This window comes from Pseudonocardia autotrophica, from assembly GCF_003945385.1.
Classification (GTDB): Bacteria; Actinomycetota; Actinomycetes; order Mycobacteriales; family Pseudonocardiaceae; genus Pseudonocardia; species Pseudonocardia autotrophica.
The window spans coordinates 5353930-5410145 of record NZ_AP018920.1 but is presented as its reverse complement, the minus strand read 5'-3'; the positions used below and the strand labels follow the sequence as shown (position 1 = coordinate 5410145).

The 56216-nt window shown below is 70.5% G+C and carries 56 protein-coding genes and 1 pseudogene (2 of these 57 only partly in view); 30 read left to right on the top strand and 27 right to left on the bottom strand.

The window, feature by feature from the left end; translation table 11 throughout:
* From Pdca_RS25310 to Pdca_RS25300, 4 genes and pseudogenes are all read right to left on the bottom strand, one after another.
* Positions 1–477 carry the 5' portion of an IS3 family transposase gene (locus Pdca_RS25310; RefSeq protein WP_125911301.1) on the bottom strand. 420 nt of this gene lie to the left of the window's left edge, so only the first 477 of its 897 coding nucleotides appear in the window; its start codon is at positions 475–477; its stop codon lies beyond the left edge, outside the window.
* Positions 474–785: a transposase gene (locus Pdca_RS25305; RefSeq protein ID WP_166665856.1), complete on the bottom strand. Its 312-nt coding sequence runs from the start codon at positions 783–785 to the stop codon at positions 474–476. Before Pdca_RS25305 ends, Pdca_RS25310 begins: the two co-directional genes overlap by 4 nt.
* 77 nt (positions 786–862) lie before the next feature.
* Positions 863–1324, bottom strand: a pseudogene (locus tag Pdca_RS38095) (DUF6308 family protein); the annotation flags it as partial.
* 644 nt (positions 1325–1968) lie between these two features.
* Positions 1969–3201, bottom strand: a complete 1233-nt coding sequence (locus Pdca_RS25300) for an IS256 family transposase (protein ID WP_125911554.1) — start codon at positions 3199–3201, stop codon at positions 1969–1971.
* Between the two features lie 377 nt (positions 3202–3578).
* Here Pdca_RS25300 and Pdca_RS25295 point away from each other — a divergent pair, with 377 nt between their 5' ends.
* Together Pdca_RS25295 and Pdca_RS25290 are read left to right on the top strand one after the other, a co-directional pair.
* Positions 3579–4109, top strand: a complete 531-nt coding sequence (locus Pdca_RS25295) for a hypothetical protein (RefSeq protein WP_085916254.1) — start codon at positions 3579–3581, stop codon at positions 4107–4109.
* A gap of 67 nt (positions 4110–4176) precedes the next feature.
* Positions 4177–4455 (top strand): hypothetical protein, encoded by a 279-nt coding sequence (locus tag Pdca_RS25290; protein WP_085916255.1) that lies wholly within the window; start codon positions 4177–4179, stop codon positions 4453–4455.
* Between the two features lie 157 nt (positions 4456–4612).
* On the opposite strand, the gene Pdca_RS25285 is transcribed toward Pdca_RS25290, so the two are convergent.
* The 3 genes from Pdca_RS25285 to Pdca_RS25270 form a co-directional block, all read right to left on the bottom strand.
* Complete coding sequence (locus Pdca_RS25285) at positions 4613–5116, bottom strand: NEW3 domain-containing protein (protein WP_158092333.1); 504 nt, start codon at positions 5114–5116, stop codon at positions 4613–4615.
* Between the two features lie 361 nt (positions 5117–5477).
* Positions 5478–6143 carry a tyrosine-type recombinase/integrase gene (locus Pdca_RS25280; protein WP_246104036.1) on the bottom strand — a complete coding sequence of 222 codons (666 nt, stop codon included), beginning with the start codon at positions 6141–6143 and terminating at the stop codon, positions 5478–5480.
* A 177-nt stretch (positions 6144–6320) separates the two neighbouring features.
* Positions 6321–7181: an alpha/beta fold hydrolase gene (locus Pdca_RS25270; protein ID WP_085916289.1), complete on the bottom strand. Its 861-nt coding sequence runs from the start codon at positions 7179–7181 to the stop codon at positions 6321–6323.
* 269 nt (positions 7182–7450) lie between these two features.
* Between Pdca_RS25270 and Pdca_RS25265 the strand changes: the two genes are divergently transcribed.
* Positions 7451–7654 (top strand): hypothetical protein, encoded by a 204-nt coding sequence (locus tag Pdca_RS25265; protein ID WP_085916257.1) that lies wholly within the window; start codon positions 7451–7453, stop codon positions 7652–7654.
* A gap of 208 nt (positions 7655–7862) precedes the next feature.
* Here the strand turns inward: Pdca_RS25265 and Pdca_RS25260 are convergent, their stop codons facing one another.
* The 3 genes from Pdca_RS25260 to Pdca_RS25250 are packed head-to-tail and all read right to left on the bottom strand — an operon-like array spanning position 7863 to position 9973.
* Positions 7863–8324 carry a nitroreductase family deazaflavin-dependent oxidoreductase gene (locus Pdca_RS25260; protein WP_085916258.1) on the bottom strand — a complete coding sequence of 154 codons (462 nt, stop codon included), beginning with the start codon at positions 8322–8324 and terminating at the stop codon, positions 7863–7865.
* 48 nt (positions 8325–8372) lie between these two features.
* Positions 8373–9368, bottom strand: coding sequence for an alcohol dehydrogenase catalytic domain-containing protein (locus Pdca_RS25255; protein ID WP_085916259.1), 996 nt, complete (start codon positions 9366–9368; stop codon positions 8373–8375).
* Positions 9365–9973, bottom strand: coding sequence for an NADPH-dependent F420 reductase (locus tag Pdca_RS25250; RefSeq protein WP_085916260.1), 609 nt, complete (start codon positions 9971–9973; stop codon positions 9365–9367). The genes Pdca_RS25255 and Pdca_RS25250 overlap by 4 nt, the downstream gene beginning before the upstream one ends.
* Positions 9974–10117: 144 nt before the next feature.
* Between Pdca_RS25250 and Pdca_RS25245 the strand changes: the two genes are divergently transcribed.
* From Pdca_RS25245 to Pdca_RS25225, 5 genes are all read left to right on the top strand, one after another.
* Positions 10118–10729, top strand: coding sequence for a TetR/AcrR family transcriptional regulator (locus tag Pdca_RS25245; RefSeq protein WP_232021185.1), 612 nt, complete (start codon positions 10118–10120; stop codon positions 10727–10729).
* 211 nt (positions 10730–10940) lie between these two features.
* Positions 10941–11081, top strand: a complete 141-nt coding sequence (locus Pdca_RS25240) for an alpha/beta hydrolase (protein ID WP_125911553.1) — start codon at positions 10941–10943, stop codon at positions 11079–11081.
* A gap of 46 nt (positions 11082–11127) precedes the next feature.
* Positions 11128–11715 carry a hypothetical protein gene (locus tag Pdca_RS25235; protein ID WP_125911552.1) on the top strand — a complete coding sequence of 196 codons (588 nt, stop codon included), beginning with the start codon at positions 11128–11130 and terminating at the stop codon, positions 11713–11715.
* Positions 11716–11789: 74 nt separating this feature from the next.
* Positions 11790–13310 (top strand): flavin-containing monooxygenase, encoded by a 1521-nt coding sequence (locus Pdca_RS25230; protein WP_085916262.1) that lies wholly within the window; start codon positions 11790–11792, stop codon positions 13308–13310.
* Between the two features lie 87 nt (positions 13311–13397).
* Positions 13398–14810 (top strand): FAD-binding oxidoreductase, encoded by a 1413-nt coding sequence (locus Pdca_RS25225; RefSeq protein ID WP_085916263.1) that lies wholly within the window; start codon positions 13398–13400, stop codon positions 14808–14810.
* A gap of 25 nt (positions 14811–14835) precedes the next feature.
* Here Pdca_RS25225 and Pdca_RS37115 read toward each other — a convergent pair whose 3' ends face one another.
* On the bottom strand, positions 14836–15111 hold the full coding sequence (locus Pdca_RS37115) for an excisionase family DNA-binding protein (RefSeq protein WP_232021725.1): 276 nt from the start codon (positions 15109–15111) through the stop codon (positions 14836–14838).
* Between the two features lie 114 nt (positions 15112–15225).
* Positions 15226–15969 carry a TetR/AcrR family transcriptional regulator gene (locus Pdca_RS25215; RefSeq protein ID WP_158092334.1) on the bottom strand — a complete coding sequence of 248 codons (744 nt, stop codon included), beginning with the start codon at positions 15967–15969 and terminating at the stop codon, positions 15226–15228.
* Positions 15970–16062: 93 nt separating this feature from the next.
* On the opposite strand from Pdca_RS25215, the gene Pdca_RS25210 reads away from it, so the two are divergent.
* The 6 genes from Pdca_RS25210 (at position 16063) to Pdca_RS25185 (ending at position 24900) form a co-directional block, all read left to right on the top strand.
* Entirely contained in the window at positions 16063–17211 is a 1149-nt protein-coding gene (locus tag Pdca_RS25210; protein ID WP_085916265.1) for an FAD-dependent oxidoreductase, read from the top strand.
* A 325-nt stretch (positions 17212–17536) separates the two neighbouring features.
* Entirely contained in the window at positions 17537–19675 is a 2139-nt protein-coding gene (locus Pdca_RS25205; protein ID WP_085916266.1) for a prolyl oligopeptidase family serine peptidase, read from the top strand.
* Positions 19672–21657, top strand: a complete 1986-nt coding sequence (locus tag Pdca_RS25200; protein ID WP_085916267.1) for a S9 family peptidase — start codon at positions 19672–19674, stop codon at positions 21655–21657. Before Pdca_RS25205 ends, Pdca_RS25200 begins: the two co-directional genes overlap by 4 nt.
* A gap of 93 nt (positions 21658–21750) precedes the next feature.
* On the top strand, positions 21751–23031 hold the full coding sequence (locus Pdca_RS25195) for a PucR family transcriptional regulator (protein ID WP_085916268.1): 1281 nt from the start codon (positions 21751–21753) through the stop codon (positions 23029–23031).
* Between the two features lie 122 nt (positions 23032–23153).
* Positions 23154–24452: an NAD(P)/FAD-dependent oxidoreductase gene (locus Pdca_RS25190; RefSeq protein WP_085916269.1), complete on the top strand. Its 1299-nt coding sequence runs from the start codon at positions 23154–23156 to the stop codon at positions 24450–24452.
* A 43-nt stretch (positions 24453–24495) separates the two neighbouring features.
* On the top strand, positions 24496–24900 hold the full coding sequence (locus Pdca_RS25185) for a hypothetical protein (RefSeq protein WP_125911550.1): 405 nt from the start codon (positions 24496–24498) through the stop codon (positions 24898–24900).
* Positions 24901–25004: 104 nt separating this feature from the next.
* Here the strand turns inward: Pdca_RS25185 and Pdca_RS25180 are convergent, their stop codons facing one another.
* Positions 25005–25634 carry a TetR/AcrR family transcriptional regulator gene (locus Pdca_RS25180; RefSeq protein WP_085916271.1) on the bottom strand — a complete coding sequence of 210 codons (630 nt, stop codon included), beginning with the start codon at positions 25632–25634 and terminating at the stop codon, positions 25005–25007.
* 187 nt (positions 25635–25821) lie between these two features.
* Here Pdca_RS25180 and Pdca_RS25175 point away from each other — a divergent pair, with 187 nt between their 5' ends.
* The gene (locus Pdca_RS25175; RefSeq protein ID WP_158092335.1) at positions 25822–27264 is read left to right on the top strand and encodes an alpha/beta hydrolase; all 1443 of its coding nucleotides are present in this window, start codon (positions 25822–25824) and stop codon (positions 27262–27264) included.
* A gap of 46 nt (positions 27265–27310) precedes the next feature.
* Positions 27311–27901, top strand: a complete 591-nt coding sequence (locus tag Pdca_RS25170) for a hypothetical protein (RefSeq protein WP_125911549.1) — start codon at positions 27311–27313, stop codon at positions 27899–27901.
* A gap of 430 nt (positions 27902–28331) precedes the next feature.
* On the opposite strand, the gene Pdca_RS25165 is transcribed toward Pdca_RS25170, so the two are convergent.
* The 4 genes from Pdca_RS25165 to Pdca_RS25150 form a co-directional block, all read right to left on the bottom strand.
* Positions 28332–29822 (bottom strand): aldehyde dehydrogenase, encoded by a 1491-nt coding sequence (locus Pdca_RS25165; RefSeq protein ID WP_085916274.1) that lies wholly within the window; start codon positions 29820–29822, stop codon positions 28332–28334.
* Between the two features lie 171 nt (positions 29823–29993).
* Positions 29994–30221, bottom strand: coding sequence for a hypothetical protein (locus Pdca_RS25160; RefSeq protein WP_085916275.1), 228 nt, complete (start codon positions 30219–30221; stop codon positions 29994–29996).
* A 61-nt stretch (positions 30222–30282) separates the two neighbouring features.
* Positions 30283–31335 (bottom strand): hypothetical protein, encoded by a 1053-nt coding sequence (locus tag Pdca_RS25155; RefSeq protein WP_085916276.1) that lies wholly within the window; start codon positions 31333–31335, stop codon positions 30283–30285.
* 118 nt (positions 31336–31453) lie between these two features.
* Positions 31454–31813 (bottom strand): hypothetical protein, encoded by a 360-nt coding sequence (locus tag Pdca_RS25150; RefSeq protein ID WP_085916277.1) that lies wholly within the window; start codon positions 31811–31813, stop codon positions 31454–31456.
* Positions 31814–31884: 71 nt separating this feature from the next.
* Between Pdca_RS25150 and Pdca_RS25145 the strand changes: the two genes are divergently transcribed.
* The 3 genes from Pdca_RS25145 to Pdca_RS25140 all read left to right on the top strand — a co-directional run bounded on the left by Pdca_RS25145 (position 31885) and on the right by Pdca_RS25140 (position 34442).
* Complete coding sequence (locus tag Pdca_RS25145; RefSeq protein ID WP_085916278.1) at positions 31885–32883, top strand: LysR family transcriptional regulator; 999 nt, start codon at positions 31885–31887, stop codon at positions 32881–32883.
* Between the two features lie 72 nt (positions 32884–32955).
* On the top strand, positions 32956–33456 hold the full coding sequence (locus Pdca_RS37110; RefSeq protein ID WP_232021183.1) for an aldehyde dehydrogenase family protein: 501 nt from the start codon (positions 32956–32958) through the stop codon (positions 33454–33456).
* On the top strand, positions 33414–34442 hold the full coding sequence (locus Pdca_RS25140; RefSeq protein ID WP_232021182.1) for an aldehyde dehydrogenase family protein: 1029 nt from the start codon (positions 33414–33416) through the stop codon (positions 34440–34442). Before Pdca_RS37110 ends, Pdca_RS25140 begins: the two co-directional genes overlap by 43 nt.
* A 40-nt stretch (positions 34443–34482) precedes the next feature.
* Here Pdca_RS25140 and cynS read toward each other — a convergent pair whose 3' ends face one another.
* Entirely contained in the window at positions 34483–34926 is a 444-nt protein-coding gene (gene cynS, locus Pdca_RS25135; protein ID WP_232021181.1) for a cyanase, read from the bottom strand.
* A gap of 5 nt (positions 34927–34931) precedes the next feature.
* Positions 34932–36092, bottom strand: a complete 1161-nt coding sequence (locus Pdca_RS25130; protein WP_085916279.1) for an NAD-dependent formate dehydrogenase — start codon at positions 36090–36092, stop codon at positions 34932–34934.
* A gap of 246 nt (positions 36093–36338) precedes the next feature.
* Between Pdca_RS25130 and Pdca_RS25125 the strand changes: the two genes are divergently transcribed.
* Both Pdca_RS25125 and Pdca_RS38090 read left to right on the top strand, forming a co-directional pair.
* Positions 36339–37028 (top strand): M24 family metallopeptidase, encoded by a 690-nt coding sequence (locus tag Pdca_RS25125; protein WP_085916293.1) that lies wholly within the window; start codon positions 36339–36341, stop codon positions 37026–37028.
* 42 nt (positions 37029–37070) lie between these two features.
* The gene (locus Pdca_RS38090) at positions 37071–37313 is read left to right on the top strand and encodes an amino acid kinase family protein (RefSeq protein ID WP_125911689.1); all 243 of its coding nucleotides are present in this window, start codon (positions 37071–37073) and stop codon (positions 37311–37313) included.
* Between the two features lie 97 nt (positions 37314–37410).
* Here the strand turns inward: Pdca_RS38090 and Pdca_RS25115 are convergent, their stop codons facing one another.
* Entirely contained in the window at positions 37411–37980 is a 570-nt protein-coding gene (locus Pdca_RS25115; RefSeq protein WP_158092336.1) for a PadR family transcriptional regulator, read from the bottom strand.
* Positions 37981–38499: 519 nt separating this feature from the next.
* Here Pdca_RS25115 and Pdca_RS25110 point away from each other — a divergent pair.
* From Pdca_RS25110 to Pdca_RS25100, 3 genes are read left to right on the top strand one after another with little or no spacing between them, the layout of a single operon-like run.
* The gene (locus tag Pdca_RS25110; protein WP_085916281.1) at positions 38500–39093 is read left to right on the top strand and encodes a (2Fe-2S)-binding protein; all 594 of its coding nucleotides are present in this window, start codon (positions 38500–38502) and stop codon (positions 39091–39093) included.
* Positions 39090–40112, top strand: a complete 1023-nt coding sequence (locus tag Pdca_RS25105) for an FAD binding domain-containing protein (protein ID WP_085916282.1) — start codon at positions 39090–39092, stop codon at positions 40110–40112. Before Pdca_RS25110 ends, Pdca_RS25105 begins: the two co-directional genes overlap by 4 nt.
* Positions 40109–42238, top strand: coding sequence for a xanthine dehydrogenase family protein molybdopterin-binding subunit (locus tag Pdca_RS25100; RefSeq protein WP_085916283.1), 2130 nt, complete (start codon positions 40109–40111; stop codon positions 42236–42238). Before Pdca_RS25105 ends, Pdca_RS25100 begins: the two co-directional genes overlap by 4 nt.
* Positions 42239–42344: 106 nt before the next feature.
* On the opposite strand, the gene Pdca_RS25095 is transcribed toward Pdca_RS25100, so the two are convergent.
* The 4 genes from Pdca_RS25095 to Pdca_RS25080 form a co-directional block, all read right to left on the bottom strand.
* Complete coding sequence (locus Pdca_RS25095; RefSeq protein WP_085916284.1) at positions 42345–42998, bottom strand: TetR/AcrR family transcriptional regulator; 654 nt, start codon at positions 42996–42998, stop codon at positions 42345–42347.
* A 155-nt stretch (positions 42999–43153) separates the two neighbouring features.
* Positions 43154–44053: a beta-keto acid cleavage family enzyme gene (locus Pdca_RS25090; RefSeq protein WP_085916285.1), complete on the bottom strand. Its 900-nt coding sequence runs from the start codon at positions 44051–44053 to the stop codon at positions 43154–43156.
* Between the two features lie 27 nt (positions 44054–44080).
* The gene (locus Pdca_RS25085; protein WP_158092337.1) at positions 44081–45487 is read right to left on the bottom strand and encodes an MFS transporter; all 1407 of its coding nucleotides are present in this window, start codon (positions 45485–45487) and stop codon (positions 44081–44083) included.
* 121 nt (positions 45488–45608) lie between these two features.
* Positions 45609–46493 carry an aldolase/citrate lyase family protein gene (locus tag Pdca_RS25080; RefSeq protein ID WP_085916287.1) on the bottom strand — a complete coding sequence of 295 codons (885 nt, stop codon included), beginning with the start codon at positions 46491–46493 and terminating at the stop codon, positions 45609–45611.
* Between the two features lie 141 nt (positions 46494–46634).
* Between Pdca_RS25080 and Pdca_RS25075 the strand changes: the two genes are divergently transcribed.
* The 3 genes from Pdca_RS25075 (at position 46635) to Pdca_RS25065 (ending at position 51075) form a co-directional block, all read left to right on the top strand.
* Positions 46635–47864, top strand: coding sequence for a helix-turn-helix domain-containing protein (locus tag Pdca_RS25075; RefSeq protein ID WP_085916288.1), 1230 nt, complete (start codon positions 46635–46637; stop codon positions 47862–47864).
* A gap of 404 nt (positions 47865–48268) precedes the next feature.
* Entirely contained in the window at positions 48269–49456 is a 1188-nt protein-coding gene (locus Pdca_RS25070; protein WP_408635018.1) for an IS701 family transposase, read from the top strand.
* A 398-nt stretch (positions 49457–49854) separates the two neighbouring features.
* Positions 49855–51075, top strand: coding sequence for a hypothetical protein (locus tag Pdca_RS25065; protein WP_125911548.1), 1221 nt, complete (start codon positions 49855–49857; stop codon positions 51073–51075).
* 123 nt (positions 51076–51198) lie between these two features.
* On the opposite strand, the gene Pdca_RS25060 is transcribed toward Pdca_RS25065, so the two are convergent.
* Positions 51199–51558, bottom strand: a complete 360-nt coding sequence (locus Pdca_RS25060; protein WP_085915918.1) for a nucleotide pyrophosphohydrolase — start codon at positions 51556–51558, stop codon at positions 51199–51201.
* A gap of 241 nt (positions 51559–51799) precedes the next feature.
* Between Pdca_RS25060 and Pdca_RS25055 the strand changes: the two genes are divergently transcribed.
* The 3 genes from Pdca_RS25055 (at position 51800) to Pdca_RS25045 (ending at position 54226) form a co-directional block, all read left to right on the top strand.
* Positions 51800–52672 carry a haloalkane dehalogenase gene (locus tag Pdca_RS25055; RefSeq protein WP_218031430.1) on the top strand — a complete coding sequence of 291 codons (873 nt, stop codon included), beginning with the start codon at positions 51800–51802 and terminating at the stop codon, positions 52670–52672.
* On the top strand, positions 52665–53306 hold the full coding sequence (locus Pdca_RS25050; protein ID WP_085915916.1) for a TetR/AcrR family transcriptional regulator: 642 nt from the start codon (positions 52665–52667) through the stop codon (positions 53304–53306). Before Pdca_RS25055 ends, Pdca_RS25050 begins: the two co-directional genes overlap by 8 nt.
* A 206-nt stretch (positions 53307–53512) precedes the next feature.
* On the top strand, positions 53513–54226 hold the full coding sequence (locus Pdca_RS25045; RefSeq protein ID WP_085915915.1) for a DUF998 domain-containing protein: 714 nt from the start codon (positions 53513–53515) through the stop codon (positions 54224–54226).
* Between the two features lie 60 nt (positions 54227–54286).
* On the opposite strand, the gene Pdca_RS25040 is transcribed toward Pdca_RS25045, so the two are convergent.
* Both Pdca_RS25040 and Pdca_RS25035 read right to left on the bottom strand, forming a co-directional pair.
* Positions 54287–55516 carry a cytochrome P450 gene (locus Pdca_RS25040; RefSeq protein WP_085915914.1) on the bottom strand — a complete coding sequence of 410 codons (1230 nt, stop codon included), beginning with the start codon at positions 55514–55516 and terminating at the stop codon, positions 54287–54289.
* Between the two features lie 26 nt (positions 55517–55542).
* Positions 55543–56216, bottom strand: partial view of a PDR/VanB family oxidoreductase gene (locus Pdca_RS25035; protein WP_085915913.1) — the 3' portion only. Its footprint extends 313 nt past the window's final position; 674 of the gene's 987 nt are visible here — the last part of the coding sequence; the start codon falls outside the window, past its right edge — the gene reads right to left on this strand; it ends in the stop codon at positions 55543–55545.

Genomic DNA, 56216 nt, shown 5'->3' with positions numbered 1-56216 from the left:
GACCCGGTTGGAGAACGCGTCACGCACCGAGGCCAGCCACAACACGCCCTCGCCGGTGACGATCCGGGTCAGGTCGGCCACCCAGACGCGGTTCGGCGCGGTCGCGGTGAAGTCGCGTTCGAGCAGGTCCGGCGCCGGCCGGTGGGCGGGGTTCTGCCGGGTCGAGCCGCCCTTCCAGCCGCGGCGCAGGTGGGCGCCCTGTAGGCCGTGCTCGCGCATGATCCGCTCGACGCGCTTGCGGCCGACGTGCACGCCCTGGCGGCGCAGCTCGAGCCAGACCCGCGGGGAGCCGTAGGTGGTGGCGAACTCGCTGATCGAGCGGATCTTCACGATTTGCTCGAGCAGGACGGCGTCGTCGAGCTGCCGCTGCGATGGTGACGCGCGGCGGGCGCGCCAGTCGTAGTAGGTCGAGGCCGCGATGTTCAGGACCCGTAGTACGAGACCGACGGGGAAGTCATGGGCGTCGACGAAGCTCATGACCACCTCCGGGTCGGGCCGATCTCGCTGGCGAAATAGGCGCTCGCCGCGCGCAGGACCTCGTTGACCCGCCGCAGCTCGGCGTTCTCCTTCGCCAACCGCCGGTTCTCGGCGAGCATGTCGGTCGACGGCCGATCATCGCGCTCGCCCTTGTCGGCCTCCGCTTGGCGGACCCAGTTGCGCAGGGCCTCGTGATGCACCCCGAGCTGCTGCGCGAGCCCGCGGAACGTCGGGCGGGGGTCGGACTCCCGATACAGCCGGACCGCTCGTTCGCGCAGCTCATCGGGGTACTTCTTCGGTGCGGGCACCAGTGCCTTCCTTCCTGGTTCTCAAGATCGAACCAGTGTTCAGACACTCCGGCAAAGCGGGGGAACCTCACTAACAGCTTCGAGGTGATGACAGGGCCGACACCCGGGAGCAGCCTAAGTTCCCTCCAAAGGTGCGAGAGAGGAGATCTGTCGCCGATCTCGCTCTCGGCGGCGTCGACCAGATCGAGGTCAGTCGGGACTTCCCTCAGCAACGAGCCCATGACGTCTTGGCTGCGGCGCCCGAGCAGCTCGATTGCCGCCTGCGCCGAGACACGAACGCCCAGCATCGACACCGCGACGATGTCCTCAGCCGTGAACTGGTGTGCGACCTCGGGTCGGTCACCGCCTCCAGCGAAGGAGTCGAAGTGGGAACCCGTGAACTGAGGGCGGTCGGAGGAGGCTCCGGTGAAGTAGGAGCGGAGGCATTCGACGGCTCGGACATGGTCGCTGATCCCACGGGGGAGCCGAAGAGTTCTGATCGGGGGTGGTTCTGCCTCCAGCGTTGCCGGAAGTCCGAGGTGCTTGCGGTGTTCCTGCATCACCCACAGCGCTGCACGCGGCTCCAGCGTGAGCGTCCGGCGTGTCGCGGTGCAGCTCTCGCATGCGGTCCAGCACATGGAGTTTCGGCCGGAGCCGGATGTGACGACACGCAAGCCCGAGGTTGCCTTGCACGCATAGCAATGCGTCCCCAACGGGCAGGTCTCCGCCACGTCGCCCATCACGCCACGGTAGCCGAGTCGTGACGTAGCGCAGCAGCCCCGTGGGCATGTCGTGGTTGCCGCGGTTGCGAAGTCGCCGGGCGTGCGCCGGCTCCGCCGTCGACAGCACGCGCCGGCGCTCGTCGTACTGCTGGAGCGGCTTCGACGTAATCTTGCAGCGCAGTAGCCATCGGCCCACGGGCGAGAGCGTGACACGAGATGTGACGCGAAACGGTGGCTATGACTGATGCCTGGAGCGCTCGGCGTGGGCAGTGGCGAACGTTTGTCGCAGGTGGAGGCACGGTGATGTGTCTCGCACGCGCTTTACACCCGAGCTGTCGGAAGCTCGAACGTCTGAAGCCAACCTCAACCCGTCGTGGACCGGGCGAGAACCATCGACCGGCACGGAGATGGATCCGCTCATGGCCGCAGGTGACGTCCCCTCGGTTGGTGTAAGTCGCTCGCGAGGGTCTCTGCAGGTCAGATCATGCCGTGATGAGTTCGGGTCCTGCCACTGGTTGGTCGCCGGCCGGTGGCGGGGCGAGTAGTGCCATGGTGGCTTCGCCGAGGTAGCGGCGGTCACCGGCTTGCCATTCGTCGTGGGCTTCGACCAGGACGGCGCCGGCCAGGCGCAGCAGCGCTTCGGGGTTGGGGAACACCCCGACCACGTCGGTGCGGCGTTTGACCTCCTTGTTCAGCCGTTCCAGCGGGTTGGTCGACCAGATCTTCTTCCAGTGCGCGGCAGGGAAATCGGCGAAGGCCAGCAGGTCAGGGGCGGCGTCGCGCAGCATGGTCTCGACCTTCGCTGATTGGCGGCCGAGCATCCCTGCGATCACGTTGAGCTGGTCGCGGACCATGTCGGCCTTGGGCTGGGCGAAGATCGTGCGGATCGCGGCGGCGACCATCTCGGCGTTGCCCTTGGGGACCTGGGCCAGGACGTTGCGCAGGAAGTGCACCCGGCAGCGCTGCCAGGCCGCGCCGAGCAGCACCGCCGAGATGGCCTGGGTGAGCCCGGTGTGGGCATCGGAGATCACCAGTTGCACCCCGCCGAGGCCGCGGGCTTTGAGGCTGCGCAAAAACGCGGTCCAGAACGCCCCGTCCTCGGAGTCGCCGACGGCGAACCCGAGAACTTCCCGCCAGCCATCGGCGCGGACACCGGTGGCGATCACCACCGCCTGAGAGACCACGCGGTGATTCACCCGGGCCTTGCAGTAAGTGGCGTCGAGGAACACGTAGGGGAAGCGCTGCTCGGCCAGCGAGCGGTCGCGGAACGCTCCGACTTCGGTGTCGAGGTCGGCGCAGATCCGTGAGACCTCGGACTTGGAGATCCCGGAGTCGGCGCCGAGGGCCTTGACCAGGTCGTCGACCTTCCTGGTCGAGACGCCGTGCAGGTAGGCCTCCATCACCACCGCGAACAACGCCCGGTCGACCCGGCGTCGGCGCTCGAGCAGCGACGGGAAGAAGCTCCCGGTGCGCAGCTTGGGGATCCGCAGCTCCAAATCGCCGGCGGTGGTCGACAGGGTACGGGTGCGGTGCCCGTTGCGCTGGGCAGTGCGGGCATCGCTGCGTTCGTGCAGCGCAGCGCCGATCGTGTCGGTGAGCTCGGCTTCGATCAACGCCTGATAGATCGTCTCCGCGGCAGTGCGGACACGGTCACCGACATCGGCGACCTTGAGTGCATCGAGGACTTCGAGCAGGGCAGACTGGTCCAGGGCCATCGCGTGGCACCTCTCTACGTGTTCCTTGGCGGGTACACGCAGAGACTCACGCGGTGGCCCCTCCTACGAAGTCAGCCACGCCGGACAGGGCCGCTACTTCCACCACCAACGGGGACGCCACCTGGCCGCATGGCCGAGGAGCCCGGTGGAACGCCTGCGGCGTGGCCTGTCGGCCCGGTGGCTTAGCACGGCCGGTCTCCCGGTCAAGGGCGCTTCGCTGGCGCTGCGCGTCGCTGCGCGACCGGCCTGCGGCCGGCCCGTGACCGCGAGCCTCGCCGGCCGTGCCGGGACGCCCTTACGGGCAGGCGGGGAACAAGCGCCCCGCCACCCGCAAGGGGTACCCGGGCCGTCAGGCCCGATGGCGATCGGAGGCCACCATGGGCGCAGTCGAGCACCGCACCAACACGCAGGACACCGGGACCGCGACCGCCCGGCAGGGCGTCGGGGGTGCGGTGGAGGTGATGGGGATGGTGCTGCGGGTCGCGGGGCCGGTGGCGTGCCGGGTGGACATGCAGTTCGCCGGGACCCCGGAGCGCCAGCTCGGCCTGTCGATGGGCACCGTCCTGATCTATCTGCGCAGCCACTACACGGCGCTGAAGATCGCGCGGGCGTGGAGCTCCGCGGCGCCGCTGGCCGCCTCGCTGGCGCCGGTGCTGACCGGTTCGAGGCGGGGTGTGATGGCGCCGACGGGGCCGTGGTCGACGGCGACGATGGTGCGGTTGAACGGGTCTCCGAGCGTGACCGGGGGTCTGATCGAGCCGGTGGCGGGTACGGAGGCGACGCGGATGCTGCGGATGCGGGTGGGTCCGCTGGTGTGGGAGTTGTGTGACGGTGCGGCGTTCGCGGCGACGGTGAAGGGCTGGAAGCTGGCCGCGGACATGCTGGCTGTGGACAGCGACGACACATGATCATGGATGTGTGGATGGTTCGGCCCGGCCGCTGGCGCGGCCGGGCCGTCCGCGTCACCGTGCACGTATGAGATGGCGGGTCGGGGTGCTGCGGCCGGTGGCGGAGAACGTCGACTGGACTGCCTGTGGGGATGCAGCGGACTGGGGGACCGCCCGCGGGCAGGCAGTGGATGCGTTGCGCGGGTTGATCGTGGGGGAGGGGCGGGTGCAAGAGTACCGGATCGAGGTCGACGCGGTCCCGGGGATCGTGTGGCCAGGGCTCGATGACACCGGCCGGGTGGAGCTGGCTGGAATCGACGACGTCATACCTGTCGACCGCGACCAGTCGCACCCCTGGCTGCTCTGACTCGAGCGACCGGCCCTCTGGTGATTGTCGGGGATGTCGTGTCCGGAGTGCTCCCTACTCCGTTGTCTGATGAAACTCCTGCCGCCCCCACTGCCTATGTCGTCTTCGATCGACTCGACGACGACGGATCCGAGATCGGTCGGATGCAAGGGAGCCGTCAGGTCGTGGACTCGATCCGGCCGGTGATCGGTCCGGCAGCCGCGGCGGAGCCCGCCGAGACGGTCAGCTGGACCGTGCCGGTCTGGCCGGGGGCGATGGTGATCGTCGCGCTGTAGGGCTGCGTGATCGACCATCCGGTAGGGAGCTTCTCGGCGGTCCACTTCGAGGAGGTGATGGGGACCTGTCCGGTGTTCTCGATCCGGATGGTGGCGGAGCAGGAGCCGGGGATGACCTCTGCGGTCTTGCCCTCGACGAGGGTTCGCGACACCAGCGGGTTGATCGAGACGGCCGAGGCACCGTCGACCGTGACGTTCGGGCAGTCGGTCGTGCTCTTGGTGCCGGACACGCTGGCCACCTTCGCCGAGGCGGTGGAGTCGATGTACCCGGTCGCCCCGCCGATCGTGGTGGTGAGCACGACGATGGCGAAGGCGATCCCGCCGGCGAGGAGGAGCCCGAGGGGGATGCCGACGAGTACGGCAGTGCGCCGGCTGATCTTCTTCACGATGTCCTCTTCCTTGGATTTGTGCCACCGTGTCGGCGGCACCCGTGAAGACGATCAATACGGTCTGGGTGTTAACGCTGATCATCACCAGAGTGCCGGGTCCCGTCCGGGAGTGCGGGACGCGTGCATCAACTGTGGTGCGAACCAGCGTCGATCCATGACGTGCAGCGTGGCTTCAGCACTCCCGCGGGTTACTGGAGTCCCTGGCCAGCGGCTTGTGTGGGAGGTCACTGCTGCCTTCCAAACTGGCTACGCGGGTTCGATTCCCGTCGCCCGCTCAGGTAGTTCTACCAGCGAAAACGGCGCCCACTCCCGATCTTGGGAGGGGCGCCGTCTTCGTTGTCGTGCAACTAGCGTGCAATTAGCCGTCGTCGTCCTCGTCGCGCTGGACCAGGTCGTTGAGGCGTCGCGCGATGGCGCGGTCTCGCTCGCTGGTGGCGTGCTGGTAGATCAGGGCGGCCCGCATCGAGCCGTGGCCCATGCGGTGCATCAGCTCACGGGTGCTGGCCCCGGCCGTGGCGGCGAGGTGGTTGCCGGTGTGGCGGAGGTCGTGGAAGTGGAAGCCGCTGGGCAGGCCGGCGGCGACCACCGTCCGGGTCCAGGCCGTGGAGCGGTGGAAGTTGCCCCGACGTAGCGGGCCGTCTCGGTCGCCGGTGAACACCAAGCCCTCGGTGCCCTCCTCGGCGAACTCGGCGATGTGCCCACGCAGCTCGCCCACCAGGACCTCGGGAAGGGCGACGGTGCGAGCCCCGGCGACGGACTTGGTAGGTCCCGCTTCGATCTCCCCGTTCTTGTGTTCGGCGAGCCGCCGGTAGACGTGGACCGCGGCGCCGTCGAGGTCGATGTCGCAGCGCCGCAGGGCGACCAGTTCACCCCAGCGGAGTCCGGTGAACGCCGCCGCGAGTACCAGGACCCGGAACCGCGGCGGGACGAGCCCGGAGAGCTTCGTGACCTGGGCGACGGTCGCCGTCGGTCCAGCCGGAGTCGCCTCCAACCAGACCTTCTCCGGCTGGACCAACACTGTCACCGGTCCCAGGCTCTGAGCCGCCATCATCGACCGACTCACCTTCGCCGGCCTGATCATCGAAACCGGCACCCGGTCCTACCGACTTGCCCGCGCCCGACGAGGAGCGGCCACGTGATCTTTCGGCCCCTGCCGTGTTCCGCGGTCTCAGACGGCTCCGACTACCTGGCCCTCAGTGGCTTACCTGCTTGCTTGCACGATGGCGTCGGCGAATGTGTCGGGCGCCTCGACCGGGACGAAGTGGCCGACCCCATCCACGGGCTGCACGGTGACCTGCGCGAAGAACTCTCCGACACGGTCGGACCAGGCGCCCAGGAACAGGGGGTCGTGCTCGGCCCACAGGAACCTCGTGGGGACCATGATCTTCTCGTCGGGGACCGTCTCGCCCAGATAGCGCGCCACGACGTCTCCGGCCGCTCGGTAGTACCCGATCGAAGCAACGAACGCGCCGGCGGGGCCATACGCCGACGTCAGGTGCTCAAGCCGGGCGGCGTCCACGATGAAGTCAGGGCCGGACCAGTGGGTCCAGAAGTACTCCAGGTAGTCCCGCACAGCGTCCGGTTTCCCGTCGAGGAGCTTCTCGGCCAGGTCGAGATGATGGAACGACTGATACCAGAACTCGCGAAACGGACCGTCGCTGAGAATCCGTGATCCGACGCCTGGAGCTGGTGGCGTGATGACCATGGCGCTGAGCAGGTCGGGCCTGTCCTTCGCGAGCTGCTGACCGACCCTGCTGCCGATGTCGTAACCGCCCAGCACGACTCGGGAGAGCCCCAGCTCTTCGATCAGTCCCGTGACACTGCGGGCCTGGGCCGCCAGGCTGTAGTAGTCGCCGGGGTCGCGGAGGTGCTTGTCCGAGGCGCCGAAACCGCGCAGGTCCGGCACGACGACGTCGAACTCGTCCCCAAGCCTCTCGGCGACGGACGCCATGTCCGTCCGGTCCCCAGGCCAACCATGAAGCAGGACCACCGGCGGCCGACCAACTGATCCCAGACGGTCGAAGCTCAGGGTGAACCCATCGACCGGGGCGCCCGTCGACATCGAGAACACACTCCTTCCAGAACCCTTGCCCGCGACCCGAGCCGCGAGTCGACGCACGCTCTCGCGCGTCGAGCGCCCCAGCATCGACGATCGCCTTCCGCGAACTGTAGTGGCTGGACGGACAACAACGTCAAGATCAAGCCACTCCTGGACAGCGGCCGGGCTCGTCACCCAGCACCACGAGCACCTCCGCCGCGGGAGCCGACTAGGACTGGCACCCCGGGCCAACTTCAGTTGACATCGCCACCCGGTTCAGACTGTCCGGACCGGTGCCCAGCGTCGTACGGGTCCCGGAGACCGAGCAGGCCGAGCAGCCGGTCCAGCACGCCCGCCGCGTCCTCGACGAGATCGCCTACCGCGACGCCGTCGACGAACCCGACGACGAGCGCTCCGCCCAGCTCACCCGCCGGCACACCGATGACACAGCCACCGAGAACCATGACGGGTCGTGGAACGACGACGCGATGCCCTGACCGGCACCTCGTCACGTGGAGGCCGGCGCCCTGGGACCGTCGGCGACGGAGCTCGTGCTGGGGGAGCTGCACGCACGGATCTACCCCGTCGCGCCCAGCAGCCTGGAGGGACGGGGTAGTCCTCATCCTCTCCCGGGGACGAACAGCACCCCTCGGACAACCACTTCCCCTCCCCAGCGGGGCCCCCGCGGCGAGGCTCCTCGGCAGGTCAGCCCGTGACGGGTTCGAGCAGCACCAACGGCACCTCGCGGTCGCCGGTCCGGACGGCGCGATCGCGCAGTTCGGCGAAGAACGGGTACAGCTCGTCGGCGTAGACGAGCCAGTCCGCCCGCTCGGCGCCCTCGACGGCGCGTGCGGTCATCAGCGTTCGGCGTGCCCCGTCCTGCAGCTGCACCGTCGGATGGGCCGTCAGGTTGTGGAACCAGCCCGGGTGCCGGGCCTGCCCACCGGCCGACGCGCCGAGGGCGTAGATGCCGCCGCGCTCGATCCGCATCAGGGCGGTCTTGCGCAGCGTGCCCGACCGCGCCCCGCGGGTGGTCAGGATGACGACGGGGCCGCCCAGCATGGTCGCACCCTCCCGGCCGTCGGTGCGTTCGTAGAGCTCGACCTGTTCGCGGGTGGCGGGATCGGAGCTGGGGACGTACTCGCCGTCCAGCAGGTTCGGTGTCACGTCGGGTCTTTCCTTCCGTCAGTGGGTCCCGGGCCTGGCGGGCCGGGATCAGAGGGCGATCACGGTCTTGCCGACGGTCCGGCCGCTTTCGACGAGGGTGTGCGCGGTCCGCATGGTCTCGGGGGTCAGTCCGCGCAGCGTCGTCGTGCCGATCGGACGGAGCCGGCCCGCCACGACGTCGTCCGCCGCGCGGGCGAGGATCCGGCCCTGACGAGCGGAATCGCCGCCGGTGACGATCGTGCTGAACACCATCTCGCCGTGCAGCGACAGCGACCTGCCGGCGATCGCCTCCATGTCCCAACGACCCGGCGCGTCGACGAAGGCGAGGTGCCCGAACGGGCGCAGCAGCTCGACGAATGAGGCGAGCCGGCTGCCGGTGTCCGAGGTGGACAGCACGAGGTCGACGGCGTCGATCCCGGCGTCGCGCAGCTGGCCGGCGAGGTCGCCGTGGTGGTCGACGACGAGGTCGGCCCCCATGGCGGTGGCCCACTCCTGTGACTCGGGCCGGGACGCGGTGCCGATCACGAACGCCTGCGTCCATGCCGTCAGCAGCTGCGTGGCCATCGAGCCCACACCGCCCGCGGCGCCGACGACCAGGACGTTCCCGACACCGGCGGGCAGTGCGTCGCCGTCGCGAACGAGCGCCTCCCACGCGGTGAGCACGCCGATCGGCAGGGAGGCGGCGTCGGCGAACGTGAGCTCGTCGGCGATCGGTGCGACGACCCGGTGGTCGACCGCGACGCGTTCGGCCCAGCTCCCGTCGCGGGTGATGTCGCCGGTACCCATCACCCGGTCCCCGACCGCGAACCCGGTGGCCGCGGGCCCGGTCGCGACGACGACGCCGGCGAACTCCCATCCGAGGACGACACGACCGCCCGGCGGCGCACTGCGGGTCCGCCGGATCACCGCCTCGCCGGGGTTGATGCCGATCGCCCGCACCTCGACCAGCAGGTCACCGGCACGCAACCGCGGTTCGGCGACGTCGACCAGGTCGATGGCGAACGCGTCGAGCGGGTGCGCCCGTTCGTAGGCGAGTGCCTTCACCGCGCTTCTCCGGCCGGGTCCTGCCGCAGGGCGTGCAGGGCCGAGAGGGGGCCGCCGACCTGTATCAGCCGTCCGCCGTCGCGCAGCGTTCCGGCATCGACCGGCGCGAACCCCGTGCGGTCGACGACGTCGTGGAACGTGGCCTTGGCCGCGGCGTCGTCACCGGCGTAGAAGAGCAGCTGCCGTCCTTCCGGGTGCCGGGGATCGGCGGCGATGTAGCGGGCGTAGAGGGTGTTGAACGCCTTGACCACGCGTGCGCCGGGGGCCAGCGTCGCGACGAGCTCGCTCGGCGTCACCGCACCGGGATCGGCGTCCGCCGGCTCCGCCATCCGGTTCGTCGTGTCCACCAGGATGCGGCCGTCCCAGGGCGGGAGTCCGGCCAGTGCGTCGCCGACCCGCGGCCACGGCACGGTCAGGAACACCATGTCCGCCCGCGCGGCCTCCTCGACCGGCGCGGCCTGCGCCGACGGGCCCAGCCGCGCCACGACATCGCGCAGCGAGCCGGGGCCGCGGCTGTTGCTCAGGGTCACGGCGTGCCCCGCCGTCACCAGATGACCGGCGACGGCCTCCGCGACCGTTCCGGCGCCGATGGTTCCGAACCGCATGACGACCTCCTATTGATGATGACTGACATCAATATGTACACGACCGCAGGTGGGCGCAGTCAAGTCGGGCAGACTGTTTTGATGGTGACCGTCATCGACGGCGGACTAGACTGCGTGCGGGTTCTCGCCTGGGAGGTGGTCGACGTGCCCCGCGTCACACGGGAGCAGAAGCAGCGCAACCGCGAGCGGATCCTGGCCGCGGCGGGTGAGGGATTCCGGCTGCGCGGCATCGACGGCACGGGCATCGAAGGGCTGATGAAGTCGGCGGGCATGACCCACGGCGGCTTCTACAACCACTTCGCGTCCAAGAGCGACCTCGCCGTCGAGGTCCTGCACCAGGGCTTCGTCGACTCGCTGGCAGTGCTCGACGCCGTCCGTGCAGCACGCCCCGGCTCGGCGCGCGCGGCCCTGCACAGCATGGTCGACCAGTACCTCGACGCCGAGCACCGCGACCACCCCGAGGTCGGATGCCCCTCGGCCGCGCTCGTCTCCGACGCCGGGCGGCACGGCGCCGCCGCACAGGCCGAGTACCGCCGCGGCCTGGACGGCTACTTCTCCGCCATCGCGGAGATGGTGATCGAGTGCGGCCGCGAGTCCGGTACCGAGATCGCACCGGCCGAGGCTAGGGAGCAGGCGGTCGCACTGTTCAGTCAGATGGTCGGCGCACTCCTGCTCTCCCGCGCGATCGCCGGCGTCGCACCCGACCTGTCGGACGAGGTCCTCGCGGCCAACCGGAACCGGCTCAAGGACCGCTGATCATCGGCCGCCACCGGAGGCCGGGGCGGCGGAGCCGGATGAGTTCGAACCGAGGTGGACGACGGGCGTCGCGGCAGTGACGAGGTGGCGCCGCGGCGATCTCGTCGATCACGGTGTCGGCGACCTGCGCTTGCCGGGCATCCGGGTCCACGCGTTGGGGTCACGGCTCCACGAATCTTCCGTTATGGCATGAGCATGCTAAATTGCTAGCATGCTCATGCTAAAAAGCGGGTCGGTCGAGGTTCCGCTCGACTACGGCGCCCCGGAGGGCAGCACGTGTGTCGACGATGCGGTCAACGCCTACCTCCGCGACCTCGAGACCCCGCCGGCCGATGCCCGATGCAGCCTCTGACGCGACGACCGAATCCCGTTCCCGCAGACAGGACGAGGTGATGAGGATGCTCCGACCTGTTCGGCTCCACCAGGCACTGAACCGCACCGTTCACACGATCACGTTGCCCGATCCCGACGGCCGTGCCGTCTGGGCCGTCGAGACCGACATCATGGAGGACCACCGGGCCCGGCTCTACCGGGACGGGCAGCGCACGAGCATGGCCAAGATGCCCGCCGGCTTCACCATTCCCGGGGGGAAGATCGAGGTCGACGCCGGGTTGTACGGCGTCACCCGGGTCCACCTCGTCACTCCCGACGGGCAGGAACGTCGACTGGCTCCGGCGCCGGGGACCTTGGAGTACCGGCGCGCAGTCCTGACTCGGGACCATCCGCGTCTGAGCCGGGGGATCGCGGTGATCGCGGTGGTGATCCTGCTGGTCAATCTGGTTCTCGCCGCACCGGCATGGCTCGAGATGGTTACGTCGATCCCGGAGGTGGCGGAGCGGTTCGGGACGTTCACCTCGCCGGTGCTCCTGCCCGGCTGGCTGCTCGCGACTCTCACGGTCGCCGGTGTCGTCGCCGCCACGGAACGAGCAGTCACCTGGCGGCACAACCGCATCGTCGACGCCGAGACCATCTGGACCTCGCTCTAGCCCGCCCCCGCCGGGGAGGGCCACCGTCGCCGAACGCCGCCACCCGGAACACCCACCGACCGAGGAGATGACCCATGGTTACCGGCACCGCGCCCCACGCCAGCCGCACCTCGTCCGATACCCCCTCGACCCTGGACGGGAGCCACACCGACGTCCTGGTGATCGGCGCGGGGATCTCGGGCATCGGGGCCGCGCACCGGATGCGGGCAGACTTCCCGGATCTGGAGTTCGTCGTCCTCGAGGCCCAGGACGACCGGGGCGGCACGTGGTGGACCCACCGTTTCCCCGGGGTCCGATCCGACAGCGACCTGTTCACCTACGGCTACCGGCACAAACCCTGGCGCGGACCGGCCATTGCGAGCGGCGACGCGATCCTCGACTACCTCGACGAGGTCATCGACGAGGACGAGCTGGCCCCGCACATCCACTTCCACCACCGGGTCACGGCGCTGGAATGGTCGTCCGAGGACAACCGGTGGACCGCTCGGGTCACCCGTACCGACACCGGCCGAGACCTGCAGATCAGCGCCGACTTCCTGTGGATGTGTCAGGGCTTCTACGACCACGACACCCCGCACACCCCGCACTGGCCGGGTCGTCAGCACTTCGAGGGCCCGGTGGTGCACCCGCAGAACTGGCCGGCCGACCTCGACCTGACCGGCAACCGCGTGCTCGTCATCGGATCCGGCTCCACCGCGGCGACGATGGTCCCCGCGCTGGCCCGGACAGCAGAACACGTGACGATGCTGCAGCGCTCGCCGTCGTACTGGCTGCCCGCACCGACGGTGCACGAGCTCGCAGCACTGCTGGAACCTCTCGCGCTGCCCGCCGAATGGACGCACGAGATCATGCGCCGGGCCTACACACAGCAGCTCGACTGGCTGGCCGACACCAGCCGGACCGATCCGGACTCGATGCACGATTTCCTGATCGAGACGATCCGGCCGCTGCTGCCCGCCGACACCGACGTCGCGACGCACTTCACGCCGAGCTACCGGCCGTGGCAGCAGCGGATTGCCATCACCCCGGACGGCGAGTTCTTCGCCGCTCTGCGGGAGGGCGCCACCTCCGTCATCACCGACACGATCACCGAGTTCACCCGTGAAGGGGTCCGGGTCTCCTCCGGGGAGATCGTCCCGGCCGACATCGTGGTCACCGCGACCGGATTCGACCTGGCGGTCTTCGGCAACATCGGATTCACCGTCGACGGCGAGGCAGTCGACTTCAGCACGCGTGTCACGTGGCGGGGACTGATGATCAGCGGGATCCCGAACATGGCGTTCGCGTTCGGCTACTTCCGGCACAGCTGGACGCTGCGCGTCGACCTGGTCAACGACGTCGTCGCACGCATCTTCCACCGGATGCGGGACCGGGGTGCCTCCGTCGTCACCCCGGCTCTGCGCCCGCAGGACACGGACATGCCGCTGCTGGCCTGGATGCCGGAGGAGAACTTCAACGCCGGCTACGTGCGCCGGTCGCAGCACATGATGTTCCGGCAGGGCGACCGCGAACCGTGGACCCACATGCACGAGTACTCCCACGACCGGACCGCGCTGCCGGCCGCCGACATCGACGACGGTCTGCAGTACCGCTGACCCCGGTTGCCGTCACCGGAGTCATTCCCGACGGTCGCAGCAGCTACGCGGTCCTGCGGCCCCGACCCTGCCAGAACCGGAGGACGCATGACCTCGACCGATCCGCCCGCCACCGGGCCGCCTCTCGGCGCCCCGGATCTCGTCGCCGCGCTACGTTCCACCGTACCCACCGGCTCGGTGCACACCGCCGGTCCGGAGTTCACCCGGGCGACCACACTGTTCAACTCCGCCGCCGAGACCACGCCGCACGTCGTCGTCCGGTGTGTGAGCACGGCCGATGTACAGGCCGCCGTACGCGCCGCCCGCGAGCACGACGTCGCGATATCGGTACGCAGCGGCGGCCACGACTTCTGGGGGCGTGGGATCCGGGCCGGCGGCCTCGTCCTCGACCTGACCGGCATGCGGACCGTGCACATCGACGCCGAGGCCCGCCACGCCGTCGTCGGGGGCGGTGCACTGTCGTCCGATGTCGTGTCGGCCGCCGAACGGGTCGGGCTCACCGCCGTGACGGGCACCTCGGGAGCGGTCGGGATGGTCGGGCTGACCCTCGGCGGGGGTTACGGCCCGCTGATCGGGCGCTTCGGGCTCGCGGCGGACAACCTGCTCGGCGCCGATGTCGTACTCGCCGACGGATCTCTCGTGCGGGCCGACGCCGAACACCACCCGGACCTGTTCTGGGCGCTGCGGGGCGGCGGCGGCAACTTCGGGGTGGTCACCTCGGCGAGGATCCAGCTGCATCCGGTACCGACGGTGGTGTCGGGCACCATCCTCTATCCCGCCACGCGCACCCGTCGCCTGCTGTCCGACCTCGGCGAGATCCTGCACGAAGGACCCGACGAACTGTCGGTCGACATCGGATTCCTCCCGGGCCCGGCCGGGGACCCCGTGGTCTACCTCGCCCCGACCTGGTCCGGCGACATCGGACGGGGAGACGCCGATGACGGTCCGGTCCGCGCGCTGGCTCGTCTCGCGACGCCGATGACGGCCGAGATCGGTCCCGTGGCCCGCTCCACGACCCTGGCGGCGACCGACGCGATGTTCCCCGTCGGCCGACGGGGAGCGATCCGCACCCGGACCGTGCGTGACATCTCCGAGCCGGTCGGCGCCCGACTCGAGCACGGCGCCGCCACGTTCACCTCCGGGTTCTCAGCGGTCCTGGCGCACGACTTCCACGGGGCCGCCACACGCAGGGACCTCGACACGACGGCGTTCGGCATACGCCGACCACACCGGATGATCGAAGTCATCGCGATGTGGGAGAACGACGGCCGCGGCGACACCCCACATCTGGACTGGGCCGACACCGTCCACGAGGCACTGGCCCCACACTCCCTACCAGGGGGTTATGTCAACTTCCTCGGCCCCGATCACCCGGACCAGATCGCGGAGGCCTACGGCACGAACACACGACCTCTTCTGTCGATCAAGTCGAAGCTCGATCCGGACTCGGTGTTCACCGCGACACCCCTGCCCGAGCGCACCAACGCGCCGGCCCGCTGACGGTCGGAGTCACCGGCTCGGACCGTCACACGAGGTCGGCCGGCATGGCGGTCACCGCCTTCGCGCGGATGAGCGATCGGCCGAGGTTCACCGGCAGCAGGGTCACCGCCAGCTGACGAGCACCGGCGCCACAGTGGCAGATGCCTGAGATCGGCCCCTCCCGAGCTGCGAGCCGGTCCAGAGGGACCGGGGGAGCCACGATCCCGGCGGGCACGGCGAAGCGCACGTGCCGCCCGACCCGGTGGAACGCGATCCGTCGTTCCGCGACGAGCCTGCGGACGAACCGCTCTGAGGCGTTCAGCTGGAACGGTGAGGTACCGGCTCGCCATGTCAGGCACCCCGCCGGAGTCAGTTGCAGCGGCTACGTGCCTGGTCAGGGGCATAACCGACGAGCGGGATGCAATCGCGGCGTCGGTTACGGCGGCCCCGCCGAGCGGGTCGTCGGGTGGGGGCTCGACAGGGGGGCCAACCCGTCGAGCACCATCTCCAGCCGGCGCTCGAACACGGCGTCCGGATCCGGGTGGTCGTCGGCGTCGACGACCACCCGCCGCAGTGCAGGGAAGCGACCGGTCGCCAACAGCTGCGTGAGGTAGGGAACGGTGCTGCGCCGGTAGGCCTCGCGGTCCAGGCCCGTGCGCTGCTGGGCCTCCACCTCACCCAGTTCCTGCGCGACGAAACCCCTGGTGAACTGCAGTGTGGTGGCCAGTACGTCCATCATCGCGTCGATCTCCAGGCCGATCCCGTCCACGCAGGCCAGGCCGATCTCGCGGAACCGCAGCGCATGCGGCCCGAGCGTCGGCCGGTGCCCGAACCGGGTGATCCACGGGTGGGCGTGGTGGAGTCGGCGCATCTCCCCGGCCAGTCGCCGGATGTCGGCCCGCCAATCTCCCGACGGCATCCCGTCCAGCCTCAGCTCTCCCAGTACCGCGTCGTACATCAGCTCGGTCAGATCGTCCTTTCCCCCGACGTGCCGGTAGAGCGACATCGCGCTGTGCCCCATCCGGCTCGCGACCCTGCGCATCGAGACCGCGTCGATGCCTTCCTCGTCGGCGAGCGCGACGGCGGCCGCGGTGATGGCGCCGTGGTCGAGGGTGCGGGCCGGGCCACGCCCCTGACCGGAGAGGCGCGCCCAGATGATGGGCGGTGGTTCGTCGGTCACGGCAGTGCTCCTCGCGTGGGTTGCGAGCACCCTACCCGGAGACTTACGGTGTACGCGACTAGTGACGTACACCGTATATGACCGAGGTGCCCCATGACCCTTTCCATTGCCGTCGTCGGCGGCGGTATCGGCGGCCTGGTGCTGGCGCGGATCCTGCAGCTGCACGGCGTCGACAGCACCGTCTACGAGCTCGACGCCTCCGCCACCGCCCGGCGCCAGGGCGGCCTGCTCGACCTGCACGTCGAGTCCGGCCAGCTGGCCCTGCGCGAGGCCGGCCTGCACGAGCGGTTCACCCGGCTGACCCGGCCGCAGGCGGAGGCGATGCGGGTGATGGACAAGGCGGGCACGGTCTTCATCGACGAGTCGCCCGCCGACGGGACGACCGGGCGGCCCGAGATCGACCGGACGGACCTGCGGTCCCTCCTGCTGGACTCGCTCGATCCCGGCCGGGTCGCATGGGGCCACAAGCTCGCCGCGGCCCGTCGCCGTGACGACGGGCGGTTCGAGCTCACCTTCGAAGGCGGCGTGCATCGGACAGCCGACCTGCTGGTCGGGGCCGACGGCGCCTGGTCGCGGGTCCGCCCGCTGCTCTCGGCCGCGGTCCCGCAGTACACCGGGATCAGCTACGTAGACCTCTGCGTGACGGACGCGCCGACGAGGCTGCCGGCCTCCGCCGAGCTGGTCGGGACCGGGAGCCTGTTCGCGCTGTCCGACAACAAGAACATCGGAGGGCACGGCGGCCGCGACCTGCACCTGGGCGCCATGCTGCGCACCTCGGAGGACTGGATCGGGACCCACGGCCTCGACACCGCCGACGTGACCGCCGCGCGTACCGCGCTGCTGGCGGAGTTCGCCGACTGGCACCCGGCGCTGACCGATCTCATCCGGCACTGCGACGACGAGATCACCGCCCGCCGGATCCACGCACTCCCCATCGGCCACTCGTGGCCACGTACCCCGGGCGTGACGCTGATCGGCGACGCCGCGCACCTGATGTCGCCGTTCGCGGGCGAGGGCGCGAACGCCGCGATGCTGGACGCCTGCGAGCTGGCGCTGGCGCTGGTCGAGCACGGCGACGACGTGGAAGGTGCCCTCCTGCGGTACGAGACGGCGATGTTCCCGCGAGCGGAGGTCGCCGCCCGGATGTCGGCCCGCGGCCTCGACCTGTGCTTCGCCGACGACTCCCCGCGCGGGATGGTCGAGTTCTTCGGGCAGATGGGCACCCCGGTCACCTCGGGATGACGCGCATCCAGACGTTCGTGGACGACGACAGCCCGGTCACGCGCACGGGACCGCTCCGGCGTCGGGTGGCTCCTGGCCGGTGAGGGCGCGCTCCTCGCCGGAAGGATCGTCATCGCGCCCAAGCCGTTCCCGGCCGAGTTCCGCCGCGACGCAGCCCGCGGCCGCCGGCCTGCTCGGGTGCCCCTCGTGTGTGCCGGCTCGCACCCCGCACGTGACTCACAGATGTCGTGCTCGACGCGGGGGAGTGTCGGCAATCGTCGGCTGCGCACGCGGCGACCCGGAGACCACAATCGGTCGGCTTCTCGCGATCAGGAAGGACCCGAGGATGCCCGCTGAACGTCCCGAGTACCCGGAAGCAAGGACCGTCGACGTCCAGGACGTCGTGGCGGGCATCGGGTTCCCCGATCCCTATCGCTGGCTGGAGGACGACTCCGAGGAGGCGGCCGCCTGGCAGCGGGAACAACAGTCGCTGACCGACACGATGATCGACGGGTGGCCGCATCTCGCCGCGCTGCACGCGTCGGTCGGTGCGTTCGCCGCCGACGGGACCGGCTCGAGCAACTGGATGGTCGAGCCGGCGCCGCGGTTCGCAGGTGGTCGCTGGTTCCGCCTCGACCGGTCGCCCGCTCCGGACTACCCGGAACGGGCCGCTCTCGTCGTCTCCGACGGGCCGGACCTCCCCGGAACGGCCCTCTACGACCCGAACTCCGACGGCAACCGCCAGATCTCGTGGTTCGCGCCCTCACCGGACGGGCGGATCGTCGCGTTCGCGGTCTGCGAGGACGGCTCCGAGCTCGGTGAGGTCAGGCTGCTCGACGCGGGGACCGGCGATCGCCTCGCGGACCGGATCCCGCAGCGGACCATGGGGCCGCTCACCGTTCCACAGTGGCTCCCGGACGGTTCCGGGTTCTTCTACACGGCCGCCGACACGTCCTCCGAGACGTTCGCCCTGCGAACCTTCTTCCACTCCGTCGGCACTCCTCCTCCCGACGCGCCGGAACCGTTCGACGTCCCCCACGGACCCACCGTGCAGGTCTCCGCGGACGGCACGCGTGCGGTCGTCTCCGCGGTGTGGCCACTGCCGCAGTACGTGTGCGACCTGCCCGGGCGGGCGTGGCGACCGTTCGTCCAGGGGATCGACGCGTCGGTCGCGGGTGTGATCCACGGCGACAGGTACATCGCGGTCACCGATCACGACGCTCGCCGTGGCCGGATCGTCGCGATCCCCTTCGACGCCCCGGCGCCGTCGGACCCCGCCGGCTGGCAGGAGCTGGTCGCGGCGTCCGACCGCGTGCTCAGCCATGTCCGGCTGATCGGCGACCGGCTGGTGGTGACCGGATCGGTCGACACCGAGGCGCGTGCCTGGGTCTTCGATCTCGACGGCCGCGAACTGGAGGAGGTGCCGCTGCCCGGCCGCGGAGCGCTCCCGCTGGACGTGTTGCCCAACGCCTCGCTGGTGCCGCCGGAGCACCCGGAGGAGTTCCTCTTCGCGTTCTCCACCCCGACGTCGTCACCGGGCGTGTACAGCTATCGCCCGGGGTCGGGCCAGCTGACCACGCTGCGCGAACCCCGCGTCCACCTGCCCGGGGCCGGCGCTTCGCTGCACTGGGCCCGGTCCGCGGACGGCACCGAGGTGCCCTACCACGTCGTCCGGCCGGCCGGCGCGGAGAAGACCGCGGAGAAGATGCAGCCCTCGCCCACGCTCATCACCGCCTACGGCGGCGGCCGGGTCGCCTGGCCCGCGCAGTTCCCCGGGCCCGTCGCGGCGTTCGTCGCGGCCGGCGGGACGCTGGTCATCTCGCATCAGCGCGGGGGCGGGGACCTCGGCTCGGGCTGGGCCGACGCCGGGCGCCTCCGGAACAAGCAGAACAGCTTCGACGACCTGTACGCGATCGCGGAGGACCTCATCCGCACCGGAGTGACGACGCCGGACCGGCTCGCCGTGACCGGCTGGAGCAACGGCGGGCTCATGGCGGGGGTGGCCTTCGCCCAGCGCCCCGAACTGTGGGCGGCGGTGGTCGCCCAGTGCCCGATCCTCGACGTCGTCGGCTGCCATCGCCATCCCTACGGCCGGTTCGCGATCGGCAGCGAGTACGGCGACTTCGACGACCCGGACGAGGTGACCCGGCTCGCCGGGATCTCGCCGTACCAGCTGATCGAGAACGGCACGGTGTACCCGGCGCTGTACGTGCACGCCGGTGGCGCGGACGTCGCGTGCCCGCCGGGGCCGATCCGTAAGTTCGTCGCCCGGGTGCAGGCGGTGCCGGACACCACCGCACCGCAGCTGCTCCGGGTCTGGGACCGCGTCGGGCACGGAATGGCGACCTCCCGGTCCGAAGGCATCACCCACGCCACCCACTGGCTCGCCTTCCTGATGCAGCGGCTGGATCTGACGCCCGTCGATCCGTCCGCCGGGGAGACTCGCCCACAGGAGACGACGGCAGGATCCGGGAGGGCCCGATGACACAGCGGAGCACGCAGCAGCAGGCGCAGTACGACAAGGTCCTGGCACACCTGCAGGCACTGCACGAACCCGGGTTCGGCGGCCCGTCGAGCATCCGGGAGCCGCACGTCACCCGGGACGGGCAGCGCACGGTGGTGACCGCCGAGGTCCTGGACGGGCTCGACGGCGTGCCGCGCACCGCGCTCTACACGGCGGAGGACGGCCGCTTCCGGCAGGTGTCGGCCGCGGGCGCGTCGGCGCGGTCGGGCCGGTTCTCGCCGGACGGGCACACACTGGCGTTCCTGGCCGACCGCGCCGAGCGCGGGGTGTCCCAGCTCCACCTGCTCGTCGACGGCAGGCTGGGGGAGGCGCAGGCGGCGCCCGAGGTGCCCGGCACGGTGGAGTACCTGCACTGGTCGCCGGACGGCAACCGGATCCTGCTGGGCGTCGCGGGGCTCGGCGCCGACCTGTCCGGCGGGCAGGGATCGGGGGTCAACCGGCGCAGCGCCGACGAGACGCCGTCGTGGTTCCCCCGCATCGACGACGGGGTCGGGGAGCAGTCCTGGCGCAGCCTTTGGCTGTACACGCCGGGGACCGGGGCGCTCGACCGGCTCTCCGCGGAAGGGGTGAACTGCTGGGAGGCGGGCTGGTGCGGGCCGGAGCGGGTCGCGGCGATCACCTCCGACGGGCCCGGCGAGGACGACTGGTACCGCGCGGATCTGAGCCTGTTCGAGCCGGACGGCTCGACCCGGAAGGTGCTGGGCAGCGACGTCCAGCTCGCCCTGCCGACCGGCTCGACCGACGGCCGGTGGCTGTCGGTGGTCGAGGCGGTGTGCAGCGACCGCTGGGTGGTGGCCGGTGACCTGCTGGTCATCGACCCCGCGTCGGGGGCGGTGCGGCGCGTCGACGTCCGCGGTACCGACGTCACCCGGCTGGAGTGGCTCGACGACACCCGGCTCGGCTATGTCGGACTGCGGCACCTGGACTCGGTCGCGGGCGTCGTCGACGTCGCACACGACGGGACCGAGGTGTCGGAGATCTTCTCGACGGCGGCGGCCTGTGGTGGGAGCACCTTCCACCCGGACGGCGTGTTCACCGGCGACGGCAGGGTGTGCACGATCCAGGAGTCCTACGAGCTGCCGCAGCAGCTCGTCGTGTCCGGTCCCGACGGTGACCGGGTGCTCGCCTCGGTGGCCCACCCGGGGACCGACCACCTGCGTTCGGTCGCCGGGACCGCGGAGGCGGTGACCTGGGACGCCCCGGACGGCACGGAGATCGAGGGGGTCCTGTGCACGCCGGCGGGGGACGGTCCGTTCCCGCTGGTGGTGAACGTCCACGGCGGGCCGATCTGGGCGTTCCGCAACCAGTGGTCGATGCGGTCGTCGTGGGTTCCGCTGCTGGTGTCCCGCGGGTACGCGGTGCTCAACCCGAACCCGCGCGGCAGTGCCGGGCGCGGCCAGGAGTTCGCCGGAATGGTCGTCGGCGACATGGGCGGGGCCGACACCCACGACCTCCTCTCCGGGATCGACACGCTCGTCGACCGCGGTGTGGTCGACGGGGGCCGGGTCGGCCTGATCGGCGGGAGCTACGGCGGCTACATGTCGTCGTGGCTGGTCACCCAGGACCGGCGGTTCGCGGCCGCCGTGCCGATCGCCCCGGTGACCGACTGGTACAGCCAGGGCTTCACGAGCAACATCGCGGCGTGGGGCAACCGGTTCCTCGACGCCGACCCGGAGCAGCACGGAACCCGGGCGCACACCCGCAGCCCGGTGTTGCACGCCAGCAAGGTCCGCACTCCGTGCCTGACCGTCGCGGGGGCGCTGGACAACTGCACGCCACCGGGCCAGGCCCAGGAGTTCCACCAGGCGCTGCGGGCACACGGCGTCGAGTCGGTGCTGGCGATCTACCCGCAGGAGGGGCACGGGGTGCGGGCCTACCCGGCGCAGATCGACTTCCTGGCCCGGGCCGTGGACTGGTTCGAGCTCCACATGCCGGCCCGGTAGCGCAGGCTCCCACCGGTGCGCAGGTACTCCTGTGCTGTCGCCGGATGCCTATGCTGCGATTGCGTCGTGTGAACGTCTGGAGGTCGTGCGGTCGTGTCGAAGCGGGCATGGGACCGGCTGCACACGGCCGGGACCGAGGACGAGGCGGGCCTGCAGGAGGCCGTCGACGCACTGGCCGAGCGACTGCAGCGGTCGGTTGCGGTCGACGACCCGAACATCCGCCTGCTTGCGGCCAGCAGGCACTTCGGTGACGAGGACGAGACACGCGTCCGTTCGGTGCTCGGCCGGGATGTCGGCGACGAGGTCCGCGAGCTGGTGCAGGCGCAGAACGTCTGGCAGCTCACCGAGCCGGCCCGCCTGACCGTGCCGCTCCCCGGTATCAAACCCCGGCTGTGCGTGCCGATCCGGTGCGCGGGCCTGCTGCTCGGGTTCCTGTGGCTGATCGAGGACGCTCCACTGACCGAGGAGCAGATCGCGGACTCCGTGGAGGTCGCCGAGGAGATCGGACTGCGCCTCTACCGTCGCGACGTCGCGCTGGAGCGCCGGCGAGCCCGGATGGAGGTGCTCCTGCGAGGCCTCGTGTCGTCCGATGTGGCCACCCGTGGCGACGCGCTCTCCGAGTTGCGCGAGGACGACCTGCTCCGCGAGGCCGACCACGTCGAGGTCGCCGTCATCGGCTGCCGCCCCACCGCCGACGACGCCGACGTCGACCGGGTCCTCGCCACGGCACTGGCCCAGGCCGCCGACCAGGTTCTGCGGCGCGCACCCGAACGCAGCACGCTCGTGTGGGTCCGGCGCACCGGCCTGGTCGTCCTCGTCGTGGGGGAGCAGGTGGCCGGCCACCAGGTGGAGCAGGTCGCGGCTCGCGTCACCGCCGAGCTGGTCCGGGCGACCGGGGACCGCTGGACGGCCGGCACGGAGAGCCACGACGACGGTCTGGTGCAGGCCCGCCAGGCCTATCAGCACGCGGTGATCGCGAACCGCGCCGCGCAGCACCTGCCGGAGTTCGCGGACGTGGTGACCTGGGAGGGGATCGGCGTCTACGGGCTGCTCGCCATGCTCGCGCCCGGCGATCTGGACATCTCGTCGTATCCGGTGCCCCTGCTCCGGCTGGCCGAGCACCGGGGTGCCCGGCAGCTCCTGGAGACCGCGGAGACCTTCCTGGACCTCGCGGGCGACGTGCAGCGGGCCGCCGCGGATCTGCACATCCACCGGGCGACGCTCTATCAGCGTCTGTCGCGCATCGAGCAGCTCACCGGCCTGAGCTTCGCCAGCGGCGGTGACCGCCTCGCCTTCCATCTGGGGATCAAGATCGCTCGGTTGGCGGGCACGTACGACCGGTTGGTGACGTCACCGGACCGACCGGGCCGGTAGCGGGCCGAGGTCGACACCTGTCGTGCCGGTGGGTCCGAACCACGTGACAGTTGCGGCTGTCGTCGTGCCCGGGGCCCCGACCATGCTGGTCGCGAATGCAGGCCCTCCGGACAAGGACGCCCATGAGAACTGACGCCGTGGTCATCGGAGCCGGAGTGGTCGGCTCCTCGATCGCACTCGAGCTCGCCCGCGGCGGTCGGCAGGTCGTCGTCGTCGACAAGGCGGGCGGGGTCGGGCACGGCTCCACCAGTGCATCGAGCGCTGTGGTCCGATTCAACTTCTCCACCCGGGCCGGGGTTGCGGCGGCCTGGGAGTCCCGGTTCGCCTGGGAGGCGTGGGCCGACCATCTCGGTGGCGAGGACCCGGCCGGGATGACCCGGTACGTCCGCACCGGGTTGGCCTTTCTCGACGTCGCCGTGGCCCCGCGCAGCATGTTCGTCCCGCACCTGGAGCGGGCAGGCGTGCCCTTCGAGGAGTGGGACGCAGCGACGCTCGCGCAGCGCATCCCGGGCATCGACGTCGGCCGCTACTGGCCGCCGAAGCCCATCGCCGACGAGCGCTTCTTCGACGAAGCCGAGGGCACCGTCGGGGCGGTCCACACCCCGGATGCGGGCTATGTCAGCGACCCGCAGCTCGCGGCCCGGAACCTCGCGTGGGCCGCGGAACGGCACGGCGCGCGGTTCCTGCTGCGCCGCGCGGTCACGGCGATCGAGCGCGGCGCTCGGGTCCGCGCGGTCCTGCTCGACGACGGGACCCGGATCGACGCGGACGTGGTCGTCAACGCCGCGGGACCCTGGTCGTCGGCGATCAACCGGCTCGCCGGGGTGGGCTCGGACTTCACGATCTCGCTGACGCCGATGCGCCAGGAGGTCGCCCACGTCCGCGCGCCGGCGGGTCGTCACCCGGAGGGCGGCGAGGGCATCTCCGTCGCCGACATGGACCTCGGCATCTACCTGCGCGGCGAGGTCGGCGGGGGGCTGCTCATCGGCGGCACCGAACCCGAGTGCGACCCCTTCCAGTGGCTGGAGTGTCCTGACGACGCGCATCCGAACCCCACCATGGAGGTCTTCGAAGCCCAGGCCGTGCGGGCGGCGCGACGGCTGCCGGAGCTGCGGGTTCCGCACCGGGCCCGCGGGGTGGTCGGGGTGTACGACGTCGCCGACGACTGGACCCCGGTCTATGACCGGACCGATCTGCCCGGCTTCTACGTCGCGATCGGAACCAGCGGCAACCAGTTCAAGAACGCCCCGGTCGTCGGCCGGTTCATGACGGCGATCATCGACCGTGTCGAGGGCGGCGGCGATCACGACACCGATCCCGTCCAGTTCGTCGCCGAGCGGACCGGTGCCGTGATCGATCTCGCGGCCTTCTCCCGGCGGCGTGCGGTCAACACCGACAGCAGCCGCACCGTCATGGGATGAGCCGGGCATGACGTACGACGCGACGACTCGAGGAGGCAGCAGCATGTTCACAGTGGTTTTCATGTCGAGCGAGCACGTGTCCCGGATGAACAATCTGCTGGGGAGCTCACCCGACGTGCGGGAGGCGTGCGCGGCGCTGGACCGCGACTACACGATCGCCTACGAGCTGCACGACGGTCCGGACGGCGGCACCGTGCACTGGGTGCTGGCGTTCGACCGCGGCACCGGGGCCCGGTTCTCCCTGGAACCGGTACGCACCGCTGATCTCACCTACGTCGGCGACTGGGCCGCCGCGATCCGGACCGCCCGGGCGGCCCGCGCCGGTGAGGTCACCGGCGCGGACGCGTTCGAGCTGCGGGGCGACCCGTCCGTTCCCGACCGCATCGCCGACGCCTACCGGACGGCACAGCGGGTCGCGACCATCGAGTCCGAGCTTCCGAGTTGCTAGCGGGGTCTCCGGTCTCCGAGGTTGCGGCCGGGCATCGGCAGGACGAGGTCGCGGGGATGACCGGGCAGGCCCTCGCAACCCACCGGTGGCGATCGTGCGCCGGCTCAGGTCGCGAGGTGATCTACCGGCACCTCCAGGCGAGGCGGGTACGCGTCGCGCATGCGGTGCAAGGTGCTCGTCACGACGGCGCGGACGTCTGCCTCGTGCAGCGGGGCGGGGACCAGAGCCGAACCGAGTGAGAAGCCTTCGACCAGGGTGAGCAGGAGGAGCGCTTCGCGGCGCAGTGCTTCTTCGTCGATCATGCGGTCGGCGAGCGCCGCGCGCAGGAGCGCCCGGATCGCCTCCGTGGTCGCGAGTGAGGTCGAGGCGACGTCGGCTGCGAACTCCGGGTCGGTGCGGGCCATGACGCGGTACTCGACGAGTGCGATGTTCTCCTTGTGCTCCTGCTCGCTGGTCGGCGCGGTGAGCACGATCGCCTCGGCGACCCGGCTGGCCGGATCGTCGGAGAGCCCCGGACTGCGGTGCTCGGCGCGCTTGATCAGGACGCCCAACGTGAACGACATGACCTCCCGCAGGGTGTCGCCGAAATAGTGCCGGATGCTCCCGATGGCCAAGCCGGAGCGTGCCGAGATCCGCGCGAGGGTCACCGAGCGAAGTCCGTGTGCGGCGATCTCGTCGATCACGGCGTCGGCGACCTGCGCACGCCGGGCATCCGGGTCTACTCGTCTGGGCATGGCCTAAAAATATCTCCCCGTTGTGGCATGGGCATGCTAGATTTGTAGCATGTTCATGCTAGAAACGGAGTCGGCCAGGTCACGGCGGTCCCCTTCCCGGCTCGCCGCGGCGACAGCGGTCATCCCTCTCCTGCTGCTGGCGGGCTGCTCGTCGGCGGCCCCGCCCGAAGCCGGCGCGGATGCGGGTATGGCGGCCTATCTGACGCAGGAACTCGAGTGGGGCGGTTGCGCGGACACCGCGACGAACGCGCTGGATGCCGAGTTGTTCGCCAACCCTGCGCTCGAGTGTGCGTCGGTCGAGGTTCCGCTCGATTACGGCGCCCCGGAGGGGGAGAGGGCGCAGATCGCGCTCACCCGCCTTCCCGCCAGGGGGGAGGCCGAGGGGTCGCTGCTGATCAATCCGGGCGGCCCCGGAGGGGCGGGCACGAGTTTCGTGGCGTCCCACCTGCCTCAGTGGCAGGAGGGTCCTGTCGCGGAGCGCTTCGACATCGTCGGTTTCGACCCGCGGGGGATCGGGGCGTCGACCCCGGCGCTCGACTGCTACACCGACGAGGAGTACGACGCGGGCGATGTTCCCCGGTTCGGTGCCGTGTACGACATCACCAGTGCCGAGCAGGCGGCGGATCACGCGCAACGCTGTATCGAGGGTTCCGGTGGCGTCGAGAACCTCGCGAATGCCGGGTCGGCGAACGTGGTGCGTGACATGGACGTCATGCGGGAGGTGCTCGGCGACGAGCAGCTGACCTTCCTCGGTTACAGCTACGGCTCCGAGATCGGTGCCCAGTATCTCGCCGCGCATCCCGACAAGGTCCGTGCGGTCGTGCTCGACAGTGCCGTGGGGCCGGATTGGACACCGAGCGAGCTCCGCCTCGCCCAGTTCGCTGCTTCCCAGGCCCGGTTCGACGAGCTCGCCGCGCTCTGCGCCGAGTCACCCGGCTGTGTTCTCGGGTCCGATCCTGCAGCGGCGAACCAGCGTCTGCACGAGATCGTCGCACCGCTGGTCGAGGCCCCGGCGGCCACTGCCGACGGCAGGCACGTGAGCGTCTGGGACGTCTATCTCGGGATCACGGCGGGCCTGGCGGCGGAGGCGCACTGGCCCTCGCTGATCTCCGCCCTGACCGAGCTCGACGCGGGGCGCGCCGAGGAGATCCTCGCCCTGCGTGACGGCTTCTACAGCCGCACCGCCGACGGCGTGTACGCCACGGACATCGACACGAACATCGCCGTGCGCTGCATGGACTGGCCCCGCTTGACAGCGGAGGAGCAGACCGCGCTCGCGCGTGAGGTCGCGAACGTCGCGCCGATGTTCGGCATCGACGTGCTGACGGCGGGGACCTATCACAGCGAGTGCGAGGCCTGGCCCGCGTCGCCGACACGCGACGAACCGTGGCTGCCTGCCGATCTCGAGGGTCTGCCCGAGGCGCTCGTCGTGTCGCTCACCGGTGATCCCGCGACGCCGTATCCGGGTGGCGTGTCCATGGCGCGAACTCTCGGCGCGAGCCTGCTGACCGTCGAGGGCAAGCAGCACGGCGCCTATCTCCTCGGTGGCAGCAAGTGTGTCGACGATGCGGTCAACGCCTACATCCTCGACCTCGAGACCCCGCCGGTCGATGCCCGATGCAGCCTCTGACGCGACGACCGAGGCACGTTCCCGCAGACAGGACGAGGTGATGAGGATGCTCCGACCTGTTCGGCTCCACCAGGCACTGAGCCGCACCGTTCACACGATCACGTTGCCCGATCCCGACGGCGGGGCCGCCGTGTGGGCCGTCGAGACCCACACCATGGAGGACCACGAGGCCCGGCTCTACCGGGACGGGCAGCGCATCGGTGCGGCCGAGATGCCCGCCGGCTTCACCGTTCCCGGAGGGAGGATCGAGGTCGACGCCGGGTTGTACGGCGTCACCCGGGTCCATCTCGTCACCCCTGACGGGCGGGAACGCCGGCTGGCTCCGGCGCCGGGGACCCTGGAGCACCGGCGGGCAGTGCTGACCCGGGATCACCCGCGCCTGAGCCGGAGGATCGCTGTCACCGCGGTGGTGATCCTGCTGGTCAATCTGGTGCTCGCCGTACCCGCGGGGATCGAGATGGTCACCTCGATCCCGCAGGTGGCGGAGCGGTTCGGGACGTTCACCTCGCCGGTGGTCCTGCCCGGCTGGCTGCTGGGGACTCTCACGGTCGCCGGTGTCGTCGCCGCCGTGGAACGAGCAGTCACCTGGCGGTACAACCGCATCGTCGACGCCGAGACCATCTGGACCTCGCTGTAGCAGCGCCAGTCAGAGCAGGCTCCGGCGGTGGAGCAGCCGCGCGGGCAACCGACGGAGGGGAGTGGGGCGCATCGTCGCTCCTTCACTCGACGGGAGCGGCTGCAGGGGAGCGCCCGCCGGCTGCTGACATTCCCCCCATGACGGTAGGAAACGACGGACCAGGGCTCCACCCTCATCCGAGGGTGCCGTTCGACGAAGGAATCGGCTGCCGGGATGCGCAAGTTCCGTCGCGTGGTCGGTGAACCCGGTAGCCGGCACGGTCAGGGGCTCGGCGCATGCTCCCGTTCCGGATCACCACGGCTGCCCGACCGATGTCATCGTCGAGACGTCGCCGGGCCCGTGCCGGCGCGGGTCCGGCGACCGCGGCCGAACTCGACCCGGCTGCCCGGGACACGGTGCGCCGCCCGGAGGCGGCACACCGTGTCGGAGATCAGCCCGGGAACCTGCTCGGCTTCTCCTCGAAGATCATCGTCTTGTTCTCCAGGTAGGGGAGGAGACCGTCCACCCCGCCCTCGCGGCCGATACCGGACTGCTTGAACCCTCCGAAGCCGATTCCGAAGTCGGTCCGGAAGCCGTTGTGCCCGACGGTCCCGGCACGCAGCCGGTCACCCACCGCACGCGCCCGGTCGGCGTCGTGGGTGAAGACCGCGGCGTTGAGGCCGTAGATCGTGTCGTTGGCGATCCGGATCGCGTCCTCCTCGTCGTCGGCGGGGATGACGGACAGGACGGGACCGAAGATCTCCTCCTGGGCGATCTTCCAGGAGTTGTCGACGTTCGCGAAGACGGTCGGCTCGATGAACCAGCCGCGGTCGAGGTCCTTCGGCCGCCCGCCACCGGTCACCAGCTTCGCGCCCTCCGACACACCCTGTGCGATGTACCCCTCGACCCGATCCCGCTGGCGCTCCATCGCGAGCGGTCCCATCTGGACTCCGGGTGCGAACGGATCACCGAGTTTGACCTGGGAGAACGTGCCGGCCAGTGCGTCAGCCAGCTCGTCGTGACGGCGGCGCGGGACGACGATGCGGGTGAGGGAGGAGCACACCTGGCCGGAGAGGAAGCACTCCGCGCCGGAGAGGCTGGCAGCGGCCTCGGCCAGGTCCATGTCGTCGAGGATCACGGCGGCGGACTTCCCGCCCAGCTCCAGCGTGTAGCGACCGATGCGCTCGCCCAGGATCGAGGCGATGCGCCGGCCGGCCACCGTCGAGCCGGTGAAGGCGATCTTGTCGACCCGCGGGTCACGGACCAGGCTCTCGGAGACCTCGCGATCGGCGGTGAGCACGTTGAGCACACCGGCCGGAAGCCCGATCTTCTCCGCGATGTCGGCCATGATGTACGGCGCGCCGGGTGCCTCCGGCGAGGCCTTGAGCACGACGGTGCAGCCGGCCAGCAGCGCGGGAGCGAGTTTGTAGGCGATCAGCGTCATCGGGGCGTTCCACGGGATGATCGCGCCGACGACGCCGACCGGCTCCCGGGAGATCAAGCCGTACCTCCCGCCCGCGGTGGGGGTGGCGGCCTCCTCGAAGGCGAAGGTCTCGGCGAGGCCGGCATAGAAGTCGTACGCGTCCGGCACCCCGCCGATCATCGCCTGCGCGGCTCCGTGGACGATGCCGGACTCCCGCGGCCAGACCTGGGTGACGTCGTCGGCCCGCTCGCGAACCGCGGCGCCGATGGCGCGCAGGAACTCGGCGCGTTGTGCATGGGTCAGCTTCGGCCAGGGACCCTCGTCGAAGGCGGTGCGGGCCGCGGTGACAGCGCGCTCGACATCGGCATTCTGTGCCTCGGGGACCTGGTAGTAGACCTGCTCCGTGGCGGGCTCGATCACCGAGATGGTGCTGCTCGACGACGGTGTGACCCACTCGCCGCCGATGTAGAACTTGTCCAGGCCCTTGAGCGGAGCCGTGGTGTCGCTGGTGATGCTCATGAGGGGTCCGACCTCCGGTGGTCGACGTCGCTCCTGGCGGAGTCCTCGCGGACGCTCCGCCCTGGCTGCAGGCTCGAGCCTGACATCTGTGCGCTTTCTCCGCTACTGCGGGATAGAAACGCAAAAATATCCGTGCATGCGGAGAGCTCCGGGCAGTCCATCGGGTGCGACTCAGTCGCCCGCCACGGCGGCGATCTCGCTCGCCGTCCGTTCCCGGAGCCGGTGCGCGATCGTGGCGGACGCGGCATTCCCGTTCATGCAGGTGGGGCACGGGTGCCAGCGCCGGTCGCCGCCGGGGCGGCGCTCGGTCACCGGTGCGAGTGGCAGCGGGTCGGCCGGGGGCGACGACCAGGCCCGTCGACAAGCGTCGTTGCTGCAGTGCAGGTCGATGTGGATCATCCGCCCTCGCTGTCCATGGCCGTCGCGGATCCGCAGGCCGGAGTGCTCGACGGTCGGGTGGTCACGACATGTCCGAGCGCGCTCGGCGGCGCAGCCAGGTGGGGGGCCGGCCGCTCTCGGCGGCGATGCGCTGCCAGGTCCACCCGGCTCGCCGACGGTCGGTGAGGTAGTCGTCGAGGTCGTCGAACCCGTGTGCGTGCGCCACCGACCGTGCGAGTTCGGCGGTGCGTTGCCGGCTGGGGGCGTGCGGAGTTCGCGGAACACCGTGGCGGGTCATCGCCGCCCGCACCGACTGGGGGTTCATCTCCACCTCGGTCGCGATCGCCCGGACCGAGCGGTGCTCGTCGAGATGACGCTGCCGCAGGTACGACGCGACGTCGCGGAATCCCAGACCGACGATCCGGGCGAGCAGTCGTGCATCGTGCCGCGGCGGGCACGGACCGCCGACGTCGCTCGCGAGGTCGGCGGCGAGGTCCGCGTCGACGGTTCCGAGGTGCCGGGTGAGCCAATCCTTGTGCAGACCTGCCTCGCGACTCAGCCGGGCGAGGCTGTCACCGGCGGCGACGCGAGTACGGATGAACTCGGCGAACGAGCGGAAGCCGGCGTCGGTGGCCATCGTTTCGGCGATCGCGCGGAGCCGGGAGACCGAGGCTCGGGCGGCGGCTTCCGTCCTCACGTCGACCGGAATGGAGGCGAGGGTCCGCAGGGTCTTGCGCCGGCGCTGCTCGGGCTGGCGCCGTCCGCGGGCGGCGGTCGCGGCGGCCCGGGTGAGCTCGCCGGTGGACGCCCACCGGCGCCCGATCTCACAGCCTGCGCGGACCACCGGGTCGTGGGCGCGCCGCCGACGCATCGCCCGAGCGCGCCGGTCCCGGGTGGTGCCGCCCTCCAGTGACTGACCTCGTTCCAGGCCGAAGGCGGTGCGGTAGGAGGCGCGGTCCCAGCCATGGGAGCGCAGGTGTGCGCCCACGGACCGGAACCACTGCCCGCACAGGTGGCATCGGGCGTGCTCGTCGGCGATCTCCATGACGCCTGGTGGTGCGTGACAGGGCGTGCCGTCGGCCAGGGCGCCGACGGGGTGGCGCTCGACCGGTCGGTCGGTCGCGGGTGCGGACACGCCTCCTCCTCTCCTCGTCGTCGAGGCGACTAGTCACAATGAGACTAGTTGGCCACGGGGGTGCGGCCAAGTGCCCGGAGGGTGCGATCCGGATCGCGGAGGTGTCGGGGCGCCGAGGTCAGTGGGGGACGGTCGCGACCCGCCAATGCGGATCGACCAACGCTCTCGTCGTCTCCACCTCGTCGGGGCGGGCGCGCGAGCCGGTCGGCCACCGCGCCGACGAGGACAGCACGACCCGGTTCTCCGGGTTCACCACGACCGCATCGGCCGGGAGGTCTCCGAGTCCGTGCAGGAGCAGTGCCTCGAACCGGGCGACCGGGAGATCCGCGCCGACGATGCCGAGGAAACGCTCGTCGGCGAGGATGGGCATGCTGAGCGTGAGCAGGTACCGGTCCGTCCCGTGGACGTCGACGTACGGGCCGACGACGCGCCGGCGCCCGTCAGGATGGCTGCCTGTACGCCGGTCTCCCGTCGTCACCGGAGTGAACGTATCCGCATCAGCGTCGTTCTGCTCCAGATCATTCCGCATCTGCGGTCTAGTCTCGGGGTATGGTCAGCGACGTCGCGTTGCGACAGCTCGAGTATCTGGTGGCGCTGGCACGGGAGAAGCACTTCGGTCGGGCGGCGCAGGCCTGCTTCGCCAGTCAGTCGACACTGTCGGTCGGTCTGCGGAATCTCGAGCGTCAGCTCGGAGTGACGATCGCCCGGCGTGGCCACCGGTTCCAGGGATTCACCGCGGAGGGGGAGTGCGTGGTCGGCTGGGCGGCCCGGATCCTCGCCGAGCGGGACGCCCTCCGCATCGATCTCCTGAGGATGAAGAGCGGACTCAGCGCAACGGTCCGGATCGGGGCGATCCCGACCGCGGTGCCTGCCGTGTCCGCGCTCACCACCGCGTGGACCGCTGCGCACCCGGAGGTCCGGACCCGGATCGAGGCGCTGCCCTCGCGGGAGATCGACCGACGGCTCGCCGACTTCGATCTCGACGTCGGACTGACCTACCTCGATGCCGACCGGACGGGGGACGACGTGCTCCCGCTCTATCGCGAGAGCTACCTGCTGCTGACCGGCGCGGACGAGGCCGTCGCGCGGCGGGGCCGGGTGTCCTGGTCCGAGATCCCGGAACTGCGCCTGTGCGCGCTCACCCGGGGAATGCAGAACCGGCGGATCGTCGACGGTGCCCTGAGTGCGGCCGGTGCTGCAGCACGGGTGGAGGTCGAGACCGACACGATCGGTGCGCTCTACGCGCACCTGGCGACCGGGCAGTGGTCCGCGGTCATCGCCCACACCTGGATGCGGGCGTTCGGTGTTCTCGCGGGTATGCGAGCGGTGCCCATCACCGGCAGTGGCCCCCGTCCGCTGGTCGGTCTCGTCCTCGGGGGCAGCGGCCCGGCGTCCTATGTCGCCCGGGCCTATCTCGAGGCCGTCGAACGGGCCGGTGTGGCGGCGGAGCTGGACGCCGGCGAGGCCGACCACGAGGGCATGCCGGATCCGGCAGACACGAATGCTCAACCGACGGTTGACAGCTCGGATGCGGAGAAGACAGCGTGATGATTCCGCATCAGCGGATATCCGACGTCCCCGTGGCGGCCCCGCGCGCCAGCCACCCACGAGGAGCACCCCATGACTCTCGGCAGTGACATCCGCGTGCCGCTGAAGCACCTCGACCGCTTCTTCGTCGACGGTCGGTGGGTCGCGCCGTCGACCGGGGCGATGATCGATGTCATCGAGCCGGCCACCGAGCAGCTCTACTACCGGGTCGCAGAGGCTCGGGCGTCCGATGTCGACCGGGCGGTCGGCGCGGCCGCGACGGCGTTCCACGACGGACCGTGGCCGCGGATGAGTCACGCGGAGCGGGCCGGCCATCTGCGCGCGCTCGCGGAGGGCCTGCGCCGGCGGGTCGGCGACGCGAGTGAGATCTGGCCACGTGAGTCCGGCGTGCTCCACGCGGCGGCGCAGGCGAGCCTGGGTGCGATTCCGAAGGTCTACGAGTACTACGCCGGTCTCGCCGAGACCTTCGACTGGACCGAGCGCGCCGAGTCGGCGATGGGCGCGTTCGCGCAGATCGTGAAGGAGCCCCCGTGGGCGTGGTCGGCGCGATCGTCCCGTGGAACGCGCCGATGAACCTGATCACCTGGAAGCTCGCGCCTGCACTGATCGCGGGCTGCACCGTGGTCCTCAAGCTCTCACCGGAGGCCCCCGGAGCCGGATACCTGGTGGCCGAGGTCGCCGAGGAGATCGGGCTCCCGCCCGGGGTGGTCAACGTGCTCACGGCGGACCGCGAGGTGTCGGAACTGCTCGTCCGGGATCCGAGGGTGGACAAGATCGCCTTCACCGGCTCCACCGCGGCCGGTCGCCGGATCGCCTCGATCTGCGGCGAGCGCATCGCCCGCTGCACCCTGGAACTCGGCGGGAAATCGGCCGCCGTGATCCTCGACGATGCCGACCTCGACGCCGCGGCCGCCGCGTTGGCGCGGGCCGAGTGCTATCTGTCCGGGCAGGTCTGCTCGTCGCTGACCCGCATCGTCGTCACCCGGGACCGGCACGACGAGCTCGTGGAGGCGCTCGCCGCCCGCTTCTCCGCGATCGCCGTCGGCGACCCGTTCGACGCCGCGACACAGATGGGGCCGTTGGCGGTCCGGCGCCAGCGGGACCGGGTCGAAGGGTTCATCGCCACCGGGATCGACGAGGGTGCGCGGCTCGTGACCGGTGGAGGCCGGCCGAAGCACCTGGACCGGGGCTGGTTCGTCGAGCCGACCGTCTTCGCCGACGTCGACAACTCGTCGACCATCGCCCGTGAGGAGATCTTCGGGCCGGTGCTCTCGGTCGTCCCGGCGGCGGACGAGGACGATGCCGTCCGGATCGCGAACGACACGATCTACGGGTTGAACGCATCGGTGTTCACCCCCGACGTCGCCCGCGCCCGCGCCGTCGCAGGGCGGATCCGGTCCGGGACCGTCGGACACAACGGCTTCCGGACCGACTTCAGTGTCGGCTTCGGCGGGTTCAAGCAGTCCGGGATCGGTCGCGAGGGCGGTGTCGAGGGGTTGCGGTCCTACCTGGAGAACAAGACCGTCATTCTCGACGGGGTGCCGGAGAACGAGCGGTGACCAGCCCGGGGCCCGGCCGCCGGCCGGGCCCCGGGTGCCCTCACCACGTCCGGTAGGGGAGGAACTTCCCGTTCAAGGTGATCACGACGCGGTCGCCCTTCGGGTCGGCTTCGCGCCTGAGGCCCAGTTCGAAGTCGATCGCGGACACGATCCCGTCGCCGAACTCCTCACCGACGAGCTCGGCAATGGTGGCCCCGTACACCTGGACGACCTCGGTCAGCCGGTAGACGAGCGGATCGGTGGTGTCGGCCGCGTCGGCCCCCCGCTCGGGCGGCAGCGTGAGAGCGTCGATCACATCGGGGGCGAGTTCCAGCAGCCCGCCCGCCGCGGCGGCCTGGTCGGCGGTCAGGGTCTGTTGGCCGAGTAGAGCAGACGTCGTCCACTCCGTCGATCGTCCGACCTCGTCGGCGATCGTCGCCCAGCGCAGCCCGAGTCGCCTCTTCGCGTCGAGTACGGCTCGGCGGGCGTCGATGCGGGTGGGCACCACCGTCACCCCTTCGCGCTGTAGGAGTGGGCGCCGGTGCCGGCGAGCCTGCCACCGTCGACGATCAGGTACTCGTCCCGGATCGGGCTGCCGGCGAAGAAGGACTCGAGGATCTCCCGGGTGCCGGCGGCATAGCGTGCCTGCGCCGAGAGGGTGGAGCCCGAGATGTGCGGCGTCATGCCGTGGTGCGGCATCGTCCGCCAGGGGTGGTCGGCCGGTGCCGGTTGGGGGTACCAGACGTCGCCGGCGTACCCGGCCAGCTGCCCGCTCTCCAGCGCGCGCACGATCGCATCCCGGTCGACGATCAGCCCGCGCGCTGTGTTGATCAGATACGCGCCCCGGCGCATGGTGGCGAGCAGATCGTCGTCGAAGAGGTTGCGCGTCTCGTGGTGCAGCGGTGCGTTGATCGTGACGACATCGCAGTGCGGGACCATCGAGCGGGCATCCGGGTGGTAGGTCAGGTTCAGCTCCCGCTCGACCTCGGCGGGCAGACGGTGGCGATCGGTGTAGTGCAGCCGGACATCGAACGGAGCCAGGCGCCGGAGCACCGCGAGGCCGATCCGCCCGGCAGCGACGGTACCGATGTCCATGCCCTCGACGTCGTACGCGCGCTCGACGCAGTCGGCGATGTTCCATCCGTCGTCGAGCACCCATCGGTGTGAGGGCAGGTAGTTGCGCACCAGGGAGAGGATCATCATCACCACGTGTTCGGCGACGCTGATCGAGTTGCAGTACGTGACCTCGGCGACCGTGACGCCGTGCTCGATCGCGGCATCGAGATCGACGTGGTCCGAGCCGATGCCTGCGGTCAGTGCGAGCTTGAGGTTCGGCGCCTTGGCGATCCGCTCGGCAGTCAGGTAGGCGGGCCAGAAGGGCTGCGAGATGACGACGTCGGCCTCGGGCAGGCGGCGCTCGAACTCGGAGTCCGGCCCCTCCTTGTCGGACGTGACGATCAGGGTGTGGCCGTGGCCCTCCAGGAAGCTGCGGAGCCCGAGCTCGCCGGACACGCTCCCGAGGAGTTCGCCCGGGGTGAAGTCGATCGCCGACGGCGTCGGCAGCGTCTGACCGCCCGGGTAGCGCTCCAGCTGGGGGAGCCCGTCACGTGCGTAGGTCGTCGGGTAACCACTGACGGGATCGTCGTAGAGCACACAGAGAATGGTGGCCATCGCTCCTCCTCGAGCCGGGCTGTGATTCCGTGTTCACGGTTCTCCGATCGAGGACCATCCGCAATCGCGGTGGAATGAGCGTTCTGGATCGAGTCATCGACGACGTCGATCGTTGCGCGTGGCCGCGTGTACCCGGCCGGCAGTCGACCGTGCGGCATGGACCGGACTCGTGGCAGTGTCGTCGGTGACCCGCTCGTGCGGGGGCGAGCCCGTGTTGCTCACGCAGATGCGGAGATGGGAGTGGCGATGACTGCCGCCGAACAGACGAGGATCGACGCGTTGCGCGCGGCCGAGGAGAAGGCCGGGGTGTTGTTCGAGACCGCGGTCGGCCGTGGGCTGATCGTCCCGGGGGCGACGGAACGGGAGGTCTCCGACGGCATCCGCGACCTCGCCGGCGAGCTGTTCGGGATCCACCGGTTCTGGCACAAGCGCATCGTGCGATCGGGTCGGAACACGGTGTCGCCGTACCGCGAGAACCCGCCCGACCTGACGATCGCCGCCGACGACATCGTCTTCGTGGACTTCGGGCCGATCTTCGAGGAGTGGGAGGCCGACTTCGGGCGCACGTACGTCGTCGGGGCCGACCCGGCCAAGCACCGGCTCGCCGCGGACCTCCCGAGGCTGTGGGAGGACGGGCGCAGGCGGTTCCGCGAGCAGGACGACATCACCGGCGAGGAGCTGTACCGGTACGTGCTCGGCCGGATCGCCGAGGCGGGCTGGGAGCACCCGGAGACCCATGCGGGGCATCTCGTCGGCGAGTTCCCCCACGAGCGGATCGAGGGTGACCAGAGGGGCAGCTACATCACCGACGGCAACACGGCGCCGCTGCGCCGCACGGGGCCGTCCGGCCGCGCGTGCCACTGGATCCTGGAGATCCACATCGTGGACCCGGCCGGCGGGTTCGGTGGCTTCTTCGAGCAACTGCTGGACATCTGAGCGGGCTGACCCAGGTGTCAGCGAGCCCCGCAACTCGATCGGCTGGACCGCGCCGGGACGATCACGCCGCAGCGCACCGACACCGGTGCGCTGCGGCTCGCCGACGCCTGGGGTGCGGCATCGCTGACCTACCTGCGGGATGTGCCCGGGATCCTCGACGGCGACACGCCCCTGCGGGAGGTGAACGCTGCCGAACTCTCGCGAAACCTGCGGCAGACCGGCCGATCGACGCGGAGACGGTGGCGACGCTGCAGCGGGCCGAGCATGTCCGGTCGGTGCAGGTGATCGACGGAACGACGTCGGGGAACCTCACCGCCGCCCTCGCGGGCCGGCACGTGGGGACCGCCGTCTCGGCCTGACCGGGCGAGCGGTGCTGACGGGGTCAGTTCGGGTCCGCTGATGCGGGCCGCCCGGCGTCTCGCTCGTCGTCCGCAGTGGCTCGGGCGAGCGACTCCCAGAACCTGGCTGCGGCGTCGTCGAGCTCGTGGGCGAGCCGCCGGACTTCCCCGAAGCCGGCCGGTTCCGCTCCGGGAGGGTGGTCCCGACCAGTCCGGTCGCGGTACATCTCGACGCGCTCGATGGCGAGTCGGTGCATGCGGACCCGGTCGGCCGGGCGGGTCCGTGGGTCCAGCAGGCGCAGCTTCGCGAGCGCCGGGTCGCGCCACTCCGAGTCCCCGGTTCGTGGGTCGTCGAGCCAGCAGGTCAGGTGGGTCCGGCCGTCCGGGGTCAGACTGTAGCGCCGCCGGCGACGACCACCGGACTCAGCAGAGACCGCGAGCAGGCCGTGCTCGGCGAGCCGGGCGGTCTCGTCGTAGATCTGGGAGTGCGGCTGCGGCCACCACGATCCGATCGAACGACCCAGTTCGGTCTTGATCCGGTAGGGCGTGCAGATCTCGTGCTCGGCGACGATGCCGAGCACGAGGTAGGACAGTGTGGACAGTCGTATCGTCACCAAGCCGTCTGTCCGGGGTCGGCCCCTGTCGTGGACCGACGGAGGCACCCTCTCGGGAGTCGGCACCGGTTCACACCTCCACAGCTAGTCACAATGAGACTAGTGGTGGCCCCGGGGTGTCGGCCAGGCGCGGCGGGGTCTCGCGAGTCTTCCAGTGGATCTCGTCGTGCCCGGCGGCCTGGCGAGTCGTGGGAGACGTCGCGGTCCCGGTTCCGGGTGAGCCGGGGCGGGAGTGTCCCGCCGGTGTGGCACGGAGAACGGGTGCGCGCCGGAGCTCGTCGATCTCGGACGGACCGGGGAGGGCGACGGGGTTGTCGAGCGCCCCGGTCGCGAGCCGGTGCCCGGGTGTCGCCGTCGTGGCTGCTGCCGAGCCTGCCCCGGAGGTTGCTCGGACCGCCATCGGCCATGGGGTCGGCACGTTCCGAGTCGCTTGACTCGCATCTCGCTCCGTCGTAGCTTGTTGTGAGGCGATCCAATCGACTCGCATCCTGGGAGTGCCTGATGTACGAGAGACCGACAATGAGCAGGACGACGACCGTGCCGCTCGTCGTCAACGGTGAACAGTGCGAGCCGGAGGTGGACAACCGGCGTACCTTGCTCGATCTCCTCCGCACCTCGCTGGGACTGACCGGAACGAAGAAGGGATGCGACCACGGCCAGTGCGGAGCCTGCACCGTGCTGGTCGACGGCGAGCGTCAGCTCAGCTGCCTGCGTCTGGCGGTCACCGCCGCCGGCTCGCGGATCACCACCATCGAGGGCGTCGCCGACGAGGTTCCCGGGGCGCGGCGGCTGCAGGACGAGTTCGTCGCCCGGGACGCCCTGCAGTGCGGGTACTGCACGCCGGGCCAGATCTGCTCGGCGCTCGGGGCGTTGACCGAGGCCGATCGGGGCTGGCCCAGCCACGCGTCGGCGAACCCGGCCACGCACCCCCGGGACCGTGGTGACCTGACCCGCGACGAGCTCCGCGAGCGCCTGAGCGGCAACCTCTGCCGCTGCGGCGCCTACCCGCGGATCGTCGACGCCGTGCACGCGGTCGCCGCCGGGAGCCCGGAGGCCGGAAACCCGCAGACCGGAAACCCGCAGACCGGGAACCAGGACGGAGCCCACCGGTGAGGACCTTCGATTACGCGCGGCCCTCGACGGCGGGGGAGGCCTCCGCCCTCGTCGGCAGCAGCGGCGGGACAGGCTGCTTCATCGCCGGCGGGACGAACCTCGTCGACCTGATGAAGAACGGTGTGACGGCGCCGGAGCTGCTGGTCGACGTCCGTGACGTGACTTCCCAGGACGTCGTGAGCCGCTCGGACGGCGCGCTGACCATCGGCGCGGCGACGACGAACGCCGCGCTGGCGGCTCATCCGGCCGTTCGCCGGCACCATCCCGTGCTGGCCGAGGCCGTACTCGCCGGCGCGTCGGGACAGATCCGCAACGTGGCCACGGTGGGAGGGAACCTGCTGCAGCGCACCCGGTGCGGATACTTCGCCGACATCACCAAGCCGTGCAACAAGCGGGAACCCGGTTCGGGCTGCCCCGCGGTCGCCGGGCACCACCGGGATCTCGCCGTCATCGGTACCTCGGACCACTGCGTGGCGAGCAATCCGGGCGACATGGCGGTCGCACTGGCCGCGCTCGACGCGACGGTGCACGTCCGCTCGGCGACGGGCCCGACCCGCACCCTCACGCTGGACGAGCTCTACCGGCTCCCCGGTGACGAGCCGCAGCACGATGTCACGCTCGCCGCCGGTGACCTGATCACCGCCGTCGACGTCCCCCCGCCGCCCCCCGGGCGGATGCGGTACCGGAAGGTCCGCGACCGTGCCTCCTACGCCTTCGCGCTGGTCAGCGTGGCTGCGGTCCTGGAGGTACGGGACGGTCTGATCACCGGTGTCCGGCTCGCGTTCGGCGGCATCGCGCCGCGCCCGTGGCGGGCCCGGCGTGCGGAGTCCGAGCTGCTCGGCCGCACCCCGGCAGCGGAGGTGATCGATGCGGCCGTCCGCGCCGAGTTCGCCGGCGCCCGCCCGCTCGCCGGCAACGCATTCAAGATCGACCTCGCCGTCTCGACGGCGATCGGTGTCCTCGGCGATCTCGCCCGCGACACCGGCGGCGACAACCGGAACGGCGAGGAGGAGCGATGACCGCAGGCAATACGGTCGCCCGCGTCGACGGCCCCGAGAAGGTCACGGGACGCGCGCGGTACGCGGTGGAGTACCAGCTGCCCGGGACCGCGTACGCGTGGCCGGTCGGCTCGACCGTCGCCGCGGGGACGCTGCGCTCGGTCGACGTCGAGGCGGCGCTGGCCGTGCCCGGTGTCGTGGCGGTGCTGACCCACGACAACGTCGTCCGGCTCGACCCTGCGGGCCCGATCTCCCCCGCGCACGGCGCGGCGGTCCCGGACCTGCTGCTCCTGCAGGACCGCGAGATCGTCTTCCGGGGGCAGATCGTGGCGGCGGTGATCGCCGAATCGGCCGAGGCCGCCCGGGAGGGTGCATCGCGGGTCGAGGCCACCGTCGACGAGCGGCCCGCGTCGCTGCACCTGTCGGTGGGTGACCCCGGAGCGGTCGTCCCGGAGATGACCAACGACCTGAGCCCTGGACGCACCGCGCGCGGCGACGCCGACGCCGAGCTCGCGGCGGCGCCCGTCCAGCTCGACCTGTGCTATGACACGGCGGCGCAGTTCGCGATGCCGATGGAGCCGCACGCCGCGACCGCGACCTGGGACGGCGACCGGCTGACCGTGTACTGCTCGGACCAGGGTCCGAACTGGACCGCGGTCACCCTGGCCGGCCTGCTCGGTCTGCCGGAGACCGACGTCGAGGTGGTGGCCGACTACGTCGGTGGTGGTTTCGGCTCGAAGGCTGCACCCCGTCCCCCGATCATGCTCGCGGTGCTGGCGGCGAAGCTGGTCGGACGGCCGGTCGCGGTCGCGCTCGACCGGCCGCAGTCGGCACCGCTGGCCACGTACCGCAGCCCCTCGCGGCAGCGGGTGCGGATGGGGGCGACGGACGACGGCCGGATCACCGCGCTGATCCACGAGGTGACCGGCCAGACGTCCCGGCTGATCCCCTACGTCGACCAGACCGCGACCATGTCCCGCACCCTGTACGACGTGCCGCACGTGCGGACCGTGTCGTCGACCCTGCCGCTGGACGTCGCCACACCCGGCTGGGTGCGCGCCCCGGGAGAGGCGCCCGGCATGTTCGCCCTGGAGTCGGCCGTCGACGAGCTCGCCGTTCACCTCGGTATCGACCCCGTCGAGCTGCGGGCGCGCAACGAGCCGGCGGTCGACCCCGGGACCGGGTACCCGTTCAGCAGCCGCCGGCTGGTCGACTGCCTGCGCCACGGCGCGGACGCCTTCGGCTGGTTCGAGCTCTCGGCGGGCCCGTGGGAGAGCGCGCACGGCCGTTTCCGGCACGGGGTCGGGGTCGCCGCAGCGTCCTACCCTGTGATCATCTTCCCGTCCCGGGCGAGCGCCTCGATCGACGCTGCGGGCACGGTCGTGGTCGAGATCGCCGCGGCGGACATCGGGACGGGCGCGCGCACGGTCCTGCACCAGCTGGCCGCGGAAGCGCTGGATCGTCCGATGTCGTCGATCGAGCTGCGGATGGGACGCTCGTCGGGCCCCGCGGCGCCGTTCGCGGGCGGCTCGATGGGCACCGGCTCGTGGGGCTGGGCGGTGCAGGGAGCCTGCGAGGCGCTGACGAAGGAACTCGCGACCGCGGGCGGCCGGGTGCCGGCCGAAGGGCTGCGCGTCGTGCACGACACCACGGCCGACGTGGGCGCGCTGGGGGCCTACAACCGCCACAGTTACGGCGCGCAGTTCGCCCAGGTCCGGGTCGATCGCTTCACCGGCGAGACCCGCGTCGAGCGCCTGCTGGGCGTGTACGCCGCGGGCCGGATCGTCAACCCCGCCACGGCGCGGTCGCAGGTCGTCGGCGCGATGACGATGGGGCTCGGCATGGCGCTGATGGAGGCCGGGGAGACCGACGAGGTCCTCGGTGGCTGGGCGACGCAGGACCTGGCGAGCTACCACGTGCCCGCGCACGCCGACGTCGGCGACCTCGACGCGGTCTTCCTGCCGGAGCGCGACGAGCACATCGGTTCCGTCGGCGGCAAGGGCGTCGGCGAGATCGGGATCGTCGGCGTCGCCGCGGCGATCACCAACGCTGTCGCGCACGCGACCGGAGTCCGTGTCCGCAGCCTTCCGGCCACGCCCGACAAGCTGCTGCCCGGCCTGCTCGACCCGGCGGCCCCCCGCCGGTGAGACGGGGCCGCTCGCGCAGCTGTGCCGGCTGCGCGAGCGGCTCGGCGATGTGGTTGGTTCCTCCGGCTTCTGCGACCACCGGCGACCACCGGCGACGAGCTCGCCGCTACGGCCGGGCCCAGGTGCGCCCGTAGCGGGCGACCATGGTCTCGACGGCCTCGTCGACGGTGTGCCGGATCGCGGCGGGCTCAGGATCCCAGTCGACGAGCAGCAACCTCGGCCAGAGCACGAAGTTCGAGATCATGCCGAGAAAGTGCGTACAGGCCGTGTCGGCATCGTCGATGGCGGCGGTGCCCGCGTCGTGCTCGGTCTTCAGGTAGTCGCGGACCGAGGCGTAGTACGGCATCTTCCCGACGTCGAAGTAGGCGCGGCTGAGCTCCGGGAACCGTGGCGTCTCGGCGATGACGATGCGGTACAGGTCGACCATGTCGGGGCGACAGAGCAGGTCGGCGTAGCGGGTGCCGAGGACCCGCAGGCCTGCGCGGAGGTCGCCGCTGTCCGGCGGCTCGGCGCCGTCGTCGACGCTCCAGGTGGCGGTGACCATGGCGTCGAACAGCTCGGCCTTGGTCGGGAACTGCTTGAACAGCGTCGAGCGTGAGACGCCTGCCTCGACGGCCACCTTGGCCAGCGACGTGCCGCTGTAGCCCTGGGCCAGGAACAGCCGGGTGGCGGCGCCGAGGAGCGCGCTGCGCTTCTCGGCGGCCAGCTGCCGATGGTAGTGCGACAGGTTCGGCGAAGCTCCCGATGCTCGGTCACTCATTCGACCATCATGCACGGCTCCGGGGTCGAGGTCGAGCCGATCGACTCACCTCTCCGGCGCTCGCCGGACGGGTAGTCGGGTGCCGCGCCGGGCCCGATGGCCCGGCGCGGAAACGGTCAGTTGGCATACCGGGTCATACCGGGGTCACGGCGTGGTCATGCCGTGGGCGTGCTGGTGCGGCCGCGAACGCCCAGCATGGTCCTCGCCTCCTGGGGCGTGGCGATCTCGCGTCCGGCTGCGCGGGCCATGGCCGCGACCTGCTCGACCAGCTCGGCGTTGGTCGGGCGCCCACTTCCGGCGTGGTGGTAGTCGCCCAGGCCGACGACGACGTGGCCGCCGTGCTCCAGCACGTGCGGGAGGAGATCGAGCACACTGGCCCCGACCAGGCGGGCGGCCCAGTGCAGCGGCAGGCCGGTCGGCAGCAGCATCAGGTAGGCGTCCAGACCGGCGCGGGTGCCGGGGTGGTTGCTGAACACGCGGCCCTCGGACAGGGCCAGGTGCATCCACGCCGGCGCGTCGAGGTGCCCCATACCGTGCAGGATCTCGATCAGACGCAGCTGGCCGGCGTTCCAGACGGTCAGGTTCGGGATGATTCCGAGTTCGCGCATCCCCACGGCGAGGTAGCGCAGGGTACCGGTGGAGTTGACGTACACCGCGTCCGTGGTCGCGAAGTCCCGGCCGTCGCGGGTCAGCAGATCCATGTTGCTGCTGCCCATGTCCAACGGCGCGAAGTCGGGCGTCAGCTCGTCGGCGGACAGTCGCCGCATCGGGTCCAGTCGCACACCGGGGTCGCTGCCCTGCCGGTTGGCGCTCAGCGAGGTGTGCACGAGAACGTCGGAGGCGGCCCGTACCAGCGACACCCCCGCACGCAGGGTGTCGTAGTCCAGGTCGGGTGCACCGTCGGCGGTGCGCGGATGGAAGTGGTAGATCGCGGCTCCGGCCGCGCGGCACGCCGCGGCGTCGGCGCCCAGCTCGTCGGGGGTGAACGGAACGTGCGGGTTGTCCTCCCGCGGTTCGTACTCGTTGGCGGCGACCTCGATGACGAGCTTGTCCATGGTGTCCTCCTGGTGGATCGGTGGGGTTCAGGTGTGTGCGGCCGGGCGGTCGGCGGTGTCCTGCGTGGAGATGGTCTCCAGCGACCGTCGGGTGGTGCGGGGGCCGAACAGGGCGACGAGGCCGCCCATGGCGACGAGGCCCAGGCCGAGCAGCAGATAGAGCGGGCCGGGACCCCACGCGCCGTAGAGCGCTGCGACGGTCAGCCCGGACACCACCCCGGCGACCCGGCCGACGCCGTTGACGCAGCCGGCGCCGACCCCGCGGACCTCGGTGGGGAACACCTCGGGGATGTAGGTGTAGAAGCTGGTGCTCGCCCAGGACAGCCCGACACCCACGAGCACCCCGGTCACGACGGTCAGCACCGGGTCGGTCGTGTAGCCGAAGGCGATCAGGGCGCCGCCGGACACGGTTCCGGCGATCAGGAGGGCCGAGCGCCGCTCGATGCGGTCGGCGACGAGGAACAGCAGCAGCGGCGCGACGAGCGGCGCGGCGGCGATCAGCACGGCCGCGCTCGGCACCTCGGTCTGGCCGCCACGGTCGGCGAGCACCGTGGGGAACCAGGACAGGAAGCCGTAGAGACAGAAGATGAGCAGCGCGAACGACCCGCCGAGCACGATCAGACGATGCCGGTAGATCGGGTCGAGCAGGTCGCGGACACTGCCCACCGGCACGGCTGTCGGCTCGGGTCCGGCCGGGGGCAGCGGGGTCCGGGCTGCCCGCTCCAGCCGGTCCACGACCGCCTCCGCCTGCTCGGTGCGACCGTTGGCCACCAGCCACCGCACGGTCTCCGGCAGCACGGCGGCGACCACCACCGCGATGACCAGACCGGCGGCGCCCATGACGAACACCCACCGCCAAGCGCCCGGCCCCTGCGGCGCGATCGCCGCGGCCAGTACCGCCGCGAGCGGGGCGGCCACCGATCCGCAGAACGTCATGACGGTGAAGAACCGCCCGCGGGAGAGCCGGGGGAACATCTCACTGAGGTAGACCATGAGCACTCCGGTGGCCGCCTGCACGCCGACCCCGGTCAGCACGCGTCCGACGAGCAACACCTCGTAGTTCGGAGCGACCGCCGAGAGCAGCGATGCCAGCGAGTAGAACACCGAGCTGCCGATCAGCACCGTGCGTCGGCCGACGCGGTCCGACAGCCGGCCACCGAACACGGCGCCGACCAGCATGCCGAGGAACACCGCGGAGGTGATGGCCCCGACCTGGCCGAGGGTGAGGCCCCACTCGGCGCGGACGGCGGGGGCGAGGTAGGCGAAGACGACGTTGTCGAAGTTCTCCACCAGGTAGGCGGCTCCGAGGACGATGACCCACACGACGTGGTGGCGGCCGGCGGGGATGCGGTCGAGCCGGCTGACCGGACCCGGGGGAGCCGGAGGTGTCGGGGGTGTCGGGGAACCGGGGTCGACGCCGTTCGATGTGCTCACGGGAACCTCCTCGACCCCGCGCGGCGCGGTGGTCGACGTCGTTGTCCGTCCCGCGCGAACGCGCAGGGACGAGAGGGGCGGCTGGGCAGCGTGTTTCAGCGGGGGTGGTTCAGGGGGTGGTTCAGCGGGCGGCCGCGTGCTCGCGCAGCCGTCGGGCCAGGTCCTCGTCCCACGCCGGCAGGGCGAGGAAGTCGAACCCCTCGTCGACGGCGGAGAACGGGTCGGCGGATCCGGCCGCGCCGACCGCGACACCGGCGGCGTGTCCCGCCGCGACGACCTTCCTCCGGTAGGGACGCAGGTCCGGGTGGTCGATGTCCCAGTCGCGCAGCCCGAGGCTCACCGATCCGTCGCCGGGGCCCCAGAGCAGTGCGCCGAGCCCGGGCACGGCCAGCAGGTCGTCGACGGCATCCCAGGCGTCGCGGCTCTCCGCCAGCGCGAGCAGGGCGAGCTCGCCGCCGGGCACCGCAGGCCACAGATCCGCGCGGGTGAAGTACTCGCCGACGTCGGTCAGACCCCAATAGCGCATCGCTCGGGCCGGCAGGGCGCTGCGGGCGCCGCCGGTATCGGCGCTGCCGGCGGCGGCCGGGTAGCGCATCGAACGGACGGCGGCCCGGATGTGGGCGGGCGCGGTGACATGCGGCACGACGAGCCCGAACGCGCCCTGGTCGAGTACCTGCTTGGCCATCCAGGAGCTGAACTCCGCACCCTCGGACGGGATGCGCACGATGGGTGTGGCTGCGGCCGGGGTGCGCCCGGCGGTGCGCCTGCTGAGCAACCACTGCAAGGTCTGTTCCAGCTCGGGGAACGAGAACCCGAGGTGCTCCATGTCGACGATGACGAAGTCGGCGGTGGAGTCACCCACCCGCCGCGCCTCCTCGAAGTCGCCCACCTGGACCCAGGACCCGATGGGGAACCGTTGCTCGTGCAGGGCGGCAGCCAGCCCGTTGAGACGTGGCCCGTCCGCCCGGGTGGTGGGCGACGGGGTGGGGCGGGGGGTGTGGGCCACGGCGTCCTCCGGGCTGGGTGGGGTGGGGCTCGAACGCTAAGGAGCCACGCCCGTCGCAGCCGAGCTACGGCTGTAGCGCTTGGCGTCCCGATCCGGCGACAATCGTCGTCCGACGGGCTCGGCGAGTGAGGAGTGGCGCCGGTGGACCACCTGTTCCAGGAGCTGGTCGACGACCTGTTCCACACCTTCGGCACCCCGGCCACGCTGCTCGACGCCCGGGACCGGGTACTCGCCTTCTCGGACCAGCCTCCCGAGCTCGCCGACCCGGTACGGCGGCGAGTCCTGTTGGTCCACGACGTCGACACGGACGTCAGCCGGGCGGTGGTGCGCCACGTCAACGATGCCGCCCGGCGAGCCGACGGCATCGTCCGGATCCCGGCCGCCGCGGAGCTGGGTCTCTACGAGCGGATCGTCGCTCCGCTGCAGGTGCGCGGCACCGCCGTCGCCTACGTCTACCTCGTCGATCCCGGCCGGCGCGTCGCCGCGGCGGATCTGGCGGCCTTCGCCGCGTCGTTCGCGGCGGTGGCCACGCAGGTCGAGCTCCACCGCCTCGCCCGCGACCGCGTCCGGGCCGCCGTCGGCGGGCTGCTCAGCGCCGACGAGGAGGAACGTCACGTAGCCGCCGACGCCCTGGAGCAGAGCAGTACCGCCTCCCTCCAGCCACCGGTCCGCGCGGTCGTCATCGGCGCCGACCGGCCGCTGCGCGACGTTCCGGCCGGCTACTGGAACCGGTTGCTCGGCCATGACGTGGTGTGGACCGAGCTCGCCGGGCGGGTGGTAGCCCTGCTCGGTGACGGCGTCCCCGGCCGGAGTGCGGCGCTGGCCGCCGCTGTGACAGCGACCGGGCCTGCGTCGACATCGGCGGCCGGTGGCGCTGCGGCTTCCGGGCGCGGTGTGCCGGGGCTCGGTCGACCGGTCCTCGTGGCCGGGATGGGCGACGTCGTCGCCGACCTGATCGAGGTGGCCCGTTCGCACCGGCAGGCGGTGCGGGCGTGGCGGTGGGCGCGGTCGGAGGCCACCACCGAGCGGGTGGGGGTCTGGGCGGACCTGGGTGCCTGGCGGGCTCTGCTCACGCTCGACCCGCGAGACGCGCGGGACTCGGTCGATCCGCGGGTGCGGCGTCTGACCGAGCGGGAGTCGACCACCGACCTGGCGCTGCTGCGCCGGTTCCTCGAGCGCGACGGCGACGTCGCGGCCCTCGCCCAGGATCACCATCTGCACCGGGCCACCGTCGACAGCCGGCTACGACGACTGCAGGACCGGTACGACCTGCGGTGGGACGACAGCGACGACCGCCTGGCCACGGTGCTCGGCGTACGGCTCGCGCAGCTCGAGCGCGCCGGCGCCGGTACGGCGCCCGTCGAGTCGTAGCGGTGAGCGGCGGACTCGGCAGGCGCTCCGCCGGCCGAGTCGACAGCCTGCGTCGGCGGTGGCCGATCGCCGACGAGTGCGGCGTCCGGTCGCCCGGGCAACCGATGTGCGTCGGCTCCGGTGACCGCGCGGGCGGGCCCGTCCGGAAAATCGTATGTGCGGGCTTGCTGCCTACTTCGACAAGCTCGACCTGGCTGAGGCGACCGCGCACGAGATGGCGCTTGCCGCGGAGCGGGCGGGGAAACATGTTCAGCTGGGACGTGCTGCCGTTTCGACCGCTCATCGACGACCTGTTTGACATGGAGTGGTGCTCCATCGGCCCGTTGATCGAGACGCCTAATACTGCAACGGCGTTTCGACGTGTCGTGAGAGGCTGATCCGGGTTCGGCGGTGATGATCGCCGGGTGGTGGATCTTGCTGGATGGGTAGCGGCGTTGGACCAGGTCATCGCGTCGATCGGGCCGCGGTTCTTCCGTCGTGAGCCCCGCGCGCGGGCCGGGGCGTATGTGCGCGGCCTGCTGGCCGGGTTGGAGCGCAAGAACGGGTGGACTCTGGCCGAGCATGCGGGGGCGGTCTCGCCGGACGGGACGCAGCGGATGCTGCGCATCGCTGACTGGGACGTCGACGGGGTCCGCGACGACGTGCGCGACTACGTCCTCGACGCCCTCGGCGACCCCGCAAGTGAGGTGTTCGTGGTCGACGAGACCGGGTTCATCAAGAAGGGCCTGCGTTCGGCGGGAGTGCAACGCCAGTACACCGGTACCAGCGGCAAGGTCGACAACTGTCAGCTCGGGGTGTTCCTGGCCTATGCCAGCTCGAAGGGGCGGGCGTTGATCGACCGCGAGCTCTACCTGCCGACCTCGTGGACCGAGGACCGGGACCGCTGCGCCAGAGCTGACGTGCCCGATGAGGTCGGGTTCGCCACGAAGCCCCAGCTCGGGCTGGCGATGCTCGCCCGCGCCCACGCCTGCGGGGCCCTCACACCCCGCTCGTGGGTGACCGCCGACGAGATCTACGGACAGAATCCGACCTTCCGCACCTGGCTGGCCGACCGGGAGATTCCGTTCGTGCTGGCCACTCGCAACGACGACGTCCTGACCAGCCCGGACGGGCATCGCCGCCAGGCCAAGGTCCTCGCCACGATCGCCGGCGCCCGCGACCCCGACACCGGCCGCAGCGGGTGGGAACGGCGCCAGGTCGGCGCGGGTGCGCACGGAGAGCGGATCTATGACTGGACCACCGTCGCCCTCGACCCGGCCGGCCTGCCCCACGGGTGGGGGCACTGGCTGCTCGTGCGCCGCCAGACCGAACCCGGGCAGGGCAAGACCACCCGGGAGCTGGCGTTCTACCGCTGCGCCGCCCCCGCGGCCACGCCGCTGCGCGAGCTGGTCCGCGTCGCCGGCGCACGCTGGGCGATCGAGGAATGCTTCCAGACCTCCAAGAACGAAGCAGGCCTCGACCACTACCAAGTCCGCTCCTACCGAGCCTGGTACGCCCACATCACACTGGCCATGCTCGCCGCCGCCTACCTGTCCGTCACCCGCGCACAGGAGGCCGAAAAGGGGGATCTCCAGCCGAGCGGACCGGGCTGATCCCGCTGAGCGGCAACGAGATACGGCGTCTGCTCGCCACCCTCATCCTCACCCCAGCCGCCTGCCTGGCCAGCACACTCGCCTGGTCCACCTGGCGCCGACGACGCCAGCACCAGGCCCGGACCTGCCACTACCGCCGCCGCGGCCAACGCCCACCAGCCTGACAAAACGCCGTTGCAGTACTAACCGTGGTCCTTTGATGACGATCTCTTCGGTGGTTTCGTCTCGGTGAACGTCGAGAACTCGCTCGTCGTCTTGACGGAATTCATCAATGTCGCCCGACGGGCTTCAGCTCGACCGGGAGTATGTGTCTCGACCGATAGGCTTTGGGCTGGTCGCGCCCGTTGGGGCGTGTATTCTCGGGCGAGTGTTCGACTGGTGCGGGAGGTTCTGGCTCGATGCTACTCACAATAGCTGCATTAATTGATGCCCTGCTGGCGTTGGCCGCCTCGTTGACTGTCGGTTTGATCTTCGCTGCCGCAATCTTCAATTCGGCAAAGTGTTTCGTCATTCAGTCCATGCTTCCTGATCGCAGACAGAGTGGTCGCAGTGTCACCCTCGGGGCGACGTTGAAGAGATATTTGCGAGCCTTCGGGGACGTCGTCTTGAGGGTTGCTCTGACAACTGGTGCGCTGGTGCTCATCTCGCGGGCCCTTCTGTGGGGTGGTGTCTCGGTCGCGGTATTGCCACCCCTCTTTCTGGCGGTGTCGCTCGCTTCGTACACCCTTCTGTCTACGATTGTCGTCGTAGTAGTCTTCAGGTATCGATATAAATTCTGGATCAGAGGCCATGGCTTGTGTGATGGGGTTGGTCCATGGTCGAACCTGGAAGAGAGTGTGGATTTCAAGGAGCGGGTTGCGTACGTAATATCGAAACTCCTGGCTATGGTAGCGGCTATTGTTATGGGGACACTCGGGTCCATTCTCGTGGCTCCGATCGATATCCGCACCGTGTCTGTGACTGCAGATCTGGAGGTTCTGGCTCCCGAGGTCGTACTGGCTACGTCTATTCTTGCGTGTCTCCTTTTCGGTGCACTTGCTGCCCGCTTTTTGTCGATTCCGCAGTACGGGTTGATCTACTCTGGGGCGGAGAAGCTGAGAGATGGCCTGGACGGGTACCTGGAAGGTGGGCGTGATATTTCCTTCCGTGGAGCCCAGTGGCCTTCCGGGAGGAATAGGGCGGTAATTGTGCTCTCTCGGCTCTTCCTGCGGAGTGTCGAGTCAGTTTCTTCACGGTTTCCGACTGGCTCTGCTGAAGTGTTCTACGCAAACTCGCGTAGAATTTCAGGCGAGTTGGTTCAGATGGCAAGCGGGGATGCTCGGGAGTACAGTGAGCCTCGATTCTTGAACCTGATTCGCGGAATGCTGTACGTAGCCGTTAGTTCTGACCCGGTCGGATCGTCGTCTCGGGTGGTCGAAGATCTTGATATTGGCAGTAACTACCAGTCTTTTCCGCATACCGCAGGTGATCGAATTGTTCGTCGTCTCGGGCTGATTTTGAACTCGCGTGCGCTTGCGCTCTTCGGGAAGAGCTACGGGGCCATATTGGCGGTCCTGGCGGTCTTGTTCGTGGGTCCTGCGCGTACTATCGAGTGGCTGATGTCGACTTTTAAACCCTGACGGTGATAATGTCGAGTGGGATTTCGAGGTGCCTCGACATCTCACTGCGTCATCGTAAGCAGCTACTGCCGGCCGTTGGCTTTGCTCCGCTGCTGGCAGTGTTTTTCGGTCGCCGGCGGCGGCCTATGTCCGTGGCAGCTCGGTGTACTTCGCGGCGCTGCCCTTGGAGTGGGCAACGGGGTACCGGTCCTCGTTCCGCGTGACCTTGGCGTGGGCCTGCTCCACCGGATCGATGCCACAGACCTGGCTGAAGCGGATCAAGTAGATCAGGACATCCGCCACCTCGTCCGAGAGACGGGATCGCAGATCGTCGCTGATGCCGGCGGCCAGCTCGCTGTCGGTCTTCCACTGGAGCTCGGCCGCGAGCTCTCCGACCTCGCCTGCGAGCGCGAGTGCGAGCCCTCTCGGTGTGTGGAACCGGCCCCAGTCACGGGCGTCCGTGAACTTCTCGATCCGATGTGCAAGATCGTCGAGGTCGCGCATTTTCCGAGGGTATCGGCCTGGCTGCCTCTCGCACTCGATCATCGCGTCGGTCCGGATGCCCACCCCGACCCTCGGCGCTGCCCCGACGTCGGCGAGCCGTGTGCCGTCGTCCCTCCGGTCCTGCGCTCCGGGCTCGAGAGCTACGGCGGACAGCGGCCCGAGTCGATCACTTGACCGATCGACCAAGAGATATTGACCGTTCGGTCAAGTAGTTCGAATGCCCTGCTCGGGAGGTTTCGACGTGAATCGAGTTGTGTCCGCGTGGTCCAAGAAGTACCTGCAGGTGCTCGGTCACCGGATGGCCTACGTCGAGCTGGGCGAGGGGAGCCCGATCGTCTTCCTGCACGGGAACCCGACGTCGTCGTTCCTGTGGCGTGACATCGCACCCGGGCTGGCGTCCCGCGGGCGGTGCATCGTCCCCGACCTTATCGGGATGGGCGACTCGGAGAAGCTCCCGGACCCCGGTCCGGGGTCGTACCGCTTCGTCGAGCACCGGGCCCATCTCGACGAGATGCTGTCGCTGCTCGGTGTCGAACGCGACGTCGTCCTGGTGGTGCACGACTGGGGATCGGCCCTGGGCTTCGACTGGGCACGACGCAACGCCGAGCGGGTCCGCGGGATCGTGCACATGGAGTCCCTGGTGTGTCCGATGACGATGCAGGAATGGCCGCCCCGCACCGTCTTCGAGGCACTCCGCTCGGCCGACGGGGAGAGCATGGTGCTGGAGCACAACGTCTTCGTCGAGAAGATCCTGCCTCGCTCGATCCTCCGGGAGCTGACCGAGGAGGAGATGGCCGAGTACCGGCGCCCGTTCGCGAACCCCGGTGAGGATCGTCGGCCCACGCTGACGTGGCCGAGGGAGGTGCCGCTGGACGGCCGGCCCGGCGACGTCGTCGAGATCGTCGCCGCGTACTCCGCATGGCTGGCCGGGTCGCCGATCCCGAAGCTCCTCGTCTCGGCGGAGCCGGGCGCCATCCTGACCGGCCGGATGCGGCAGCTCTGTCGGACCTGGCCGAACCAGCGCGAGGTGAGTGTGCGGGGCAGTCACTTCCTACAGGAGGACTCGCCGCGCGAGATCACGGCCGCCATCGCGGAGTGGCTTGACGATGTCTGACGGACCGGAGCCCGTGCAGGAAGACGGCCGTCCCGGCGCGACGGTCGTGCCGACCCGCGAGCGCATCATCCGGGCTGCGGCGTACCTCTTCCTCGCCCGGAGCTTCCACGCCGTCGGAGTCGGCGACATCTGCGAGCGGGCGCAGGCCAGGAAGGGGAGCTTCTACCACTTCTTCCCGTCGAAGGACGCTGTGGCTGTCGCGGTCGTCGAGCACCACGAGGCGGCACTGTGGACACTGCTGGACGAGCAGGAGCGGGCTGCGAGGGGACCGGTCAACAAGCTGCGGGCGACCCCCGAGGTGACCCGGATCGCGCACGAGGGGCTCCGCCGGTCGTTCGGCCGGCCGGTGGGGTGTCCGCTGGGGAGCCTGGCGGTGGAGCTGGCGACGACTCCGGGAGCCGCCGGTCGGCGGGCGGCTCAGGCCCTGCAGACGTGGGAGGCCCGGATCCACGAACACTGTCTGGACGCGGCCGAGGTCGGTCTGCTCGCCGACGGCGTGGACCCGGATGACCTGGCGCGCAGCGTCATGGCGACGATGCAGGGCATGTTGCTGATGGCGAAGGTGTCGGACTCGCCCGTCGAGACCGTTGCCCGCGCCATGACCGCTGCGATCGACCGCGGAGTCCGGAGCTGAGCGCTGGGCTGCGCCGGCTCCCGACCTGGACGCGATGGCAGGGGCAGAAGCGACCGGTTCGCCGTGCCGACGTCGCAGGTCTCGGTGAGGGCCGCCGAGTTCGGGTTCGTCCTCGGCCCGTGAGCGGCCCCGTCGGGTGTACCGCAACCGGGTCGATCGTTCGAAAGACAGACGACGGCCACGCCGGGGGCGGCGACCGTGGTGCGGTGAGCTCCTACTCGATCGGGCGCGAGCCCGGGCCGCTGATGAGCCGTGGGGACGTCCGCACACGTATCGGGCTCGTTCTGCTCGCGTTGCAGGTGCTCTACCTGCCGCTGGAACTGTTCGTGGTGAGCACGGTGCGGGTGCCGTACAGCCTGGTGGAGAACACCATCAGCGAGCTGGGCGCGGTGACCTGCGCCGAGTACGTCCACCCTGGTGGTGTGCTGGCCGTCTGCTCCCCGTGGCACGCGGTGATGAACGGCGCTTTCGTGATCTTCGGGGTTCTCATGATCGCCGGAGTGGTGCTCGCCCGCCCGGTCCTCCGGGCCGGCCGGCTCGGCGCGGTCGCGGTCGGGCTGTGGATCGTCACCGGGCTGGGTTCGATCGGGACCGGCCTGGTGCCGCTCGACGTGTCGGTCGACCTCCATCTGCTCGTGTCCAACCCCGTCGCCGTGGCACAACCGGTCGCGCTGTTCGTCACGGCGCCGGCATTGCCGCGGCCGAACCCCGTCGGCGTCACGTCCGGGATCGGTCTCGCTCTCGTCGCGGCTGTGGCCACCGTCGTCTTCCTGGGCGGTGGCCTGCCGGAGATGAGCGGACTCCTCGAGCGACTGGTTCTGTGGCCGGCCACCCTCTGGCTCGGCGCCGTCGCTCTGCTCCTGTTGTGCAGTGACACCTCTCGACCCGAATCCAGTGCCCGTTCGGCGGGTGTCACCTGAGCCGGTGGGGGTGGTGTATATCGGTGACGTTGGTAGGCCCGGAGATCCTGCTGTCGCTCGTCAGGCCCACGTCGCGTGAAGCTCGCGAGCCCCTCGAAACAGCCAGCCCGACGGCGTCGGCGGGCGGTCGGGGTCCAGTCGAATGTCGGGGAAGGCTCGGAAGAGTTCCTCGAGGGCTATGCGGGCGACCTGGGGTGCGTAGGCACTACCCACGCAGCTGTGCCGCCCGGTCCCGAACGCCAGGTTCGGATGCCGCGCCCGGTCGAGGTCGTAGACGGTGCCGTCGTCGAACTCGGTCTCGTCGACGTTCGCGGAACCGTAGACGAGCCAGAGGTGATCACCAGCTCTGACCGCGGCCCCGCCGAGCAGGAGGTCACGGGCGGCGGTGCGGGAGGCTCCACCGTAGAGCGGGCTCATCCACCGCAGCCCCTCGGCGATCGCCTTCCCCAGGAGCGCCGGGTTCTCGACCACACGGTGCAGTTGTTCCGGACGGGTGCTCAACCCGAGGAAAGTCGCCCCACACGCGTGACCGGGCTCCTGCAATCCGCCCAGGAACAGAACCAGAGTCGTCGGCAGGAGGTACTCGACATCTCGCATCTTCCCCTCCGGGACACCGGCGCGGAAGAACTGCGCGACCGGACCGTCCGTCGGGATCCGCCGTTCCTGCGTGTGCAGCGCGGTCAGATAGGCGCGAACCTCCTCGCGTACGAGGTCCGCGTCGTCGAAGCCGTGCGGGTCCAGGAAATCGCCGTTCGGGTCGGTGGTGTTCGCGGCCCCCGCGGCGAGGGTGTGGAACCAGCGCTGGAGGGTGGCCGCGTCGAGATCCCGGAACCCGAGTGCGTCGGCAACGCTGAGGACACTGACCGGTTCGAAGTAGTCGTGCATCAGTTCGCCACCGGTGGCCGAGGCGAGCCTCGTGCACTGCTCACGTGCCAGTGGCCGGATCCGCTCCTCCAGCCGGTCCTTGAACACCCGTGGCTGGAACTGGCCTCCCGCCGCAAGACGGAGGTCGGCGTGGGTCTCACCCTCGGCCCCCAGGATGAGCGGGAGGCCGAACAGTCGTGCTTCCATCGCGTCGGTACCGCCGGGGAAGTCCTCGGCGTTCGCCGCCACCTCGCGACACAGTGCCCAGCTGCTGACCAGCCACGCACCCAGTGCCGGGACCCAGGCGACCGGCGCCTCCCGGCGCAGTCGCCCGAACACCTCGTCGGTGTGGTCGTCCAGCTGCGCGACGGTGAGATCGCGCAGCCAACCCGGAGTCTGGCGATCGTCGTCGATCCGGTGGTCCATCTGCTTGTCCTTTCGGGCGTGGTCGGTCAGAGATCGAGGGTGAGGTGATTCGATGTCGCCCGGGAAACGCAGGGCATCATGACCTGCCCTTCGGCGCGTTCGGCGTCGTTGAGGATGTCGTCCCGGTGGTCCGGCGTACCGGAGACGACCTTGACCTCACACGTGCCGCAGACCCCGCTGCGGCAGGAGGAGAGGATGTCGATGCCGTGCTCTTCGAGTACGTCGAGCAGCGACGAATCGGGTGCCACGTCCATCGACAGCCGACTTCGGGTGAGGTGGACCGTGAAGCCTGTCGTCGGGGTGATCACCGACGCGCCGGTGAATCGCTCCAGGTGCAGCTCAACACCTCCGGCGTGGTCGGTGAGGGACCGGAGCAGGTCCAGCATCGGAGCCGGGCCGCAGGCGTAGATCGAGACGTCGTCGGTACGGGCCTGCTCCACGATCTCGGCGAGCGGCAGCAGCCCGACCTCGTCCTGCGGGTACAGGTGGACATCACCGCCGAGGCCGGCCAGCTCCTCGGCGAAGGTCATGTTCTCCCGGGAGCGCCCGCCGTAATGCAGGACCCAGCCGGTGTCGCGCGCCCGCAGCGCCTGCACCATGGACAGGATCGGGGTGACCCCGATGCCACCGGCCACCAGAACGCTCCGGGCAGAAGGATCCGCCAGCTCGAAGGTGTTCCGCAGGCCCACGGCCCGGACCC

Excerpts from the sequence above, each read along its gene's own strand:
- Pdca_RS25145 (WP_085916278.1), top strand. The coding sequence starts at position 31,885 with ATGGTCAGCGACGTCGCGTTGCGACAGCTCGAGTATCTGGTGGCGCTG.
- Pdca_RS25065 (WP_125911548.1), top strand. The coding sequence starts at position 49,855 with ATGCTACTCACAATAGCTGCATTAATTGATGCCCTGCTGGCGTTGGCC.
- Pdca_RS25095 (WP_085916284.1), bottom strand. The coding sequence starts at position 42,998 with ATGAGTGACCGAGCATCGGGAGCTTCGCCGAACCTGTCGCACTACCAT.
- Pdca_RS25250 (WP_085916260.1), bottom strand. The coding sequence starts at position 9,973 with ATGCGGTTCGGAACCATCGGCGCCGGAACGGTCGCGGAGGCCGTCGCC.
- Pdca_RS25240 (WP_125911553.1), top strand. The coding sequence starts at position 10,941 with ATGCTCATGCTAAAAAGCGGGTCGGTCGAGGTTCCGCTCGACTACGGC.
- Pdca_RS25090 (WP_085916285.1), bottom strand. The coding sequence starts at position 44,053 with ATGGACAAGCTCGTCATCGAGGTCGCCGCCAACGAGTACGAACCGCGG.
- Pdca_RS25180 (WP_085916271.1), bottom strand. The coding sequence starts at position 25,634 with ATGCCCAGACGAGTAGACCCGGATGCCCGGCGTGCGCAGGTCGCCGAC.
- Pdca_RS25160 (WP_085916275.1), bottom strand. The coding sequence starts at position 30,221 with ATGATCCACATCGACCTGCACTGCAGCAACGACGCTTGTCGACGGGCC.
- Pdca_RS25130 (WP_085916279.1), bottom strand. The coding sequence starts at position 36,092 with ATGGCCACCATTCTCTGTGTGCTCTACGACGATCCCGTCAGTGGTTAC.
- Pdca_RS25205 (WP_085916266.1), top strand. The coding sequence starts at position 17,537 with ATGCCCGCTGAACGTCCCGAGTACCCGGAAGCAAGGACCGTCGACGTC.
- Pdca_RS25295 (WP_085916254.1), top strand. The coding sequence starts at position 3,579 with ATGGGCGCAGTCGAGCACCGCACCAACACGCAGGACACCGGGACCGCG.
- Pdca_RS25060 (WP_085915918.1), bottom strand. The coding sequence starts at position 51,558 with ATGCGCGACCTCGACGATCTTGCACATCGGATCGAGAAGTTCACGGAC.
- Pdca_RS25165 (WP_085916274.1), bottom strand. The coding sequence starts at position 29,822 with ATGAGCATCACCAGCGACACCACGGCTCCGCTCAAGGGCCTGGACAAG.
- Pdca_RS25290 (WP_085916255.1), top strand. The coding sequence starts at position 4,177 with ATGAGATGGCGGGTCGGGGTGCTGCGGCCGGTGGCGGAGAACGTCGAC.
- Pdca_RS25235 (WP_125911552.1), top strand. The coding sequence starts at position 11,128 with ATGCTCCGACCTGTTCGGCTCCACCAGGCACTGAACCGCACCGTTCAC.
- Pdca_RS25175 (WP_158092335.1), top strand. The coding sequence starts at position 25,822 with ATGGCGGCCTATCTGACGCAGGAACTCGAGTGGGGCGGTTGCGCGGAC.
- Pdca_RS25230 (WP_085916262.1), top strand. The coding sequence starts at position 11,790 with ATGGTTACCGGCACCGCGCCCCACGCCAGCCGCACCTCGTCCGATACC.
- Pdca_RS25100 (WP_085916283.1), top strand. The coding sequence starts at position 40,109 with ATGACCGCAGGCAATACGGTCGCCCGCGTCGACGGCCCCGAGAAGGTC.
- Pdca_RS25040 (WP_085915914.1), bottom strand. The coding sequence starts at position 55,516 with ATGGACCACCGGATCGACGACGATCGCCAGACTCCGGGTTGGCTGCGC.
- Pdca_RS25200 (WP_085916267.1), top strand. The coding sequence starts at position 19,672 with ATGACACAGCGGAGCACGCAGCAGCAGGCGCAGTACGACAAGGTCCTG.
- Pdca_RS25185 (WP_125911550.1), top strand. The coding sequence starts at position 24,496 with ATGTTCACAGTGGTTTTCATGTCGAGCGAGCACGTGTCCCGGATGAAC.
- Pdca_RS25270 (WP_085916289.1), bottom strand. The coding sequence starts at position 7,181 with ATGTCGACGGGCGCCCCGGTCGATGGGTTCACCCTGAGCTTCGACCGT.
- Pdca_RS25210 (WP_085916265.1), top strand. The coding sequence starts at position 16,063 with ATGACCCTTTCCATTGCCGTCGTCGGCGGCGGTATCGGCGGCCTGGTG.
- Pdca_RS25110 (WP_085916281.1), top strand. The coding sequence starts at position 38,500 with ATGAGCAGGACGACGACCGTGCCGCTCGTCGTCAACGGTGAACAGTGC.
- Pdca_RS37110 (WP_232021183.1), top strand. The coding sequence starts at position 32,956 with ATGACTCTCGGCAGTGACATCCGCGTGCCGCTGAAGCACCTCGACCGC.
- Pdca_RS25170 (WP_125911549.1), top strand. The coding sequence starts at position 27,311 with ATGCTCCGACCTGTTCGGCTCCACCAGGCACTGAGCCGCACCGTTCAC.
- Pdca_RS25125 (WP_085916293.1), top strand. The coding sequence starts at position 36,339 with ATGACTGCCGCCGAACAGACGAGGATCGACGCGTTGCGCGCGGCCGAG.
- Pdca_RS25050 (WP_085915916.1), top strand. The coding sequence starts at position 52,665 with ATGTCTGACGGACCGGAGCCCGTGCAGGAAGACGGCCGTCCCGGCGCG.
- Pdca_RS25300 (WP_125911554.1), bottom strand. The coding sequence starts at position 3,201 with ATGGCCCTGGACCAGTCTGCCCTGCTCGAAGTCCTCGATGCACTCAAG.
- Pdca_RS25190 (WP_085916269.1), top strand. The coding sequence starts at position 23,154 with ATGAGAACTGACGCCGTGGTCATCGGAGCCGGAGTGGTCGGCTCCTCG.
- Pdca_RS25225 (WP_085916263.1), top strand. The coding sequence starts at position 13,398 with ATGACCTCGACCGATCCGCCCGCCACCGGGCCGCCTCTCGGCGCCCCG.